The organism is Pseudomonas plecoglossicida NBRC 103162 = DSM 15088 (assembly GCF_000730665.1).
In the GTDB taxonomy this organism is placed as follows: Bacteria; Pseudomonadota; Gammaproteobacteria; order Pseudomonadales; family Pseudomonadaceae; genus Aquipseudomonas; species Aquipseudomonas plecoglossicida.
In genome coordinates this window covers 1-56,542 of the sequence record NZ_BBIV01000030.1, presented here as the reverse complement: position 1 = coordinate 56,542, position 56,542 = coordinate 1, and the positions used below count along the sequence as shown (strand labels likewise).

General features: G+C 61.8%; 55 protein-coding genes and 1 other RNA gene (1 of these 56 cut by a window edge). 28 read left to right on the top strand and 28 right to left on the bottom strand.

Features of this window, described 5'->3' with window-relative positions; translation table 11 throughout:
• The 3 genes from mraZ to rsmI form a co-directional block, all read right to left on the bottom strand.
• Window positions 1-312: the 5' portion of a division/cell wall cluster transcriptional repressor MraZ gene (mraZ, locus tag PPL01S_RS17175; RefSeq protein ID WP_016395508.1), read on the bottom strand. 144 nt of this gene lie to the left of the window's left edge; the window shows 312 of its 456 coding nt (coding positions 1-312); it begins with the start codon at window positions 310-312; its stop codon lies beyond the left edge, outside the window.
• Window positions 313-618: 306 nt separating this feature from the next.
• Window positions 619-992: RNase P RNA component class A (gene rnpB, locus PPL01S_RS24365), an RNA gene on the bottom strand.
• 67 nt (window positions 993-1,059) lie between these two features.
• Window positions 1,060-1,935 (bottom strand): 16S rRNA (cytidine(1402)-2'-O)-methyltransferase, encoded by an 876-nt coding sequence (rsmI, locus tag PPL01S_RS17170; RefSeq protein ID WP_028625778.1) that lies wholly within the window; start codon window positions 1,933-1,935, stop codon window positions 1,060-1,062.
• A gap of 188 nt (window positions 1,936-2,123) precedes the next feature.
• On the opposite strand from rsmI, the gene PPL01S_RS17165 reads away from it, so the two are divergent.
• The 5 genes from PPL01S_RS17165 to PPL01S_RS17145 all read left to right on the top strand — a co-directional run bounded on the left by PPL01S_RS17165 (window position 2,124) and on the right by PPL01S_RS17145 (window position 5,924).
• Window positions 2,124-3,941, top strand: a complete 1,818-nt coding sequence (locus PPL01S_RS17165) for a penicillin-binding protein activator (RefSeq protein WP_016395506.1) — start codon at window positions 2,124-2,126, stop codon at window positions 3,939-3,941.
• Window positions 3,941-4,312, top strand: a complete 372-nt coding sequence (locus PPL01S_RS17160) for a YraN family protein (RefSeq protein ID WP_016395505.1) — start codon at window positions 3,941-3,943, stop codon at window positions 4,310-4,312. The genes PPL01S_RS17165 and PPL01S_RS17160 overlap by 1 nt, the downstream gene beginning before the upstream one ends.
• Window positions 4,313-4,398: 86 nt before the next feature.
• The gene (locus PPL01S_RS17155) at window positions 4,399-4,992 is read left to right on the top strand and encodes a phosphoheptose isomerase (protein WP_012274070.1); all 594 of its coding nucleotides are present in this window, start codon (window positions 4,399-4,401) and stop codon (window positions 4,990-4,992) included.
• Window positions 4,989-5,567 carry a BON domain-containing protein gene (locus PPL01S_RS17150; RefSeq protein ID WP_016395504.1) on the top strand — a complete coding sequence of 193 codons (579 nt, stop codon included), beginning with the start codon at window positions 4,989-4,991 and terminating at the stop codon, window positions 5,565-5,567. Before PPL01S_RS17155 ends, PPL01S_RS17150 begins: the two co-directional genes overlap by 4 nt.
• Window positions 5,568-5,705: 138 nt before the next feature.
• Window positions 5,706-5,924 carry a YgdI/YgdR family lipoprotein gene (locus tag PPL01S_RS17145; protein WP_016395503.1) on the top strand — a complete coding sequence of 73 codons (219 nt, stop codon included), beginning with the start codon at window positions 5,706-5,708 and terminating at the stop codon, window positions 5,922-5,924.
• 49 nt (window positions 5,925-5,973) lie between these two features.
• On the opposite strand, the gene PPL01S_RS17140 is transcribed toward PPL01S_RS17145, so the two are convergent.
• The 7 genes from PPL01S_RS17140 to rplM all read right to left on the bottom strand — a co-directional run bounded on the left by PPL01S_RS17140 (window position 5,974) and on the right by rplM (window position 10,842).
• A complete protein-coding gene (locus PPL01S_RS17140) occupies window positions 5,974-6,405 on the bottom strand; it encodes a ClpXP protease specificity-enhancing factor (RefSeq protein WP_028625777.1) in 432 nt (143 codons plus the stop codon).
• 10 nt (window positions 6,406-6,415) lie between these two features.
• Window positions 6,416-7,039: a glutathione S-transferase N-terminal domain-containing protein gene (locus PPL01S_RS17135; protein ID WP_016395501.1), complete on the bottom strand. Its 624-nt coding sequence runs from the start codon at window positions 7,037-7,039 to the stop codon at window positions 6,416-6,418.
• 119 nt (window positions 7,040-7,158) lie between these two features.
• On the bottom strand, window positions 7,159-7,938 hold the full coding sequence (locus PPL01S_RS17130) for a cytochrome c1 (protein ID WP_016395500.1): 780 nt from the start codon (window positions 7,936-7,938) through the stop codon (window positions 7,159-7,161).
• On the bottom strand, window positions 7,938-9,149 hold the full coding sequence (locus tag PPL01S_RS17125; RefSeq protein ID WP_016395499.1) for a cytochrome b: 1,212 nt from the start codon (window positions 9,147-9,149) through the stop codon (window positions 7,938-7,940). The genes PPL01S_RS17130 and PPL01S_RS17125 overlap by 1 nt, the downstream gene beginning before the upstream one ends.
• Window positions 9,149-9,742: a ubiquinol-cytochrome c reductase iron-sulfur subunit gene (gene petA / locus PPL01S_RS17120; RefSeq protein ID WP_016395498.1), complete on the bottom strand. Its 594-nt coding sequence runs from the start codon at window positions 9,740-9,742 to the stop codon at window positions 9,149-9,151. Before petA ends, PPL01S_RS17125 begins: the two co-directional genes overlap by 1 nt.
• 264 nt (window positions 9,743-10,006) lie before the next feature.
• Window positions 10,007-10,399, bottom strand: coding sequence for a 30S ribosomal protein S9 (gene rpsI, locus PPL01S_RS17115; RefSeq protein ID WP_003260797.1), 393 nt, complete (start codon window positions 10,397-10,399; stop codon window positions 10,007-10,009).
• Between the two features lie 14 nt (window positions 10,400-10,413).
• Window positions 10,414-10,842 carry a 50S ribosomal protein L13 gene (gene rplM, locus PPL01S_RS17110; RefSeq protein WP_008097538.1) on the bottom strand — a complete coding sequence of 143 codons (429 nt, stop codon included), beginning with the start codon at window positions 10,840-10,842 and terminating at the stop codon, window positions 10,414-10,416.
• A 258-nt stretch (window positions 10,843-11,100) separates the two neighbouring features.
• Between rplM and PPL01S_RS17105 the strand changes: the two genes are divergently transcribed.
• Both PPL01S_RS17105 and PPL01S_RS17100 read left to right on the top strand, forming a co-directional pair.
• Window positions 11,101-12,141: an NADP(H)-dependent aldo-keto reductase gene (locus tag PPL01S_RS17105; protein WP_016395497.1), complete on the top strand. Its 1,041-nt coding sequence runs from the start codon at window positions 11,101-11,103 to the stop codon at window positions 12,139-12,141.
• Between the two features lie 225 nt (window positions 12,142-12,366).
• The gene (locus PPL01S_RS17100) at window positions 12,367-13,287 is read left to right on the top strand and encodes a GlxA family transcriptional regulator (protein WP_171817242.1); all 921 of its coding nucleotides are present in this window, start codon (window positions 12,367-12,369) and stop codon (window positions 13,285-13,287) included.
• Window positions 13,288-13,321: 34 nt separating this feature from the next.
• Here the strand turns inward: PPL01S_RS17100 and zapE are convergent, their stop codons facing one another.
• From zapE to PPL01S_RS17085, 3 genes are all read right to left on the bottom strand, one after another.
• The gene (zapE, locus tag PPL01S_RS17095) at window positions 13,322-14,416 is read right to left on the bottom strand and encodes a cell division protein ZapE (RefSeq protein ID WP_016395495.1); all 1,095 of its coding nucleotides are present in this window, start codon (window positions 14,414-14,416) and stop codon (window positions 13,322-13,324) included.
• Window positions 14,417-14,565: 149 nt separating this feature from the next.
• A complete protein-coding gene (locus PPL01S_RS17090) occupies window positions 14,566-15,909 on the bottom strand; it encodes a tryptophan--tRNA ligase (protein ID WP_016395494.1) in 1,344 nt (447 codons plus the stop codon).
• Between the two features lie 25 nt (window positions 15,910-15,934).
• Window positions 15,935-16,570 carry an alpha/beta hydrolase gene (locus tag PPL01S_RS17085; RefSeq protein ID WP_016395493.1) on the bottom strand — a complete coding sequence of 212 codons (636 nt, stop codon included), beginning with the start codon at window positions 16,568-16,570 and terminating at the stop codon, window positions 15,935-15,937.
• A 135-nt stretch (window positions 16,571-16,705) separates the two neighbouring features.
• Here PPL01S_RS17085 and PPL01S_RS17080 point away from each other — a divergent pair, with 135 nt between their 5' ends.
• Window positions 16,706-17,143: a Z-ring associated ZapG family protein gene (locus tag PPL01S_RS17080; RefSeq protein ID WP_016395492.1), complete on the top strand. Its 438-nt coding sequence runs from the start codon at window positions 16,706-16,708 to the stop codon at window positions 17,141-17,143.
• A 149-nt stretch (window positions 17,144-17,292) separates the two neighbouring features.
• Here PPL01S_RS17080 and PPL01S_RS17075 read toward each other — a convergent pair whose 3' ends face one another.
• Window positions 17,293-18,486 carry a methionine gamma-lyase gene (locus tag PPL01S_RS17075; RefSeq protein WP_028625776.1) on the bottom strand — a complete coding sequence of 398 codons (1,194 nt, stop codon included), beginning with the start codon at window positions 18,484-18,486 and terminating at the stop codon, window positions 17,293-17,295.
• A 127-nt stretch (window positions 18,487-18,613) separates the two neighbouring features.
• Between PPL01S_RS17075 and PPL01S_RS17070 the strand changes: the two genes are divergently transcribed.
• The 3 genes from PPL01S_RS17070 to PPL01S_RS17060 all read left to right on the top strand — a co-directional run bounded on the left by PPL01S_RS17070 (window position 18,614) and on the right by PPL01S_RS17060 (window position 20,510).
• Window positions 18,614-19,093, top strand: a complete 480-nt coding sequence (locus tag PPL01S_RS17070; protein WP_016395490.1) for an Lrp/AsnC family transcriptional regulator — start codon at window positions 18,614-18,616, stop codon at window positions 19,091-19,093.
• Between the two features lie 896 nt (window positions 19,094-19,989).
• Window positions 19,990-20,190, top strand: coding sequence for a hypothetical protein (locus PPL01S_RS17065; protein ID WP_016395488.1), 201 nt, complete (start codon window positions 19,990-19,992; stop codon window positions 20,188-20,190).
• A 140-nt stretch (window positions 20,191-20,330) separates the two neighbouring features.
• Entirely contained in the window at window positions 20,331-20,510 is a 180-nt protein-coding gene (locus tag PPL01S_RS17060) for a hypothetical protein (protein WP_028625775.1), read from the top strand.
• 138 nt (window positions 20,511-20,648) lie between these two features.
• Here the strand turns inward: PPL01S_RS17060 and cysN are convergent, their stop codons facing one another.
• The 4 genes from cysN to PPL01S_RS17040 form a co-directional block, all read right to left on the bottom strand.
• Window positions 20,649-22,550 carry a sulfate adenylyltransferase subunit CysN gene (cysN, locus tag PPL01S_RS17055; RefSeq protein ID WP_028625774.1) on the bottom strand — a complete coding sequence of 634 codons (1,902 nt, stop codon included), beginning with the start codon at window positions 22,548-22,550 and terminating at the stop codon, window positions 20,649-20,651.
• Window positions 22,551-22,603: 53 nt separating this feature from the next.
• The gene (locus PPL01S_RS17050) at window positions 22,604-22,945 is read right to left on the bottom strand and encodes a four helix bundle protein (protein ID WP_016395486.1); all 342 of its coding nucleotides are present in this window, start codon (window positions 22,943-22,945) and stop codon (window positions 22,604-22,606) included.
• Between the two features lie 103 nt (window positions 22,946-23,048).
• The gene (gene cysD / locus PPL01S_RS17045; RefSeq protein WP_003251799.1) at window positions 23,049-23,966 is read right to left on the bottom strand and encodes a sulfate adenylyltransferase subunit CysD; all 918 of its coding nucleotides are present in this window, start codon (window positions 23,964-23,966) and stop codon (window positions 23,049-23,051) included.
• A gap of 171 nt (window positions 23,967-24,137) precedes the next feature.
• Window positions 24,138-24,896, bottom strand: coding sequence for a Nif3-like dinuclear metal center hexameric protein (locus tag PPL01S_RS17040; protein WP_016395485.1), 759 nt, complete (start codon window positions 24,894-24,896; stop codon window positions 24,138-24,140).
• 157 nt (window positions 24,897-25,053) lie between these two features.
• Between PPL01S_RS17040 and algW the strand changes: the two genes are divergently transcribed.
• Window positions 25,054-26,214: a Do family serine endopeptidase AlgW gene (algW, locus tag PPL01S_RS17035; protein ID WP_016395484.1), complete on the top strand. Its 1,161-nt coding sequence runs from the start codon at window positions 25,054-25,056 to the stop codon at window positions 26,212-26,214.
• A gap of 67 nt (window positions 26,215-26,281) precedes the next feature.
• Here algW and PPL01S_RS17030 read toward each other — a convergent pair whose 3' ends face one another.
• The 4 genes from PPL01S_RS17030 to PPL01S_RS17015 form a co-directional block, all read right to left on the bottom strand.
• Window positions 26,282-27,046, bottom strand: a complete 765-nt coding sequence (locus tag PPL01S_RS17030) for an amino acid ABC transporter ATP-binding protein (protein WP_003251792.1) — start codon at window positions 27,044-27,046, stop codon at window positions 26,282-26,284.
• Between the two features lie 10 nt (window positions 27,047-27,056).
• A complete protein-coding gene (locus PPL01S_RS17025) occupies window positions 27,057-28,154 on the bottom strand; it encodes an amino acid ABC transporter permease (protein ID WP_016395483.1) in 1,098 nt (365 codons plus the stop codon).
• 10 nt (window positions 28,155-28,164) lie between these two features.
• Entirely contained in the window at window positions 28,165-29,343 is a 1,179-nt protein-coding gene (locus PPL01S_RS17020; RefSeq protein ID WP_016395482.1) for an amino acid ABC transporter permease, read from the bottom strand.
• Between the two features lie 67 nt (window positions 29,344-29,410).
• Window positions 29,411-30,439: an amino acid ABC transporter substrate-binding protein gene (locus PPL01S_RS17015; protein ID WP_028625773.1), complete on the bottom strand. Its 1,029-nt coding sequence runs from the start codon at window positions 30,437-30,439 to the stop codon at window positions 29,411-29,413.
• A 333-nt stretch (window positions 30,440-30,772) separates the two neighbouring features.
• Here PPL01S_RS17015 and PPL01S_RS17010 point away from each other — a divergent pair, with 333 nt between their 5' ends.
• Window positions 30,773-31,429 (top strand): alpha/beta hydrolase, encoded by a 657-nt coding sequence (locus PPL01S_RS17010; RefSeq protein WP_028625772.1) that lies wholly within the window; start codon window positions 30,773-30,775, stop codon window positions 31,427-31,429.
• Window positions 31,430-31,530: 101 nt separating this feature from the next.
• Complete coding sequence (rhlB, locus tag PPL01S_RS17005) at window positions 31,531-32,997, top strand: ATP-dependent RNA helicase RhlB (protein ID WP_016395479.1); 1,467 nt, start codon at window positions 31,531-31,533, stop codon at window positions 32,995-32,997.
• Between the two features lie 124 nt (window positions 32,998-33,121).
• Here the strand turns inward: rhlB and moaE are convergent, their stop codons facing one another.
• Genes moaE through moaC form a run of 3 tightly spaced genes read right to left on the bottom strand, consistent with a single transcriptional unit; the run spans window position 33,122 to window position 34,286 of the window.
• Window positions 33,122-33,568, bottom strand: coding sequence for a molybdopterin synthase catalytic subunit MoaE (gene moaE, locus PPL01S_RS17000; protein WP_016395478.1), 447 nt, complete (start codon window positions 33,566-33,568; stop codon window positions 33,122-33,124).
• Between the two features lie 2 nt (window positions 33,569-33,570).
• Entirely contained in the window at window positions 33,571-33,816 is a 246-nt protein-coding gene (locus tag PPL01S_RS16995; RefSeq protein WP_016395477.1) for a MoaD/ThiS family protein, read from the bottom strand.
• On the bottom strand, window positions 33,816-34,286 hold the full coding sequence (gene moaC / locus PPL01S_RS16990) for a cyclic pyranopterin monophosphate synthase MoaC (protein WP_016395476.1): 471 nt from the start codon (window positions 34,284-34,286) through the stop codon (window positions 33,816-33,818). The genes PPL01S_RS16995 and moaC overlap by 1 nt, the downstream gene beginning before the upstream one ends.
• Before the next feature lie 240 nt (window positions 34,287-34,526).
• Here moaC and PPL01S_RS25175 point away from each other — a divergent pair, with 240 nt between their 5' ends.
• On the top strand, window positions 34,527-35,237 hold the full coding sequence (locus tag PPL01S_RS25175; protein ID WP_156042669.1) for a hypothetical protein: 711 nt from the start codon (window positions 34,527-34,529) through the stop codon (window positions 35,235-35,237).
• Window positions 35,238-35,452: 215 nt separating this feature from the next.
• On the opposite strand, the gene PPL01S_RS16985 is transcribed toward PPL01S_RS25175, so the two are convergent.
• Window positions 35,453-36,847: a PhoH family protein gene (locus PPL01S_RS16985; protein ID WP_016395475.1), complete on the bottom strand. Its 1,395-nt coding sequence runs from the start codon at window positions 36,845-36,847 to the stop codon at window positions 35,453-35,455.
• 281 nt (window positions 36,848-37,128) lie between these two features.
• The gene (locus PPL01S_RS16980; RefSeq protein WP_016395474.1) at window positions 37,129-38,256 is read right to left on the bottom strand and encodes a polysaccharide deacetylase family protein; all 1,128 of its coding nucleotides are present in this window, start codon (window positions 38,254-38,256) and stop codon (window positions 37,129-37,131) included.
• A gap of 137 nt (window positions 38,257-38,393) precedes the next feature.
• Between PPL01S_RS16980 and yaaA the strand changes: the two genes are divergently transcribed.
• The 13 genes from yaaA (at window position 38,394) to PPL01S_RS16915 (ending at window position 56,192) form a co-directional block, all read left to right on the top strand.
• Window positions 38,394-39,173, top strand: a complete 780-nt coding sequence (gene yaaA, locus PPL01S_RS16975; protein ID WP_016395473.1) for a peroxide stress protein YaaA — start codon at window positions 38,394-38,396, stop codon at window positions 39,171-39,173.
• An 811-nt stretch (window positions 39,174-39,984) separates the two neighbouring features.
• Window positions 39,985-41,301 (top strand): nucleotide sugar dehydrogenase, encoded by a 1,317-nt coding sequence (locus tag PPL01S_RS16970; RefSeq protein WP_028625771.1) that lies wholly within the window; start codon window positions 39,985-39,987, stop codon window positions 41,299-41,301.
• 73 nt (window positions 41,302-41,374) lie between these two features.
• A complete protein-coding gene (gene alg8 / locus PPL01S_RS16965; RefSeq protein WP_033743566.1) occupies window positions 41,375-42,856 on the top strand; it encodes a mannuronan synthase in 1,482 nt (493 codons plus the stop codon).
• A gap of 37 nt (window positions 42,857-42,893) precedes the next feature.
• Complete coding sequence (locus PPL01S_RS16960) at window positions 42,894-44,060, top strand: alginate biosynthesis protein Alg44 (protein ID WP_016395470.1); 1,167 nt, start codon at window positions 42,894-42,896, stop codon at window positions 44,058-44,060.
• Between the two features lie 156 nt (window positions 44,061-44,216).
• Window positions 44,217-45,590, top strand: coding sequence for an alginate biosynthesis TPR repeat lipoprotein AlgK (gene algK / locus PPL01S_RS16955; RefSeq protein ID WP_042156306.1), 1,374 nt, complete (start codon window positions 44,217-44,219; stop codon window positions 45,588-45,590).
• Window positions 45,587-47,065: an alginate export family protein gene (locus PPL01S_RS16950; RefSeq protein WP_016395468.1), complete on the top strand. Its 1,479-nt coding sequence runs from the start codon at window positions 45,587-45,589 to the stop codon at window positions 47,063-47,065. Before algK ends, PPL01S_RS16950 begins: the two co-directional genes overlap by 4 nt.
• 19 nt (window positions 47,066-47,084) lie before the next feature.
• On the top strand, window positions 47,085-48,644 hold the full coding sequence (gene algG / locus PPL01S_RS16945) for a mannuronan 5-epimerase AlgG (RefSeq protein WP_016395467.1): 1,560 nt from the start codon (window positions 47,085-47,087) through the stop codon (window positions 48,642-48,644).
• A gap of 13 nt (window positions 48,645-48,657) precedes the next feature.
• The gene (locus tag PPL01S_RS16940; RefSeq protein ID WP_016395466.1) at window positions 48,658-50,100 is read left to right on the top strand and encodes an alginate O-acetyltransferase; all 1,443 of its coding nucleotides are present in this window, start codon (window positions 48,658-48,660) and stop codon (window positions 50,098-50,100) included.
• Between the two features lie 7 nt (window positions 50,101-50,107).
• Window positions 50,108-51,211, top strand: a complete 1,104-nt coding sequence (locus PPL01S_RS16935) for a mannuronate-specific alginate lyase (protein WP_028625768.1) — start codon at window positions 50,108-50,110, stop codon at window positions 51,209-51,211.
• Window positions 51,212-51,403: 192 nt separating this feature from the next.
• Entirely contained in the window at window positions 51,404-52,861 is a 1,458-nt protein-coding gene (locus PPL01S_RS16930; protein WP_028625767.1) for an MBOAT family O-acyltransferase, read from the top strand.
• Window positions 52,862-52,872: 11 nt separating this feature from the next.
• A complete protein-coding gene (locus PPL01S_RS16925) occupies window positions 52,873-54,030 on the top strand; it encodes an alginate O-acetyltransferase (protein WP_016395463.1) in 1,158 nt (385 codons plus the stop codon).
• A gap of 21 nt (window positions 54,031-54,051) precedes the next feature.
• A complete protein-coding gene (locus PPL01S_RS16920; RefSeq protein ID WP_016395462.1) occupies window positions 54,052-54,699 on the top strand; it encodes an alginate O-acetyltransferase AlgF in 648 nt (215 codons plus the stop codon).
• 38 nt (window positions 54,700-54,737) lie between these two features.
• Window positions 54,738-56,192 carry a mannose-1-phosphate guanylyltransferase/mannose-6-phosphate isomerase gene (locus PPL01S_RS16915; RefSeq protein WP_016395461.1) on the top strand — a complete coding sequence of 485 codons (1,455 nt, stop codon included), beginning with the start codon at window positions 54,738-54,740 and terminating at the stop codon, window positions 56,190-56,192.
• A 138-nt stretch (window positions 56,193-56,330) separates the two neighbouring features.
• Here PPL01S_RS16915 and PPL01S_RS25550 read toward each other — a convergent pair.
• A partial coding sequence (locus tag PPL01S_RS25550) for a hypothetical protein (protein ID WP_217997302.1) occupies window positions 56,331-56,542 on the bottom strand: 212 nt, incomplete at its 5' end.

Sequence of the window (56,542 nt, the reverse complement as noted above, 5' to 3'; positions counted from 1 at the left end):
CAGCTTGGCGTACTCGCGCAGACGGGGCGGCACCAGGAAACGACCACTGCCATCGAGCTCCAGGTCCACCGCATTACCGATCAGCAAACGCTGCAGGCGACGGTTTTCCTCACGCAACGACGGCAAGGCACGCAACTTGGCTTCAATCTGTTCCCACTCATCGAGGGGATAAACACACAAGCAGGGATCTACAGCGTCGATGGTCACGATCAGCTGACCATTGCAACGCGAATCAAGCTCGTCACGGTACCGGCTCGGCATGGCGAGACGGCCCTTTGCATCGAGACTGACGGCGTTGGCTCCGCGGAACACGGCTGCGATTCCCCACAATGTTAACTTTTTTGTGCCAGAAAACCCACTTCATCCCACTTTCTGCCACTTGCGCACACTATAGGAATCCGCCCGCTGCACCGTCAAGGCACGTTCATAAGGAAAAGCCTTACGGGACCGAGATTTAGCGCATTCAAGGAAGGGGGAAGGAGTATCAGAGGATGAAAAACACGTGAAAAATCAAACCACCTCAAACGAATACAGTTCGAAGTTAAAGTGATTTATTAAGAATAAGATTTTTTTGGTATTACCAAGAAGGATCTGCTACCGATTGAGCAGATGGAAAAGGTGGAGAGTCGATCTGTAAGCCGGGTTTTGTCGAGGACAGTCATTCCTCTACGACGGCCATCACTGGACGCCTCTAGCAACCTACCCGGTTCCGACGCGGGCCACGCCTGATGGAACCCTATTTGGTCTTGCTCCGAGTGGGGTTTACCTAGCCACGAACTGTTGCCAGCCGTGCGGTGCGCTCTTACCGCACCTTTTCACCCTTACCGGCACCGAAATGCTTAGGCGGTTATTTTCTGTGGCACTTTCCGTAGGCTCGCGCCTCCCAGGCGTTACCTGGCACTCTGCCCTATGGAGCCCGGACTTTCCTCCCCCTGCTGTTCTGCAACAAAAGCTGCGGAACAAAAGCAGGCAGCGACTGTCCGATCGACTCTCCGCCACCAAGGTTAACGGCAGGCGCGAACAAGAACAAGCTATAGCGCAAATTATATCAAATAGCCACTACTCGGATTTCTGTTTTTCCAGGGCCAGTTGATACAACACGTTCTTGCGCACGCCGGTGATTTCAGCCGCCAGAGCAGCTGCACGCTTGAGTGGCAACTCTGCCAGCAACAGGTCGAGCACACGCTGTGCTTCGGCGCTGACACCCTCGTCACCCTCAGGCGCACTCCAGCCGCCGACCAGCACCACACACTCGCCACGCTGCTGATTGCTGTCGCCTGCGACGAAAGCACGCAGCTCACCCAGCGGCAACCCCTTGAGGGTCTCGAAGGTCTTCGTGAGCTCACGGGCAAGCAGCGCCGGACGCTCGGGACCGAACACATGCTCCATGTCCTCGAGGCACTCGAGAATACGGTGCGGCGCCTCATAGAAGATCAGCGTGCGCGGCTCTTCCTTCACCTGCTCCAGCCGCGCACGGCGGCCAGCGGTCTTGGCAGGCAGGAAGCCCTCGAAGATGAACCGATCCGAAGGCATGCCGGCGGCGGAAAGCGCGGCGATCAGCGCGCAGGCACCTGGCACCGGCACCACCTTGACCCCGGCAGCGCGGGCCTGGCGCACCAGGTGGTAGCCCGGGTCGGAGATCAGCGGAGTGCCGGCATCGGAGACCAGAGCCACATCCTCACCCGCCAGCAACTTGCCGATGAAGCGGCCACCCTCGTCGCGCTCGTTGTGCTCGTGGCAGGCGGCCAGAGGCGTGTCGATGCCGAAATGCTGCAACAGGCGGATCGAATGCCGGGTGTCCTCGGCGGCGATCAAGGCAACATCGGCCAGCACTTTCAACGCCCTGGCGCTCATGTCGTCGAGGTTGCCGATAGGGGTAGCGACCACATACAGCGTCCCCACCGTGGATTTCGAAGCCCCTGCCACATCAGTCACTGCACTTACCTGCCTTTCGGATCAAAGGCGTCATTGTAGCCCGAGCACCGGCAACAGGGCGCAAAGAACTTCGCCGACACGCCGCGACGAGCCACCTATAGTGAAGGATCGGCATACAGCAACATCGCGTCCGAGCCAGCGCTTGGGTACAATTGCCGGCCAACTTGATCGAGTAACAGGACCTTTACATGATCGCTTGCCTGCGGCTGTTCACAGCCCTCTGCCTCGCTGCCCTGCTGGCAGCCTGCGCCAGCTCGCCCTCATCCAGCCTGGGCGAACTGCCACGCACGCCGGATGCCAGCATCGAGCAACTGCTCGAGAAAGCGGCTACCAGCAAGTCCGCGGAAGACGCCGCCCTGCTGCGCCTGAGCGCGGCCGACCTGGCCTACAAGCAGAAGGATTACCCACGCGCCGCACGCATTCTCGAGCAAGTCCCGATGGACACGCTCAAGCCCGCGCAGCAGATCTTCGCCGCCACCCTCGGCGCGGAACTCGCGATGAGCCGCAATCAACCCAAGGCCGCCCTGACCGCGCTGTCGCACCCCAGCCTGCAACACATCGCCGAGCTGCCGGAGCAACAGCAAGTGCGCACCTACAGCGTGCATGCCGCAGCGCTCGAAGCCGATGGCCAGGCCATGGCCGCCGCCCAGCAGCGTGTGCTGCTGACCCCGCTGCTCAGCGGCCAGGCCGCGAGCGCCAACAACGATGCGATCTGGGCCCTGGTCGCCTCGCTGCCCGCCGAGCAATTGCAACAGCCCACGGACAACGAAATCCTGGCCGGCTGGACCAGCCTGGCCCTGGCAGTGAAAAGTGCCGGCACCCTCGAACAGCAGCAGGCCGCCATCGACACATGGCGCAAGCAGCATCCGGAGCATCCGGCAGCCAAGCAGCTGCCGCTGGCCCTCACCAAGCTCAAGGAACTGGCCAGCCAGCCCCTGACCAAGATCGGCCTGCTGCTGCCCCAGGAAGGCCCGCTGGCCGGGGTAGCCCGCGCCTTGCGTGACGGCTTCATGGCTGCGCACTTCCAGGCCCAGCAAGCTGGCCAGCAGGCGCCTGCCGTGCAGGTCTATGACAGCTCGCGCATCGGCTCGCTCGACGACTTCTACCGTCAGGCCCAGGCCGACGGTGTGCAACTGGTGATCGGCCCGCTGGAAAAGCCACTGGTGAAGAAGCTGGCCGCCAACGCGCAACTGCCCATTACCACGCTCGCCCTGAACTATGCCGATGCCGGCCAGAAGGCCCCGCCACAGCTGTTCCAGTTTGGTCTCGCTGCCGAGGACGAAGCCCGCGAAGTGTCCCGTCGCGCCCGCGCCGACGGCATGGTCCGCGCGGTGGCACTGGTACCGAGTGGCGAATGGGGTGACCGCGTACTGGCCGCCTTCCGCCAGGACTGGGAAAGCCACGGCGGCACCATCATTGCTGCCGAGCGCATCGCCCAGCCGGTCGCCCTGGCCCAGCAGATCGCCAACCTGTTCCAGCTGCGCCAGAGCGAAGGCCGCGCACAGAGCCTGCAGAGCACCGTCGGCGGCAGCATCGCCGCACAGCCGTCGCGCCGTCAGGACATCGACTTCATCTTCCTGGCCTCGACCCCGCAGCAGGCGCAACAGATCAAGCCGACCCTGAACTTCCAGTACGCCGGCGACGTGCCGGTATACGCCACCTCGAACCTGTACAGCGCCAGCGGTGACGTGAACCAGTACAACGACATGAACGGTATCCGCTTCTGCGAAACCCCGTGGCTGCTCGACACCAGCAACAGCCTGCGCCAGCAAGTGGTCCAGCAATGGCCACAAGCCGCCGGCAGCCTGGGGCGCCTGTACGCCATGGGTGTCGACGCCTATAGCCTGGCCCCGCGCCTGGGTCAGTTGAAGGCGCTGCCGGACAACCGTGTGCAAGGCCTCTCCGGCGACCTGAGCATGAATGCCAACCAGCGCATCGAACGCCAGCTGCCATGGGCCGAATTCTCAGGCGGCCAGGTCAAGCGCCTGCCGGATACCCCACGCTGATGCCCGATGCGTCGCCGACCAGCGCCGGCCAGGCTGCCGAACAGCAAGCCCTTGATTACCTTCAGGGGCAAGGCCTGCAATTGCTGACGCGCAATTGGCGATGCAAAGGTGGCGAGCTTGATCTGGTCATGCTCGACGCCGATACAGTAGTATTCGTCGAAGTCCGCTACCGGTGGCATGCGGACTTTGGCGGCGCCCTCGGCAGTATCGACGGGCGCAAGCAGCGGCGGCTGGTGCTTGCCGCCAGCCTGTTCCTGCAGAAGGAGGCTCGCTGGGCCAATCACCCCTGCCGCTTTGATGTTGTTGCCCTGCAGGGAAGCCACCATGCAGGCCTACCGCTTCAATGGCTGAAAAACGCCTTCGAATGCTGAACCCACTCTTATTTTTTTGCTCTATGTTTCGCGGGCTGGTCCTTGTTGCGCCCAGCAAAGGCCACCGCCCCACTTAAGGTCACCAGATGGACATGCAATCCCGAATTCGCCGGCTGTTCCAGGCCAGCATCGATACCAAGCAACAGGCAATGGACATCCTGGCACCGCACATCGAGCAGGCCAGCCTGGTCATGGTCAACGCACTGCTCAACGAGGGCAAGATGCTCGCCTGCGGCAACGGCGGCTCGGCTGGCGATGCCCAGCACTTCTCGTCGGAGCTGCTCAACCGCTTCGAGCGCGAGCGCCCGAGCCTGCCGGCCATTGCCCTGACCACCGACAGCTCGACCCTGACCTCGATTGCCAACGACTACAGCTACAACGAAGTCTTTTCCAAGCAGATCCGCGCCCTGGGCCAGCCCGGCGACGTCCTGCTGGCGATTTCGACCAGCGGCAACTCGGCCAACGTGATTCAAGCGATCCAGGCGGCACATGATCGCGAAATGATTGTCGTAGCATTGACCGGACGAGACGGTGGCGGCATGGCTTCGCTGCTGCTGCCCGAGGACGTGGAGATCCGCGTTCCGTCGACGGTCACTGCGCGTATTCAGGAAGTCCACCTGCTGGCGATCCACTGCCTGTGCGATCTGATCGACAGCCAACTGTTCGGGAGTGAAGAATGATCCCCAAGCGCCTCGGCCTTATGGCCCTGACCCTGTGCCTGAGCGTCACCGGCTGCGGCTCGGTACTGACCTCGACCCGCAATTCGCCGATCGAGGATGATCGCGGCACACGCACCATCGGTAGCAAGATCGACGACTCGATGATCGAAACCAAGGCCGAGGTGAACATTGCCAAAGCCAACCCGGACCTGGACAAGAGCTCGCACATCGTCGTCAGCAGCTTCAACGGTATCGTGCTGCTTGCCGGGCAAACCCCGCGCGCCGACCTCAAGAGCCTGGCCGAGCAGACCGCCAGCCAGGTACAACGGGTCAAGAAAGTGCACAACGAGCTGCAGGTCATGCCGCCCTCCTCCATCCTGGCGCGCAACAACGACGCCTGGCTGACCACCAAGATCAAGACGCAGATGCTGACCGACAATAGCGTGCCCAGCTCGCGCATCAAGGTCATTACCGAGAACGGTATCGTCTACCTGCTCGGCCTGGTGACACAGCAGGAGGCCAACTCGGCCACTGCGGTGGTACAGAGCGTGTCTGGCGTGCAGAAGATCGTCAAGCTGTTCGAGTACATCGACTGATTGATTGCCTGTACCGGTCTCATCGCCGGCAAGCCGACTCCCACAGGGATACCGCAAGACCTGTAGGAGCCGGCTTGCCGGCGATGAGACCAGCACAAGCAATACAAAGCCTCACCCTTCAGACCCAGGAAACACCGCATGAAAAAGCTTCTGCTGCCTGCCCTGCTGATCGGCACCTTCGCCACCCTGGCCGGCTGCTCCACCCCCAGCTTGATCACCCTCAACGATGGCCGCGAGTTCCAGTCCACCGACTCGCCACGCTTTGAAAAGTCCACGGGCTTCTACGAATTCCAGCAGCTCGACGGCAAGCGCACCCGCATCAACAAGGACCAGGTTCGCACCATCAGCGACCTGTAATTGCAGGCACTGCAATGAAAAAGGCGATCCGAATGGATCGCCTTTTTTGTCACTTCACCACTTTCAGGCTTGGCCGGCCACTGGGCCGTGGCGGCTGACCACCGCCTTGCGGCGGGCCATCGTCATCCGGCTCGACACCTTCATCTTCCAGCTCGTCGTCTTCCATCACCGGAGGCTCGAGCTCGAAGACCATGCCCTGGCCGTTTTCACGGGCGTAAATCCCGAGAATGGCACCCACCGGCACGAACAAGGAATGGGACACGCCACTGAAGCGCCCCTCGAAGCTCACCGCTTCGTTGTCCATGTGCAGGTTGCGCACGGCACTGGGGGAGATGTTCAGGACGATCTGGCCGTCGCTGGCGAAGCCTTGCGGCACCTGGACAGCCGGATACTCGGCATTGACCAGCATATGAGGGGTGCAATCGTTGTCGACGATCCACTCGTACAGTGCTCGAACCAGATAGGGGCGACTGGAGTTCATCAACGGCTCCTTAAAGCTTGCGCATTTCACGTTCTACGGAGGACAGGCTCGCCTGGAAGGGCTCGCGGGCGAACTGTCGCTCCATGTAATCCAGCAGCGGCTTGGCTTGCCGCGGCAATTCGATACCCATTACCGGCAAACGCCAGAGTATGGGCAATAGACAACAATCGACCAGGCTTTGCTCCTCGCTCATGAAGCAGGCGAACTCGGCAAACAAGGGCGACACCCCTGTCAGGCTTTCGCGCAGCGCCTTGCGCGCGTCGGCACGGGCCGCTTCACTGCTGCGGGCATCGAGCAGGGTATCAGCCAGGGCGCACCAGTCGCGCTGGATGCGATGCATCAGCAAGCGGCTGTTGCCCCGCGCCACCGGGTAGACCGGCAACAGCGGCGGATGCGGGTAACGCTCCTCGAGGTATTCCATCACCACGGTCGATTCATACAAGGCCAGGTCACGATCGACCAGGGTCGGCACACTGCCGTAAGGGTTCACCTCCACCAGCTTCGGCGGAAGACGGGCGAGATCGACGTCGATGACCTGCACGCTGACGCCCTTCTCGGCGAGCACGAGACGTACTCGATGAGAATAATGATCGGCAGGGCCGGAGTAACAGGCTAACCGGTTGGTTGCGCCCATGTAGCGCCTCCTCGCAAGGGATGCTCGTGAAACTGTAAATGAAAACGCGCCCGGGGCGTCCTGGCAAAAAATTGCCAGGACGCCCCGGGCGCGTTCAACAACCAGAAACTACTGCGTGATCAATGCACGTCCTTCCAGTATTCGCGCTTGAGCAAATAGGCGAACACGAAGAAGAAAGCCAGGTACAGCAACACATACGTACCGATGCGCTGGCTTTCCAGTTTGACCGGGTTGGCCGAATAGGCCAGGAAGGTCACCAGGTTCTTGACCTTCTCGTCGAACTGCTCGGTGGTCAGGGTACCGGAATTCGGCGTGATGGTCAGCTGGTCACAGGCTTCGTGAGTCAGCGGGCTGCCCGTCAACGGGTCGAATTGCTTCTTGCCATCGACCACCGTCTGCACTTGCTTGCAGCCAATCGCCTGGTTGCCTTGCAGGCCGACCAGCACGTTGGGCATGCCAACGTTCGGGAACACCTTGTTGTTCACCCCATACGGCCTCGACTTGTCCTCGTAGAAGCTGCGCAGGTAAGTGTACAGCCAGTCGGTGCCGCGCACGCGGGCAACCAGCGTCAGGTCGGGTGGTGCGGCCCCGAACCAGGTCTTGGCATCGCTCGGCTTCATGCCGATGTTCATGTGGTCACCAATCTTGGCGCCGGTGAACACCAGCTTTTCCAGCATCAGCTCATGGGGAATGCCCAGGTCGTCGGCAACTCGCTCGTAACGCTGGAACTTGGCGCTGTGGCAGCCCATGCAATAGTTGGCGAAGGTCCGCGCGCCATCCTGCATGGCCGCCTTGTCGGTCAGGTCGATATCGACCTTGTCCAGCTCCAGGCCATGCTCGGCAGCGAAGGAAAAGGCAGGCATCACTGCCAACAAAAATACTGCGATCAACTTTTTCATCAGCCAGTCACCCTTTCCGGAACCGGTTTGGTCTTCTCGAGCCTTGTGTAGAACGGCATCAGCAGGAAGTAGGCGAAGTACAGCACCGTGCACACCTGCGACAGCAAGGTACGCCCAGGAGTCGGTGCCAAGACGCCGAGAATGCCGAGAATGACGAAGGCAATGCAGAACACCAACAGGAAGACCTTGCTGATCCAGCCCTTGTAGCGCATGGAACGTACCGGACTGCGGTCGAGCCAGGGCAGCACGAACAACACAGCAATCGCGGCCCCCATGGCAATTACCCCCATGAGCTTGTCAGGCACCGCGCGCAGAATTGCGTAGAACGGCGTGAAATACCAGACAGGGGCGATATGCTCTGGCGTCTTGAACGCGTTTGCTTGCTCGAAGTTTGGTTTTTCCAGGAAGTAGCCGCCCATTTCCGGGAAGAAGAACACTACAGCGCAGAACACGAAGAGGAACACCACCACGCCGACGATGTCTTTGACGGTGTAGTACGGGTGAAACGGAATGCCGTCGAGCGGAATACCGTTTTCGTCCTTTTTCTTCTTGATGTCCACACCATCAGGGTTGTTCGAACCCACTTCGTGCAGGGCCAGGATGTGCAGCACGACCAGACCGAGAATCACGATCGGCAGGGCCACCACATGCAGGGCGAAGAAGCGGTTCAGGGTGATACCCGAAATCAGGTAGTCACCACGGATCCACTGGGTCAGGTCGCCACCGATCACCGGGATGGCACCGAACAGCGAGATGATCACCTGGGCACCCCAGTACGACATCTGCCCCCACGGCAGCAGGTAGCCCATGAAAGCTTCGGCCATCAGTGCCAGGTAGATCAGCATGCCGAACAGCCATACCAGCTCACGGGGCTTCTGGTAGGAGCCGTAGAGCAGGCCGCGGAACATGTGCAGGTAGACCACGATGAAGAACGCCGAGGCGCCGGTGGAATGCAGGTAGCGCAGGATCCAGCCGTACTCGACGTCACGCATGATGTACTCGACCGAGGCAAAGGCCTCTTCCGCCGAGGGCGTGAAGCTCATGGTCAGCCATACGCCAGTGACGATCTGGTTGACCAGCACCAGCAGGGCCAGCGAGCCGAAGAAATACAGGAAGTTGAAGTTCTTGGGCGCGTAATACTTGCTCAGGTGGTCTTCCCACATCTTGGTGGCGGGGAAGCGAGCGTCAATCCAGTCCATGAATTTGCTCATCATGCTTTCTCCTGGTCGACGCCGATGACGACGATGTCGTCCGACTCATAAGAGTGCGGCGGCACCGGCAGGTTGAGAGGCGCCGGCTGCGACTTGTAGACACGACCAGCCAGGTCGTAGTGGGAGCCGTGGCAAGGGCAGAAATAGCCACCGACCCACTTCGGCCCGAGGTCTGCGGGCGCGACTTCCGGGCGGAAGGTCGGCGAGCAGCCCAGGTGCGTGCAGAGGCCGACGAGAATGAGTATTTCCGGCTTGATCGAGCGAACCTCGGGGTCGACATAGGTCGGCTGCACCGAACTCTTCGACTGAGGGTCGGAGAGGTCACCTTCGATCTTCTTCAGGTTGCCAAGGATCTCCTGCGTTCGCCGAACGATGAACACCGGCTGGCCACGCCATTCGGCAACCATCTGCTGCCCCGGCTCGACCTTGGCAATATTGACCTTCACCGGTGCACCGGCAGCTTTCGCCTTGGCACTGGGAAACCATGACCCCACGAACGGTACCGCAGCCCCCACTGCCCCCGCTGCCCCGACCACGGATGTCGCGGCTACGAGGAAGCGGCGCCGGCCTGCGTTGACGCCGTCATTGCTCATTCAGTCCTCTCCCATCAGCTTGCTTTGGCCTGTTGGACCAGGCCTGTACTTAGGTAATGTCTGTGGCACTAAAAATTGGCCGCCATGGTAAGAAACAAATCCACACACTGACAAGGTGATTACCCCCACCAGGGGCTGTAACCCTCGCTTTGCTTGATCTGCGTCTATGCGGCACGTCGCCACGGACATGCTGACAGGTTAGTTCAAGACATAAAAAAAGCCCGGTTCGAAAGAACCGGGCTTTTTTCGACTGCCGAAGCGGTATTAACGCTTGGAGTACTGAGGACGCTTACGCGCTTTACGCAGACCCACTTTCTTACGCTCGACTTCACGAGCGTCGCGGGTGACGTAGCCAGCACGACGCAGAGCGCCACGCAGGGTTTCGTCGTATTCCATCAGAGCGCGGGTGATACCGTGACGGATCGCACCGGCTTGACCGCTGACACCACCACCGGAAACGGTGACGTAGATGTCGAACTTCTCAACGGTCTCGGTCAGCTCCAGCGGCTGGCGAACAACCATGCGAGCGGTTTCACGACCGAAGAACACGTCCAGAGAACGGTTGTTGATGGAGATGTTACCAGTACCCGGACGCAGGAAAACGCGAGCGGTTGCGGTCTTGCGACGGCCAGTGCCGTAATTTTGAGTCGCCGACATAATGAACTATCCCGTTAGATCTTCAGTTCTTGAGGCTGCTGAGCAGTGTGTGGGTGAGCAGCACCCGCGTACACTTTCAGCTTGCGGTACATGTCGCGACCCAGCGGGTTCTTCGGCAGCATGCCTTTGACCGCGGTTTCGATAACACGCTCAGGGGCTTTGGCGATCAACTTCTCGAAGTTGATTTCCTTGATGCCGCCTGGGAAGCCGGAGTGGGAGTAGTACATCTTGTCGGAAGACTTGGCGCCAGTCACACGGATCTGCTCGGCGTTGATGACGACGATGTAGTCGCCGGTGTCAACGTGAGGGGTGTATTCTGGTTTGTGTTTGCCACGCAGACGGCTAGCGATTTCGGTAGCCAGACGACCCAGGGTCTGGCCAGCGGCGTCGACTACGAACCACTCGCGCTTTACTGTTTCCGGTTTAGCAGTAAAAGTTTTCATTCTCTAAAGCCTCAGAGGCCGCCCAGCGAAAAATAGACGGCGAATCTTACTGGATAGTGCACACCTTGCCAAGGGCAAGCGCGCAGCCGAACACAGGCGCTATTGGGGGCTCGGGTCGGGCACGCCAATGTTCGACGGGGTTCATCCTGCGTGGTGGTGCATCACTTCCTCCACACGGAGAGGGGCCGAATTATCCAGATTGCACAGAAAATTTCAACCTGCTTTTATGGGCTTCTTTGCCCAAGGAGTGCCTTCCCGATGGAATACCGCAAGCTCGGCCGTACCGACCTGGACGTCAGCACCCTGTGCCTGGGCACCATGACCTGGGGCGAGCAGAACGACCAGGCCGAGGCCTTTGCCCAGATCGCGATGGCCAAGGCCCGCGGCATCAACTTCATCGACACCGCCGAGATGTACCCGGTGCCACCCCGCCCGGAGACCTGTGCCGCCACCGAGCGCATCATCGGCAACTGGTTCCGCCAGCAGGGTGACCGCGACGACTGGGTCCTGGCCAGCAAGGTCGCCGGCCCCGGCAACGGCATCAGCCATATCCGCGACGGCCAGCTCAAGCACAACCGTGCGCACATCGTCGCCGCCCTGGACGAGAGCCTCAAGCGCCTGCACACCGACCACATCGACCTGTACCAGCTGCACTGGCCGGAGCGCAGCACCAACTTCTTCGGCAAGCTGGGCTACCAGCACCTGGCCAATGACCTGTTCACGCCGCTGGAAGAGACCCTCGAAGTGCTCGACGAACAGGTACACGCGGGCAAGATCCGCCACATCGGCCTGTCCAATGAAACGCCCTGGGGGACCATGAAGTTCCTGCAGCTGGCCCAAAGCCGTGGCTGGCCGCGGGCGGTATCGATCCAGAACCCGTACAACCTGCTCAACCGCAGCTTCGAGGTGGGCCTGGCAGAGGTGGCGATCCGCGAACAATGTGGCCTGCTGGCCTATTCGCCCCTGGCGTTCGGCATGCTGTCGGGCAAGTACGAGCACGGCGCCCGCCCGGCCAACGCGCGCCTGACCCTGTTCAGCCGCTTCGCCCGCTACTCCAACCCACAGACCGTGGCCGCGTGCAGCCGCTACGTGCAACTGGCCCGCGAGCATGGCCTGGACCCTGCGCAGATGGCCCTGGCGTTCGTCACCCGGCAGCCATTCGTGACCAGCAACATCATTGGCGCAACGAACCTGGTGCAGCTGGAGAGCAACTTGAACAGCCTGGAGCTGAACCTGAGCGATGAGCTGCTGGCGGCAATCGAGGCGATTCACCAGGAGCAGCCCAACCCGGCGCCTTGACCGCAAGCACCGCCGGCTCCCACAGGTACAGCGCGACTTTCAAGTCTCGCGAAGAAGACCGCCCAATGTTGCGGGGTAGACACAATCGCCAAAAAATAAGACGATCCAGCCGGTGATTGACCACTCTACCCTATAAGAACAATGACAATGATGTTTACCCAACCCTCGGCGTCGCTGCGGCGCGTCAGCATCCTGGCCATTGACAAGGTCTTTGCATCCACCCTGATGCAGGCCAAGGATTTCTTCCACCTCGCCAGCCTGCGCTACAGCAAACAGCTGGGCCTGGGCGTGCAGCCCATGTTCGACATCTGCCTGGTAAGCCCGGACGGCGAGCCCGTGGACAGCTTCAGCAACGTGCAACTGCCGGTCGATGGCGGTCTCGCCGATGCCGACGTGATCATCCTCCCGGCGTTCTGGGAAGACTTCGACACCCTGCTGCAGCGCTACCCCCAGGTGCTGCCATGGCTGCGCCAGCAGCATGCCCGGGGTGCGGTGCTGTGCGCCGAAGCGAGCGGTGTGTTCTGGCTGGCCGAATCAGGCTTGCTCGACGGCAAGGAGGCGACCACCTACTGGCGCTTCTTCACCAGCTTCGCCGAGCGCTTCCCGAAGATTCGCCTGAACCAGGACAAGCACCTGACCGATGCCGACAACCTGTACTGCGCGGGCGGCACCACATCGGCCTGCGACCTGTACATCTACCTGATCGAGCGCTTCTGCGGTGCCAACGTGGCCCGCGCCGTGGCCCGCGACATCCTCTACGAAGTACAGCGCAACTACACGCCAGGGCGCATGGGCTTTGGCGGCCAGAAGCTGCACCAGGACCTGATCATCCTGCAGATCCAGCATTGGCTGGAGGAGCACTTCGCTGACAAGTTCCGCTTCGAGGACGTGGCCCGCAACCACGGCATGAGCATCCGCAACTTCATGCGGCGCTTCCAGGGGGCGACTGGCGACAAGCCGTTGCACTACCTGCAGCGGTTGCGCATCGAGACGGCCAAGGGGCTGCTGTCGAGCACGCGCAAGAGCATCAAGACCATCAGCTATGAAGTCGGTTATGACGATGCCAGTTTCTTTGCGCGGTTGTTCCGCCAGCACACGGAGTTGTCGCCGAATCAGTATCGCCAGCAGTTCATGCAAGAGGCCTGAAGAGCATGGGGCTGCTTTGCAGCCCCAGCTGTAATTACGGCTTGTGCGCGCGCGCCAGGAACTCGTGCGACTGCATCTCCAGCAACCGGCTCAGGGTCCGCTGGAACTCGAAGCTCAGCCGCCCACCGGTATAAAGGTCCTTCAATTCCACCTCGGCCGAGATGATCAGCTTGACGTTGCGGTCATAGAACTCATCGACCATGTTGATGAAGCGCCGGGCGATGTCGTCGGTGGTGACGCCCATCTGCTCGACGTTGCTCAGCAGCACGGCATGGAAGATCTTACCCAGCTCGATGTAGTCGTTCTGGCTGCGCGGGCCGTCGCACAGGGCGCGGAAGTCGAACCAGGCGACGTCGTCACAGGTGCGCAGTGCACGGATCGGCCGGTTCTCGATCATCAGCTCATCGTTCTCGACGGCCTGGGTGCACTCGGGCGTCAGCGCCTTGAAGCTCGCACGCATGCTCTGGTGCGCAGCGTCGTCGAGCGGGAAGTGGAACAGTTCGGCCTGCTCCAGGTGGCGCAAGCGGTAGTCGACTCCGCTGTCGACGTTCACCACGTCGGTGAACTGCTTGATCATGGCAATCGCCGGCAGGAAGCGCGCACGCTGCAGGCCGTCCTTGTACAGGCCGTCAGGGACGATGTTGGAGGTCGCCACCAGCGAGACGCCGTTCTTGAACAGTTCTTCCATCAGGGTGCCGAGGATCATGGCATCGGTGATGTCGGAAACGAAGAACTCGTCGAAGCAGATCACCCTCGCCTCCTCGCTGAAGCGCTTGGCGATGATGGTCAGCGGGTTCTTCTCGCCCTTGAGGGTCTTCATCTCTTCGTGGACGCGCTTCATGAAGCGGTGGAAGTGCGTGCGCATCTTCTGCTTGAACGGCAGCGCCTCGAAGAAGGTGTCGACCAGGTAGGTCTTGCCGCGCCCTACCCCGCCCCAGAAGTACAGGCCCTTGACCGGCGTCTGGTCCTTCTTGCCGAACAGCTTGCCGAACATGCCCGGCTTGTTGTTCTGCGCGTGCACCAGGTCATCGTACAGGCGCTGCAGGTGACGCACCGCAGTTTCCTGCGCCGCGTCATGGAAGAAGTCGGGACGTTTCAGATCTGCTTGGTATCGTTCTAGGGGCGTCATGATTTCGTTAGCGAGGCAACAAAAAACGGGCCGTCACTGTAGCGACAGGCCCGCTTAATGGCAATGCGACTTGCGTCAATATGCCTCACTGGAGGCAGTTATCCGCTGCATGGCACCGGCTTCGCCGGCGATCGCGGGCAAGCCCGCTCCTACAGTGGCTGCAGAGCTTCACGCAGGCTTTCGATGGCGGTATCACGGGCTTCGGCGCTGTCGAACCGTGGCCCGTCGGCAACCTGCTCGCCATCGAGCCACAGGCTGAAGCCCAGACCCTCGACGCGCACATCGGCTTCACCACCTTGCTGCAGTTGCTTGCTCACGGCGCCGGCGCTCTTGCCGTCGGCGAAGCTGCGCGACAGCAGCAATTGCTCACCATCGGCGGCCAGCAGGCGGAAGCGGAAGCTGCCGTCTTCATCACGGAAGCTGACGAAGCGCGCGCTCTTGGCGGCCTTCTTCTTCACCTCGGTGCTGGCCTGCACGCTGCTGCGGAACGAACGCAGGCCGACGGCCTCGCGCAGTTGCTCGAGGAACGGGGTAGCGATCCTGCGGGCCTTGGCAGCGCCGGCCAGCAGAATGTCCTCCAGGTCCGCCGGGCGCGAGATCAACTGGTGGTAGTGCTCGCGCTTTTCCGCCAGCTGGCCGTCGAGCAACTGGAACAGGCGCTGCTTGGCCTCGCCCCAGCCCAGGCCCTGCAGCAGCTCATCACGGAACTCGGCGCACTGCGCCGGCGTCGAGAAAGCCTGGAACAGGGTGAACAGGTGTGCGTTGTCCGGATCTTTCGCTTCGCCGGGCGCACGCGAGTCGGTGACGATGCGCGAGATGGCGTCCTTCATGTCCTTGGCACTGGTGAACAGCGGGATGGTGTTGTCGTAGCTCTTGGACATCTTGCGACCGTCCAGGCCCGGCAAGGTCGCCACGCTTTCTTCGATCACCGCTTCCGGCAGGGCGAAGAAGTCCTTGCCCTGGCCGAACAGGTGGTTGAAGCGCTGGCCGATATCGCGCGCCATTTCAACGTGCTGGATCTGGTCACGACCGACCGGCACCTTGTTGGCATTGAACATCAGGATGTCGGCAGCCATCAGCACCGGGTAGCTGAACAGGCCCATGGTCACACCGGCGTCCGGGTCTTCGCCGTTCTCGACGTTCTTGTCCACCGAGGCCTTGTAGGCGTGGGCCCGGTTGAGCAGGCCCTTGGCGGCGACGCAGGTCAGCAGCCAGGTCAGCTCGGGGATCTCGGGGATGTCGGACTGGCGGTAGAAGGTCACCTTCGCCGGGTCCAGGCCACCGGCCAGCCAGGTGGCGGCGATTTCCAGGCGCGAGCGCTGGATGCGCAGCGGGTCGTCGCACTTGATCAGGGCGTGGTAGTCGGCCAGGAAGTAGAACGAGTCGACACCGGGCTGCTGGCTGGCGACGATCGCAGGGCGGATGGCGCCCGCGTAGTTGCCCAGGTGCGGGGTGCCGGTGGTGGTGATACCGGTGAGAATGCGCGTGGTCATGGGTGTTCGCTTATTCAGGCTTGGCTCAATTCGAAAGGCGCGGCAGCAGCAGATCCTTCAGATCGGTCAGCTTGCCATGGAAGAAGTGTCCGCATTCTGCCACTTTCAGCAGCTCATGGGGGCGCGACAGGGTGTCGGACCATTCGTAGACCAACTGCGGCGCCACGACTTCGTCGGCGTCAGGCTGGACCAGGGTGATCGGGCAGCGTTGCGGCAGCGGGAATTCGGCGGTCAGGCGCATGACCGCCGGGGCGATCATGAACAGATGCTGCAGGGCAGCTCCAGCACTTTCCAGGCGCCCGGCCAGGCTGGTTGCGACGAAACCACCGAACGAGAAGCCCATCAGCACCAGCGGCAACTGCGGGTGTTTCTCGCGCAACCAGGCTGCGGCAGCTTCGGCATCGGCGACTTCGCCTGCGCCCATGTCATGGTTGCCAGCGCTCTGGCCGACGCCGCGATAATTGAAACGCAAGGTCACATAGCCGGCATCTCGCGCGGTGCGCTGCAGGGTCGAGACCACCTTGTTGAGCATGGTGCCGCCCTGGACCGGGTTCGGGTGGCAGATCAGCACCGCACCACGGGCATCGGCCACATCCAGGTACAAGGCTTCAAGCTGGCCCACAGGGCCATCGATGAACAAGGGGGTTTCGCGGACAAGCAAGGCACTACTCCGTGACCTCGAAGGGGGTCGATTCGTCTAGGTGAGGAATTCTGTTCTGATTTGCGATCGCTCGCGGTATACAGCGCAGGTCTGAGCCGTTAACGTAAAGCAAAGCCGTTTATAGAGGAAGGACTCGTGGAACTCTCGCTCCTTGTTTGGTTGTTGCCAACCCTGGCCCTGGTCATTGGCGTCGCCATCGGCTTCGTCGTGGCGCGCCTGCTGCCCAATGCCGCGCCAAGCAGCACCCAGCGTCAGCTGGATGACATTCAGAAACGCTTCGACAGCTACCAGAACGAAGTGGTCACCCATTTCAACAGCACCGCCGTGCTGGTCAAGAAACTGACCCAGAGCTACCAGGATGTACAGGATCACCTGGCCGAAGGCGCCAACAGCCTGGCCCTGGACGAGGTGACCCGTCAGCGCCTGCTGGCAGCCCTGCACTCCGAAGCGGCCCAGGGCCCGCGTGACCGCCTGACGCCACCGCGCGACACCGCCGAAGTACCGCGCGACTACGCGCCGAAGACGCCAAACTCGCCAGGCATGCTGGATGAGAGCTACGGGCTCAAGCGTTGATTCGCTGAAATGAACAAGGCCTCGAAAGAGGCCTTTTTCTTGTGCGCAATTCACTGTCCTCATCGCCGGCAAGCCGGCTCCCACAGGAGGGGGAGCGGTGCTGTACACGTGGGAGCCGGCTTGCCGGCGATAGGGCCAATGCAGACAAATCAGCTACAAGCCTTCAACGCCTGCTCGACATCCGCCAATAGGTCTTCCACATCCTCCAGCCCCACCGACAACCGCACCAACCCCTCCGAAATCCCGTGCTGCGCACGCTCTTCAGGCGTATAGCTCGAATGCGTCATGCTCGCCGGATGCTGCGCCAGCGACTCGGCAGCCCCCAGGCTTACCGCCCGGGCGAACAACTGCAATGCATTCATGAAGCGCCGACCGGCCTCGATGCCGCCCTTGAGTTCAAAGGCGATCATCCCGCCCGGCAAACGCATCTGCCGTTGCGCCAACGCATACTGGCTGAACGAGGGCAAGCCAGGATAATGAATCAGCTCGACCTGCGCCTGGCGCTCCAGGTACTGCGCCACGTGCTGGGCGTTGGCACAATGCCGGTCCATACGCAGCGCCAGGGTCTTGATGCCTCTCATCACCAACGTGGCATCATGCGGCGACAGCACGGCGCCGGTCATGTCCTTGAGACCCTCCAGGCGAATCCGGTCGATCACTGCCTTGCGCCCGATCACCAGCCCCCCGGTGACGTCACCGTGGCCGCTGAGGTACTTGGTGGCCGAATGAACAACCAGGTCGGCGCCCTGCTCCAGCGGTCTTTGCAGGTAGGGCGTGCAATAGGTGTTATCCACGACGATGTGCAGTTCATGGCCACGCGCCGCCTCGGCCACGGCAGCGATATCGACCAGTTGCATGTTCGGGTTGGCCGGCGTTTCGAAGTAGATCATCCGGGTCTTGCGGGTGATCGCGGCCTTCAGCGCCTTGCTGTCGTTTAGGTCGACATGGCGGATCTTCACCCCGAATTCGCCGATGCCATGGTGCAGGAAGGCAAACGTGCAGCCGTACAGCGTGCGACCGACGATCAACTCGTCACCGGGCCTGAGCAAGGTCCACAAGGTCGTGGTGATGGCGCCCATGCCCGACGCCAGGGCCAGCCCGGCCTCGCCACCTTCCAGGGACGCCATGCGCTGCTCCAGCACGGCCAGGGTCGGGTTGGAAATACGGCTGTAGAAATGCCCGCCCTCCTCTCCGGCAAAGCACGCCGCGCCGTATTCGACAGTCGGGAAGGCATAGGTCGCGGTCTGGTAGACCGGCGGCACCAAGGCTCCGCCGTGGGAAAGGTCGTGGCCGTGGTGGATGGCGCGGGTGGAAAAACCGGTGTTGTTATGGGAGTCGCGCATGGCAACAGCCTCTGGTGGTTTGCTATAAGCTTATGCCACCGAGTCGCCTGATATTTTCCAAAATAGCCCAGTCAAACGGTCGTGTTTTGGAACAAAAACAACAAATAGCGCACCAGGAGGGCAAATCATGCCTGCCAGCCTCGACCGAACCGACCGCGCCCTGCTTGCTGCCCTGCAGGACAATGCCCGCCTCACCGTTTCCGAACTGGCCGACCAGGTTGCACTGACTACCTCGCCTTGCTGGCGACGGGTCAAGTTGCTGGAGGACAACGGCTACATCACCGGCTACCAGGCCATTCTTTCGCCCAAGTCGCTGGGCTTTGGTGTAACAGCGTTCGTCAGCATCATGATGGACTCGCATACCAAGGAAATGGCCTTGGCCTTCGAAAAAAGATTGATGGAAATTCCCGAAATTGTCGCCTGTCACAACATTTCCGGACGCTATGACTTTTTATTGGAAATTTTGGCGAGAGATCTTGAATCGTTCGGGGAGTTTACCCGTGAGGTACTGCAGCGGTTACCGGGGGTCAAGGAAATCTACTCGAGCTTTTCCTACAAGGCCGTTAAGGAAAAGCGAATAATCCCATTAGCAGAAACGCATATCTGAATGGCAAGACACCTCCTCATTTGTCACGCAGCGATCTCCAAGCTGCCACAAAGAAAGTAGCGCGCTGCTTGGAGATCGATGAACCAAAGCGTATAGCTACTCCTTACGGGAAGTCATGAGGTATTTCAATAAGAGGTTTAGGAATGGGAGGATAAACGTGCGGATATATTTTTGGCCTGCGAGGCAGCCGCCCCGGCACGTATCCTTGACGCGCCCAGCGCACCTGCCCATTTCGACCGTCAAATATTAAAATATTCCCGGTATCGCTTACTTTTAGGTAATTGTTTTTCCAATACGATCTATCCAGCGTTTCCGTACTCTGCGCGGACCATATTCGATCTCGTGAAGGGTCATATAGAAAACCCGAGTTGCTCACGACAAACTGGAGCGGCTCACGTGCTCGATTAGGGAACGTAGAGCTGTATGGCTGCTTATGATCCGCGACCCAAATCACCCTGCCACCATCCTCCAAAACCAGATTTCCATCTGGTCTTAGACGAAGCACGAACCTTCCATTATCGGACCTTATGAACTGCCCCGCCCGCATGGCATGGTTAGGAGGAAGCAACACACCTCCTGAGTCTCGAAACGGTTGGTACTGTATTCGTTGATATTTACTTTTTCCCATATTGAACGTCCTATTCAGGAAATGAGTCAGCAACCACTCGATCAGTGGCCGCACTCATCATTCACAAACGTCGCTTATCGTTGCACTCGGAAAACACTCCAAATCTAAGCGACGAAAAATCCTACAAGCAAAAGAGAACTCGCCTGCATGCAGTTAGCACAATTCTACTTGAGGGACCCGGCATAATTTAAAAGGCAAAAGAAGAACTTCGACGATAGCGATCAAATACAACCTCATAGCCCCAGCCACATTAGAAAAGGATGCATCCATGCACGAACCCTGGCAATATCTGAAACTACTATTAGCTACCATCACAATCATGCTGCCTGGATGCAGCGGCGAGATGCTGCTGCTTCCAGACAGGCAGGAAATGAAGTTCAAGTGTGACATGGACCCTTACCGACAGGGATGCGAAAGAATGATGGACTACCAAGAGCATTACCGAAGGATAAATAAACCAGCAACCTAAAGTAAAAACTTGCTTTAAAAACAGACTGAAAGCTCCTGCACTTCAGACTGCCAAGATCAAGAAGCCTTTGCCGGGTAGGTAATGACGCATATCATAACCTGGCGAAAGTCGAAGGGGCTTTAACCGTTCAAGAATGTGCGATGATAAAACTACTGGTGTTGGTACTGCTTCTATCCGGCTGCGCCGATGGCGAATTCTTCCTTTTGCCCAATCAGCAGGATCTCAAGTTCGGTTGTGACATGGACGCTTACAAGCAAGGGTGCGAACGACAAAGCGACTACGACCAGCATTTCAAATCGGTCGAGGGCAAGAAGGGTTAGCGCCTGACTCAGGTTTTGAGGTGGTACATGAACCGAGCGCGGCGCGGGCGGCGCTCGATCTCTCGGTCACAAAAAAATCGTGACGAGCACCCAACAAAAAACCCCGCCGAAGCGGGGTTTTCCATGCAGCGCTAACGCTTAGATCGCGCCACGCTGACGCAGCACATCCAGCACCTGCTTCACACCTTCCTCGACACTGATGTTCTGGGTATCGATCACCAGGTCAGCATCCAGCGGCACATCGAACGGGAAGCTCTCGCCCGGGATGTTGTCGCCACCGGCAGCGTACAGGCCCTGCGGGTCACGCTCACGGCAGGCCAGCGGGGAAGCCTGGACATAAACAGTCACCAGTCGCTCCTTGCCGATCAGCGCCTTGGCCTGCTCGCGGCCTTCGGCATCCGGGGCAACGAACGCGGCCAGGGTCAGCAGGCCGGCTTCGTTGAACTGGCGCGCCACGTGGGCGGCGCGGCGCCAGTTCTCGGTGCGGCCGGCGCGGTCCTGTGGCAGGCCCTTGTTCAGGTCGTGGCGCAGGTTCTGGCCATCGAGCACGTACACCGCACGGCCCATGTCGAACAGCTTGCGCTCCACGGCGTAGGCCAGGGTGCTCTTGCCTGCACCGGACAGGCCGCTGAACAGCACGGTGGCCGGCTGCTGGCCGAAGCGCAGGGCGCGCTCTTCGGTCGACACGTGGGCCTGCTTGCCATGCTGGCCGGTGCTGCCGTGCGGCAGTACGGGCTGGGCGATGATCATGCCGGCGCCGACGGTGCCGTTGGTCAGGCGGTCGATGACGATGAAGGCACCGGTGGTGCGGTTGCTGTCGTAACCGTCCAGGGCGATCGAGGCGTCCAGGGCGACCTTGACGCGACCGATCTCGTTCAGCTGCAACGCGCTGGCAGCGCCCTGCTCCAGGGTGTTCACATCGACCTTGTGGGTGATGCTGGCGATCGAGCCCGGCACGTAGCTGGTGGCGCGCTTGATGTCGTATTTCTTGCCCGGCAGCATCGGCTCTTCGGCCATCCACACCAGCATGGCGTCGAACTGGTCGGTCACCGGTGGGACGTTGTCGGCGTGCACCAGCAGGTCACCACGGGAGATGTCGATCTCGTCTTCCATGGTCAGGGTCACGGCCTGGCCTGGGCCGGCGCTTTCCAGTTCACCTTCGTAGGTGACGATGGACTTGACCCGGCTGCTCTTGCCCGACGGCAGCACGACAACTTCGTCACCCTTGTGCACCACGCCGCTGGCGATGGTGCCGGCGAAGCCGCGGAAGTTCAGGTTCGGACGGTTGACGTACTGCACCGGGAAGCGCAGGTCGGTGAAGTTGCGGTCGGCCGACACTTCGACGGTCTCGAGGATTTCCATCAGCGTCGGGCCGGCGTACCACGGCGAACGCTCGCTGGGGTTGACCACGTTGTCGCCCTTGAGCGCCGACATCGGCACGAAGTGCAGGCTGCTCGGGGTCAGGTTGATGGCTTCGGCGAACTTCAGGTAATCGGCCTTGATCGACTCGAAGACGCCTTCATCGAAGCCCTTGAGGTCCATCTTGTTGACCGCGACCACGATGTGCTTGATGCCCAGCAACGAGGCGATATAGCTGTGGCGACGGGTCTGGGTCTGCACGCCGTAGCGGGCATCGACCAGGATGATCGCCAGGTCGCAGGTGGACGCACCGGTCGCCATGTTGCGGGTGTACTGCTCGTGGCCCGGGGTGTCGGCAATGATGAACTTGCGCTTGGCGGTGGAGAAGTAGCGGTAGGCGACATCGATGGTGATGCCCTGCTCGCGCTCGGCCTGCAGGCCATCGACCAGCAGCGCCAGGTCGACTTCCTCGCCGGTGGTGCCGACTTTCTTCGAGTCACGGGTGATGGCCTCGAGGTGGTCCTCGTAGATCATCTTCGAATCGTGCAGCAGGCGCCCGATCAGGGTGCTCTTGCCGTCATCCACGTTGCCGCAGGTGAGGAAGCGCAGCAGTTCCTTGCGCTCGTGCTGGGCCAGGTAGGCGAGGATGTCCTCGCTGATCAGATCAGATTGATGACTCATTGCATTCAAGCTCCAAGCTGTAAGCTTCAAGCGGCAAGCTTGTCGGCGTACAACTAGTTAGAAATTTTGTTGATCAGCCCTGCAAGCATCCTGGAATGCTCACGGGTTTCAGTAATCCAGTCGTTAGCCAACTCAGCAGGCAAGTAACCTATTTCACCGGCAATGATCAGTTGCGTACGTAACTCCGCGCAGGATGCTTTCGCTACGCTGAGAAACCAGGCCTTCTCTCGCCACCCGCTACGCTCCATACCCTCAGCAATATTGGAGGGGACTGAAACCGCCGAACGAGTAATCTGAGATTTGAATCCGAAGTCTCGGCAAGCTGCAAAAGCTCGATGCATCTCAACCGCCAGATTCTTGCTTCTCTGCCAAACCAGTAACTTCTCAAAATCCACTACGAGCGCTCCTTGTGCGCCCGCGAAGCAGGCGGCAATCCGCAAATTTCAGAAGCTACGCGTTATGCTTCTGTCTTGCAGCTTGCCGCTTGTAACTTGAAGCTTAGAAATAGCCTTGGCGTTTCTTGTCTTCCATGGAACCGGCGCCATCGTGGTCGATGACACGGCCCTGGCGTTCGGACGTACGGGTCAGGAGCATTTCCTGAATGATGTCCGTCAGGGTCTCGGCTTCCGATTCGACAGCGCCCGTCAGCGGGTAGCAGCCGAGGGTACGGAAACGCACCTTCTTCTTGACGATGCGCGCCTTCTCTTCCTCGGAGAGGTGCTCGAGGATGCGCTCGTCGTCGATCATGATCAGGGTGCCGTTCTTCTCGATCACTTCACGCTCGGCGGCGAAGTACAGCGGCACGATCGGGATGCCTTCGAGGTAGATGTACTGCCAGATGTCCAGCTCGGTCCAGTTGGACAGCGGGAACACGCGGATCGACTCGCCCTTGTTGACCTTGCCGTTGTACACGTTCCACAGCTCGGGACGCTGGTTCTTCGGGTCCCAGCGGTGCTTGCTGTCACGGAACGAGTACACGCGTTCCTTGGCCCGCGACTTCTCTTCGTCGCGGCGCGCGCCACCGAAGGCGGCGTCGAAACCATGCTTGTCCAGCGCCTGCTTGAGGCCCTGGGTCTTCATGATGTCGGTGTGCTTGGAGCTGCCATGGGTGAACGGGTTGATCCCCTGCGCCACACCCTCGGGGTTGACGTGGGTGATCAGCTCCAGGCCCATTTCCTCGACCATCTTGTCGCGGAAGCTGTACATCTCCTGGAATTTCCACTGGGTGTCGACGTGCATCACCGGGAACGGCAGCTTGCCCGGGAAGAAGGCCTTGCGCGCCAGGTGCAGCATCACGGCGGAATCCTTGCCGATCGAGTACAGCATCACCGGGTTGTCGAACTCGGCGGCCACCTCGCGGATGATATGGATGCTCTCCGCCTCCAGCTGTTTCAAGTGCGTCAGTTTGTCGACCATGGCTACTCACGAAAAACGATCTTATGGACGGCCTGTGGGCCGTGTTCGAGCGAGTCACTCTATCACAGCGGATGCTTCTATTTAGGAGGCGCACTAGATCGAAAAAGTCTAACGATATGACTGGGGGTTTGGCCGAATTGGGGCCGCTTAGCGGCCCGATCGCCAGTACGGTCAGATCGGATTCGGGCAATCGATGAACAGATGCTCCAGCGCAAACCGCCGCGCCAGATAGTCCCCAAGGGCCTGCACGCCATAGCGCTCGGTGGCATGGTGCCCGGCTGCAATGAAGCTGACGCCGTTTTCGCGGGCGCTGTGATAGGTCTGCTCCGACGCCTCGCCAGTGAGATACAGGTCGACCCCGGCCGCGATCGCCGTGTCGATGTACCCCTGGCCACCCCCGGTGCACCAGCCAACCCGACGGATCACGCCATCGCCCTCGACCAGCAACGGTTCGCGCCCCATCACCTCCTGCACGCGACGGGCAAAATCACGCGCAGTCATCGGCTCGGCCAAGGATCCGACCAGCCCCACCACCTTGGGGTTTTCCGGATCCAGCGGCCCTTCGACGGTAATGTCCAGTTGCCGGGCCAGTTGCACGTTGTTGCCCACTTCGGGGTGCACATCCAGCGGCAGGTGAAACGCCAGCAGGCTGATGTCGTTGTTCAGCAGGGTCTTCAGGCGGCGCTGCCGGATCCCGGTGACACACGGGTTCTCGCCTTTCCAGAAGTAACCATGGTGCACCAGCACCAGATCGGCCTCGGCCTCCACCGCGGCATCCAGCAGCGCCTGGCTGGCAGTGACGCCGCTGACGATTCGGCTGACTTGCGGGCGGCCTTCGACCTGCAGGCCGTTGGGGCAATAATCCTGGATCTTCGCGCTGCCCAGGTAGCGCTCGGCTTCCTCGACCAGGGTGTTCAGAGCGACGGCCATGAAAATCTCCTCGAAATCTGCGCTTTTCTCGGGCACAACGCCCGTATAATGCCCGCCATTATGGGCCGTCGCCGGCATCGGGGGAACCGGTGTATGATCGCGCGCGTTCGTGCCCCATCGCGCGACCAATCGCCCCGCTCTTCTCCAGGATTCGTTCATGTTCAAGGCTTTGCGTTATTTTGGCTGGCCCCTGCTAACCGGCATTCTGATCGCCATGCTGATCATCCAGCGCTTCCCTGAATGGGTCGGCCTGCCCAGTCAGGACGTCAACCTGCAGCAGGCACCGCAGACCACGAAAATCATGCAAGGCCCGGTGTCCTATGCCGACGCCGTGACCCTGGCCGCTCCGGCGGTGGTCAACCTGTACACCACCAAGGTGGTCAACAAGAGCGCCCACCCGCTGTTCGAAGACCCGCAGTTCCGCCGTTTCTTCGGTGACAACCTGCCCAAGCAGCGGCGCTGGGAATCGAGCCTGGGCTCGGCGGTGATCATGAGCCCAGAGGGCTACCTGCTGACCAACAACCACGTCACCAGCGGCGCCGACCAGATCGTGGTGGCGCTCAAGGACGGCCGCGAGACCCTGGCCCGGGTAATCGGCAGCGACCCGGAGACCGACCTTGCGGTACTGAAGATCGACCTGAAGAACCTGCCCGCCATCACCATCGGTCGCTCCGACACCATCCACATCGGCGACGTCACCCTGGCCATCGGCAACCCCTTCGGCGTCGGCCAGACCGTGACCATGGGCATCATCAGCGCCACCGGCCGCAACCAGCTGGGCCTGAACAACTACGAAGACTTCATCCAGACCGATGCCGCGATCAACCCGGGCAACTCCGGCGGTGCGCTGGTGGATGCCAATGGCAACCTGGTGGGCATCAACACGGCGATCTTCTCCAAGTCCGGCGGCTCCCAGGGCATCGGCTTCGCCATCCCGGTCAAGCTGGCGCTGGAAGTGATGAAGTCCATCGTCGAGCACGGCCAGGTCATCCGCGGCTGGCTGGGCATCGAGGTACAGCCGCTGAGCCAGGAACTGGCCGAGTCGTTCGGCATGCAAGGGCGTCCGGGCATCGTGGTGGCGGGGATCTTCCGCGACGGGCCGGCGCAGAAGGCGGGGCTGCAGTTGGGTGACGTGATCCTGAGCATCAACGGCGAGCCCGCAGGCGACGGGCGCAAGTCGATGAACCAGGTGGCGCGGATCAAGCCCAACGAGAAGATCAACATCGAAGTGATGCGCAATGGGCAGCAGCTGAAGCTGGTTGCCGAGGTGGGGCTGCGGCCGCCGCCTGCTCCGGCTGCGACTCAGGAAGAGAAGTAAGACTGGGGCTGCTTTGCAGCCCATCGCCGGCAAGCCGGCGATGGGCCGCAAAGCGGCCCCAACAGCATCAATGCAGGATCTGGCTCAAGAACAACTTGGTCCGATCACTGCGCGGCCGGTCGAAGAAGTCATCCGGCGCCGCCTGCTCCACGATCTCCCCCTTGTCCATGAAGATCACCCGGTTCGCCACGGTGCGGGCAAAGCCCATCTCGTGGGTCACGCAGAGCATGGTCATGCCGTCCTCGGCCAGGCCGACCATGGTATCCAGCACCTCCTTGACCATTTCCGGGTCAAGCGCCGAGGTCGGCTCGTCGAACAGCATGATCTTCGGCTTCATGCACAACGCCCGGGCAATCGCCACGCGCTGCTGCTGACCACCAGACAACTGCCCCGGATACTTGTGCGCCTGCTCCGGGATGCGCACCCGCTCCAGGTAATGCATGGCGATTTCCTCGGCCTTGCGCCGCGGCATCTTGCGCACCCACATCGGCGCCAGGGTGCAGTTTTCGAGGATGCTCAGGTGCGGGAACAGGTTGAAGTGCTGGAACACCATACCCACCTCGCGGCGGATCGCCTCGATCTGCTTGAGGTCGTTGGTCAGCTCCACGCCATCGACCACGATGCGGCCCTGCTGGTGCTCTTCCAGGCGGTTGAGGCAGCGGATGGTGGTGGACTTGCCCGAACCGGACGGCCCGCACAGCACGATACGTTCGCCCTGGCGCACGTTCAGGTTGATGTCCTTGAGCACATGGAACTGACCGTACCACTTGTTCACACCCTGCATCTGGATGATGCCTTCGGGGCCGGCAGGCTGCTTGATCGCTTCACTCATTTCGAAACTCCTAACGCTTGTGGCCAGTGTCCAGCTTGCGCTCCAGATGCATGGAGTAGCGGGACATACCGAAACAGAAAATCCAGAACACCAGTGCAGCGAACACATAACCCTCGGTGGCCATGCCCAGCCAGGCCGGGTCGGCAGCGGCTTGCTTGACGCTGTTGAGCAGGTCGAACAGGCCGATGATGATCACAAGGCTTGTGTCCTTGAACAGGGCGATGAAGGTATTCACGATGCCAGGGATCACCAGCTTGAGTGCCTGCGGCAGGATCACCAGGCCCATCGAGCGCCAGTAGCCCAGGCCCATGGCCGCAGCGGCCTCGTACTGGCCCTTGGGAATGGCCTGCAGGCCGCCGCGCACCACTTCGGCGATGTACGCCGACTGGAACAGGATCACCCCGATCATCGCCCGCAGCAGCTTGTCGAAGCTCATGCCCTCGGGCAGGAACAGCGGCAGCATCACCGATGACATGAACAGCACGGTGATCAGCGGCACGCCGCGCCAGAACTCGATGAAGGTCACGCAGACGACCTTCACCGCCGGCATGCGCGAGCGCCGTCCCAGGGCCAGCAAGATCCCCAGCGGCAAGGCCCCGACGATGCCCACGGTGGCGATCACCAGGGTCAGCATCAGCCCGCCCCACTGGCTGGTAGGCACCACGGTCAGACCGAGGTAGCCCCCGTGCAGCAAGGTGTAGGCCAGGATCGGGTACAGCACCAGGAAGCCCAGGCCGTACAGGGCCTTGCGCGGGAACCGCTTGACGAACAGCGGGGCGGCACCCAGTACCGCCAGCCACACGGTCAGGTCCACGCGCCAGCGCAGCTCGGTCGGGTAATAGCCGTACATGAACTGGCCGAAGCGCTGCTGGATGAACACCCAGCAGGCACCTTCCTTGGTGCAGTCGGCACGGGTGGTGCCCACCCAGTTGGCGTCGATGAACGCCCACTGCACCAGCGGCGGCACGATCAGCCACACCAGGTACAGGGCGAACAGCGTCAGCAAGGTGTTGAGCCAGCTGGAGAACAGGTTGGCCCGCATCCAGGCGAGCACGCCGACGGTTTTCACCGGTGGCGGCATGTCAGGTTTGAAAACATGGGCATTCACGGGCGTATCCTCACCGCTCGATCAGCGCAATGCGCTTGTTGTACCAGTTCATCAGCAGCGAAATGCTGATGCTGATGGCGAGATAGACACTCATGGTGATGGCGATCACCTCGATGGCCTGGCCGGTCTGGTTGAGCACGGTACCGGCGAACAGCGAGACCATCTCCGGATAGCCGATGCCGGCGGCCAGGGATGAGTTCTTCGCCAGGTTCAGGTACTGGCTGGTCAGTGGCGGAATGATCACCCGCAGGGCCTGGGGGATGATGACCTTGCGCAGCGTCGGGCCCTCGCGCAGGCCGAGCGAGCGGGCCGCTTCGGTCTGGCCATGGCTGACCGAACGGATGCCGGAACGCACGATCTCGGCGATGAACGCCGCGGTATAGATGGTCAGCGCCAGGGTCAGTGCCAGCAACTCGGGGATCAATACCCAACCGCCGACGAAGTTGAAACCCTTCAGTTGCGGCACTTCCCAATGCACCGGACTGCCGAACAACAACACGCAGACACCCGGAATTACCAGAAGCAGCGCCAACCCCACCCAGAACTTGTGGAAGGGTTCGCCGGTTTCGTTGAAGCGTTTGTTGGCATGGCGCACCATCACCACGATGGCGGCCAGCGCCAGCACCAGCGCCACCACGAACGGCCAGAAACCCTCGGCCATGGAGGCGCCCGGCATGTTCAGGCCACGGTTGCTGATGAAGAAGGTGTCATCGATGTTGATGCTGCCCCGCGGCCCCGGAAGGGTCAGGAACACGGCGAAATACCAGAACAGGATCTGCAGCAGCGGTGGAATATTGCGGAACGTCTCCACATAGACCGTCGCCAGCCTGTTGATCATCCAGTTCGGCGACAACCGCGCCACACCGATGATGAAGCCCAGGATGGTCGCCAGGACCACGCCGATGAGCGTGACCAGCAAGGTATTGAGCAGGCCGATGACGAACACCCGCGCATAGCTGTCGGACTCCACATAAGGAATCAGATGCTGGGCAATGCCGAAGCCGGCACTGCGCTCGAGGAAGTCGAAACCGGACGTGATGCCTCGATGTTGCAGGTTGGTCTGGGTGTTGTGGAACAGGTACCAGCCCAGACCCACCACGAAGACGATCGTGAGAATCTGGAACAGCCACGCGCGCACACGTGGATCGCTCAGGGAAAGCCCCTTTTGTGCGCCGATTCGATTTTGCATGAAGTGCCCCGGACAGTAGGGATTCGAACAGCCTGCGGCGGCGGGATGCCGCCGCAGGGTGCAGCCATCAGCGCACAGGTGGCGCGTACTGGATGCCGCCGTTGTTCCACAGGGCGTTCATGCCACGGTCGATCTTCAGGTCGGTGCTCTGGCCCAGGTTCTTCTCGAACACTTCGCCATAGTTGCCGACCTGCTTGACGATCTGCACCACCCAGTCCTTGGGCAGTTTCAGGTCCTTGCCGTATTCACCGTCGGCACCGAGCAGGCGAGCGACGTCCGGGTTCTTGGTGCCCTTGGCTTCAACCTCGACGTTCTTCGAGGTGATGCCCGCCTCTTCGGCATTGAGCATGGCGAACAGGGTCCACTTGACGATGCTGAACCATTCCTCGTCGCCCTTGCGCACCACCGGGCCCAGCGGTTCCTTGGAGATGGTCTCCGGCAGCACCACATACTCGGTCGGTGCGGCCAGCTTGGAGCGCTGGGCGAACAGCTGCGACTTGTCCGAGGTCAGCACGTCGCAACGGCCCGATTCCAGCGACTTGGCGCTTTCGTCGGAGGTGTCGAAGGTGATCGGGGTGTATTTCAGGCCGTTGGCACGGAAGAAGTCGGACACGTTCAGTTCGGTGGTGGTACCGGCCTGGATGCAGATGGTCGCGCCATCGAGTTCCTTGGCGCTGGAGACGCCGAGCTTCTTGTTGACCAGGAAGCCAACGCCGTCGTAGTAGGTGACGCCGGCGAACACCAGGCCCATGCCGGCATCGCGCGAGCTGGTCCAGGTGGTGTTGCGCGACAGCACGTCGACTTCGCCGGATTGCAAGGCGGTGAAGCGCTCCTTGGCGTTGAGCTGGCTGAACTTGACCTTGCTGGCGTCGCCGAACACGGCAGCAGCCACGGCGCGGCAGACATCGGCATCGATACCGACGATCTTGCCCTGCGCATCAGGGACCGAGAAGCCTGGAAGACCGTCGCTCACGCCACACTGGACGAAGCCCTTCTTCTTTACCGCATCGAGTGTGGCGCCGGCCTGGGCAGTGCTCACGGCGCCCAGTGCGGCGGCAGCGGTCAGGACTGCCAGGGTGGTTTTCAACATCTTCATTCACAACCTCCAAATCGCTCTTGTTGTACCGAGCCGGAATTGCACCGCACCCTTTTGAGGCGTATCCGACCCGAGTTGGCTTGTTATTGGGTCAATTGGCGCAATGGGCCGTTCTATGACAGCCTTCGCTTGCAAAGGGTGTTACCGTCTGGGCTTGTCCCTTCGCATCGAAGGTTACATAGCAAAGCGCGTACCACAGTCGAAGGCTGGAGCGATTAAGCAATCGTCAAGTAGTGAAACTTGTATCGTTGCGACATTCTTTTTTCGACAATCAATTCCTGCGCCTCCTTTTTACGCACTTCATAACAAAGCACGCACACTTTCGGAGCAGTCATGACCCACCCGCTCATTCTTGAACCACAGAAAACCGCAGATGCCTGTGTGATCTGGTTGCACGGCCTGGGTGCCGACCGTTACGACTTCCTACCGGTGGCCGAATTCATGCAGGAGCGCCTGCTGAGTACCCGCTTCGTCATGCCCCAGGCACCGACGCGGCCAGTCACCATCAATGGCGGCTATGCCATGCCCAGCTGGTACGACATCAAGGCCATGACCCCGGCTCGCGCCATCGACGAAGTGCAGCTCGAAGCCTCGGCTGACCAGGTGATCGACCTGATCAAGGCGGAGCAAGCCAAGGGCATCAGTCTGTCGCGGATCTTCCTCGCGGGGTTCTCCCAGGGCGGCGCCGTGGTCCTGCACACCGCCTATATCAGGTGGCAGGAAGCGCTGGGTGGGGTGATCGCCCTGTCCACCTATGCCCCGACCTTCACCGACAGTCACCAGCTGAGCGCCTGCCAGCAGCGCACCCCCGCCCTGTGCCTGCACGGTATGCACGATTCGGTGGTGATCCCGGCCATGGGCCGGACGGCCTTCGAATACCTGAACACCTGGGGTGTCGCCGCGCGCTGGCACGAGTACCCCATGGAGCATGAAGTGGTGGTCGAGGAGTTGAGCGATATCCACGACTGGTTGAGCAAGCAGTTGCAATAAGCAAGGCTCGCCTGTAGTTGTGGGAGTATTCCGCTACGCTGCGCCCGGATCTTGCTTTACACTGCCGGGCGTACATTCCTTAACCAGTTGACGAGACGATCGTGCTCAAGGCACTCAAGAAAATATTCGCCAAGGGGGACGCCGCCCCTCAGGCCGTCGCGCCTGCTGCCGGCGTCACGCCGCCTGCGCCCGTCGAGCCACCCGCGGCCCAGCCTCAGCCACCGCGCAAGGCACCCCACACCACGGCTCGCGACCAGGACCAGGTTGAAACGCCCGCCGCCGCACCGGCTGCCGAGAAACCGGCCAAGGACAAACCGCGCCGCGAACGCAAGCCCAAGCCCCAGGCCAGCCTGTGGAAGCCGGAAGACTTCGTGGTCGAGCCGCAGGAAGGCAAGACCCGCTTCCATGACTTCAAGCTCTCCAACGAGCTGATGCATGCCATCCACGACCTCGGTTTCCCGTACTGCACGCCGATCCAGGCCCAGGTACTGGGCTACACCCTGCGTGGCCAGGACGCCATCGGCCGCGCCCAGACCGGTACCGGCAAGACCGCCGCGTTCCTCATCTCGATCATCTCCCAGTTGCAGCAGACGCCACCGCCCAAGGAGCGTTACATGGGCGAGCCGCGCGCGCTGATCATCGCCCCGACCCGCGAGCTGGTGGTGCAGATCGCCAAGGACGCTGTCGCCCTGACCAAGTACACCGGCCTGAACGTCATGAGCTTCGTCGGTGGCATGGACTTCGACAAGCAGCTCAAGGCCCTGGAGGCCCGCCATTGCGACATCCTGGTGGCCACCCCAGGCCGCCTGCTGGACTTCAACCAGCGCGGCGAAGTGCACCTGGACATGGTCGAGGTGATGGTGCTGGACGAAGCCGACCGCATGCTCGACATGGGCTTCATCCCCCAGGTACGGCAGATCATCCGCCAGACCCCGCCGAAGAGCGAACGCCAGACCCTGCTGTTCTCCGCCACCTTCACCGAAGACGTGATGAACCTGGCCAAGCAGTGGACCACCAACCCGGCGATCGTCGAGATCGAGCCGGAGAACGTCGCCAGCGAAACCGTCGAGCAGCACGTCTACGCGGTGGCCGGCAGCGACAAGTACAAGCTGCTGTACAACCTGGTGACCCAGAACCAGTGGGAACGGGTGATGGTGTTCGCCAACCGCAAGGACGAAGTGCGGCGCATCGAGGAAAAACTGGTGCGCGACGGCATCAATGCCGCGCAACTGTCGGGGGACGTGCCGCAGCACAAGCGCATCCGTACCCTGGAGAGCTTCCGTGAAGGCCGCATCACCGTGCTGGTGGCGACCGACGTGGCTGGCCGCGGGATTCACATCGACGGCATCAGCCATGTGATCAACTTCACCTTGCCGGAAGACCCGGACGACTATGTGCACCGTATCGGCCGTACCGGCCGTGCGGGCAGCAGTGGTGTGTCGATCAGCTTTGCCGGCGAGGATGATTCCTACCAGCTGCCGGCGATCGAGGAGCTGCTGGGGCGTAAGATCAAGTGTGAAATGCCGCCGGATGAGCTATTGAAGCCAGTGCCGCGTAAACATCATTGATATCGGGGCTGCTTTGCAGCCCAATCGCCGGCAAGCCGGCTCCCACACTTCGAGAACGGTGGAGGTCCTGTGGGAGCCGGCTTGCCGGCGATCCGGGGCAAAGCCCCGGCCACCCCCTTGACACCTACCAGCGCCCAGCCGCCTCCTGGTCACCCTGCTTCCCTTCCACCCACCTCGGCCCCTCCTGGGTATTTTCCTTCTTCCAGAACGGCGCCCGCGTCTTCAGGTAGTCCATGATGAAGTTGCAGGCATCGAACGCCGCCTGCCGATGGGCACTTGCCACGCCGACGAAGACGATCGGCTCACCCGGCTCCAGCGCGCCGATCCGGTGCAACACCTCGACCTTGAGCAACGGCCAGCGCTGCTCGGCCTCCACCACGATCTTGGCCAGCGCCTTCTCGGTCATGCCCGGATAGTGCTCGAGGAACATCCCGGCCACGTCGAGGCCATCGTTGAAATCACGCACATAACCCACGAAGCCGACCACAGCCCCCACGCCGACATTCGCGGCATGCATGGCATTGACTTCGAGCCCCGGGTCGAACGCCGCTTCCTGAACGCGCACGGCCATGTTCAGCCTCCGGTAACGGGCGGGAAGAACGCGACGTCGTCGCCCTCTTCCAAGGGTTCATCGAGCCTGCACAGTTCTTCGTTGCGCGCACACATCAGGTTCTGCTCGGCCAGCAACGCGTACTGCCCACCCTTGGCCAGCAACGCCTGACGCACATCGTCGAGCACCTTGAAATCGCCCTCCACCCGCTCGGCATCGACACCCAGCAGCTCGCGGTAGCGCGCGAAGTACATCACCTTGACCTTCATCACGCCTGCGCCTTGTAGTGGCCGCTCTTGCCGCCGAGCTTCTCCAGCAGGCGCACCTGCTCGATGACCATGCCCTTGTCTACGGCCTTGCACATGTCGTAGATCGACAGCGCGGCAACGCTCGCGGCAGTCAGTGCCTCCATCTCCACGCCGGTCTGCCCGGCCAGCTTGCAGCGCGCGACGATACGCACCGCATCCACGCCTTCGGCGCTCAGCTCGACCTTGACGCTGGTCAGCATCAGCGGGTGGCACAGTGGGATCAGGTCGCTGGTCTTCTTCGCCGCCTGGATGCCGGCAATGCGCGCCACGGCGAACACATCGCCCTTGGGATGCTCGCCGTCGACGATCATCTGCAAGGTCTGCGGCAACATTCGCACGCGTGCCTCGGCAATTGCCTCGCGTGCGGTAACGGCTTTTTCAGTGACGTCGACCATGTTGGCGCGCCCCTGGGAATCGAGATGGGTCAGCACTGCTCTGCTCCTGTGAAGGGAGCTCTTAGCTTAAACCTTCAGGTCAGGATTTACTTCACTGATCAACCAGTCTCTTGCATCCAAGCAAGCATCGCGCCAGCTACCCAAGACTCGAGCGCTGGCACCTTCACCCTTAAAGAGCACGAGTGAGTTGCAACAGTCTTCACCTGATATTTTTGTCAGTTATACCAATTCAATCAAAGGCGTAAATTCAAGGTTCACACGCTGAGGTATTGACAAATGGCAAGCTCGAAACCGCTTCTCTTCCACGTACAGAGGCGAGCGCTGCCTGCGCCTACTGTTCCACAAGCTCAGGCAGGTATTATCGACGCTCCGGATGTACCCGCTCGGATGGTCATACCTGCTGAGGCGGGGCTGCAACCAGGAGACAGTGTCCGCGCCGTCATGGGCCCACTGTTTAGCCAAGTGCAACAAGTCAAACCCGGCGTTCAGACAATTATCGATATCCCCCCTTCCCAGCTTTGGCAGCTGGACGGTCAAGGATCAGCCGTCTGGGCCTACGAAGTCATGGTAAACAACAACTGGCAGCGGTCCTCTCCCATCATGATTGCCGTTGTCACTAGAGCGAGGCAGGAAAACTGGGCAGGAGAAAGCCAACGCGACATTCCAGTAGGCGGTAGCACAACTTTTATCAATTCCCGGGTCACGCTGACTTTTCTCAGAACATCAGGCTACGGCATAACAATACAACCCGGTCGTTTGTTTATTGGGACACACAGCCAATCACGATATGATTTCCCGAGCAGTTTTACTACGTTTAGTGGCCACGTATCAGCCATTGACAACACAGTACCTGCAACCCACATCCTAAATTTTTACGACCAGGGAGGGGGTACATTGGCAATCTTCACCTACCTTACACAAGCAGTTCATCAATTCCCTTTACCTACTCTTCTCCAGCTCGTCAGCGAATCTGGCGAGTCGAGGTAATTGCAGGCGCTGAATCCGATCCGGGGTTCTATTTTTTCGACTTCTCTTGGAAGTAGCTCGGTTGAAAACAAAAGTCGCCATGCTCTTTCGGGCCATACCATGGGTCACCCGACGATCACACGGCTGACTTGCTGCAAAGCTTCGATAAACCCTTGTGCAACCCTGTGAAGTTGCAAGCCTGCACGTGCAGGCTTGCAACATTTTGCACCTCAGGGTTACAAATGCGACTCGGCATACTCGGCCAGCACCGAGCGCGGCACCCCTTGCAGGGTGATGTGCACGCCATGGGGGAAGTCCTTGAAGCGCTCGGTCAGGTAGGTCAGGCCCGAGCTGGTCGCGGACAGGTAAGGGGTGTCGATCTGCGCCAGGTTGCCCAGGCAGACCACCTTGGAGCCGGAGCCGGCACGGGTGATGATGGTTTTCATCTGGTGCGGGGTCAGGTTCTGGCATTCGTCGATCAGGATCAGGCTCTGCTGGAAGCTGCGACCGCGAATGTAGTTCAGTGACTTGAACTGCAGCGGCACCCTTTCGAGGATGTACTCGACGCTGCCGTGGGTGCTTTCGTCATCCATGTGCAAGGCTTCGAGGTTGTCGGTGATGGCGCCCAGCCAGGGCTCCATCTTCTCCGCCTCGGTGCCCGGCAGGAAGCCGATCTCCTGGTCCAGCCCCTGCACGCTGCGGGTGGCGATGATGCGACGGTAGCGCTTGCTGACCATGGTCTGCTCGATGGCCGCAGCCAGCGCCAGGATGGTCTTGCCGGAGCCGGCGGCGCCGGTCAGGTTGACCAGGTGGATATCCGGGTCGAGCAGCGCGAACAGCGCCAGGCTCTGGTGGATGTCCCGTGGCTTGAGGCCCCAGGCCTCCTGGTGCAACAGCGGTTCCTGGTGCAGGTCGAGCAACAGCAGTTCGTCGTTGCGGATGCCCTTGACCCAGCCGACGAAACCCTGTTCATCGATGATGAACTCGTTGATGTGCACGGCAGGCAGGTTGTCGATCATCTGCACCCGATGCCAGGTGCGGCCGCGCTCCTGGCGGGTATCGACCTTGCTGACCCGATCCCAGAACGAGCCGGTGACCGAGTGGTAGCCCTTGGACAGCAACGACACGTCGTCGACCAGCTGGTCGGTGCTGTAGTCCTCGGCCGCTATCCCGCAGGCACGCGCCTTCAGGCGCATGTTGATGTCTTTGGTGACCAGCACCACGTCCAGGTCGGCGCGCCGGCTGCGTACTTCGAACAGGGTGTTGATGATGATGTTGTCGTTGAGGTTTTCCGGCAGCAGCTTGCTGGGTTCGTTGCGCGGCGACATCAGGATCGACAGGTAACCCTTGGGCCCGCTCTTGCCACGCTGGATCGGCACGCCCTGCTCGACATCGCTGGGTGTGGCGTCACCGAGGGTCTGGTCGATCAGGCGAATGGCCTGGCGACATTCTGCGGCGATGGTCTGTTTGCCGGTCTTGAGCTTGTCGAGTTCCTCCAGCACCGTCATCGGAATGGCGACGTGGTGCTCCTCGAAGTTGAGCAAAGCGTTGGGATCGTGAATCAGGACGTTGGTATCGAGTACATAGAGGATTGGCTTGCTGGAGGAAGGGTTGCGTCCTTGGTCATCCATTCTCGGTCACCTTATGTCGAAGCCACACGGCGCGTTCTGTTGCGCCGCAGAGTGACTGCCGGTCTTCCCGTATCCGCGTTGCTACGGGCGGGAAGCGAACCTGGCAAGGTGGGCCTGGATGACGCCACCTGTGCTGCAGGAATCGGCTGTCTGGTTTCTTCATACCGCAAAAGCCATGACTGAAAAAAGCTTTTTTACGTGCCGATGAAGTTTATTTTTCCGAATGACGAACAGGACTTGGCGGCCAACCCAGACGGGACTACAGTCAAAAGTCACACCCTCTATTCGCGATGAGCGTAATCGCGGCAGTCTTCCCAGCCGATCCCGCTTTGCACCGTGTTGTGCAGCAACCAGTCCACCGCAGGCTGTGCCTTGGGCAGGCTGTCATGCAACTGGATCACCCCCTTGCGCCAGAGCAGCATCAAGGTCACTACCCGTTGCGCAGAAGCCTCGGCGCTGAGCGCGCTATCGTCCTGGGCATCGATGTCCCACAGTGAAACCCGCAACTGCTGGCTGGCCATGAATGCCTCGCCATCGGCACGGCGCTGGCCGTAGGGCGGGCGGAACAGCGGCACATACTGCTGCGCAAGGTCGGCCTGGACGCGGGCCTGGGCGCGCCTGATCGAGTCTTGCCAACCGTTCCACTGCGCGTGGGAGCGATACTCCCAGCCCTGGATCCCTACGCATTGCCCTCGGTAGAGCTGGCCAAGAGCGCCGGCCGCACCGCCATCACGACGCTGCTGCAGGCGATTGCCCAATATAAAGAAGGTGCCCTGGATTTTCTGTCTGCGCAGGTAGTCTGCCAACAGGTCGGTGCTCCCCCCTTCAGGGCCTGGCCCGCCGACGAACGTCAGCAGGAACATGCGGTCGTTGAGTTCATCGCCGTTGCGCTCCCGGCTGGACAGACGCTCCACCTCACTGCTGGTCTGCGGCAACAAGGCTGCCTTGCGCAGCTGTTCATCCAGGTAGCGCACATGAAACTGGTGGCTGGGCTCGATCCATCCGGTATAGAAAGTGCCGACATCTGCAGCGAAAGTCGCTGCTTGCAAGCGCAAATCCGCCATTGACCCAACGGGGTAGCAGAACGAGGCATCTTCCGTGCAACTGCGCTGGGCTTGCTGGTACGACAGCCACAAACGCTGCCACATGTGCGCACGCAGCGCCCGGATCTTCTGCAGGTTGATCTGTCGCAAGCCCAAACGTGCGGCCAGTGCAGCATCGTCGAGCAGTTCGCTTTCGTGGAGCACCTGGGCGAATGACAAGATCTCGGCACGCGAGGCAACATCGAACAGCGCCGGGCTGTCCAGTTGCTCGGGCCACAGGCTGCGGTCCAGGCTGGCCGGGGGGATGGGGGCGGCCTGGGCGGCCAGGCTCAACAGCGAGGCCAGCAAGGCACCGGCAATGCGCACGATGAAGGGTCTCCGTGACAGCGAAACGCGCACTATAGCGCCTGCTCGAACAATGGTCTGTGACTATCGTCGCCATAGTTTGGCGCAACCCACCGCAGTCCGTAGAATCCCCGGCAACGATTCCAGGAGCCGACCCGATGCTGACGGTGATTTCCCCCGCCAAGACCCTCGACTACGACACCAAGCCGGTCACCGACCGCTTCACCCTGCCGCAATACCTGGACGACTCCCAGGTGCTGATCCAGCAACTGCGCGAGCTGTCGCCAGCGCAGATCAGCGAGCTGATGCATCTGTCCGACAAGCTCGCCGGGCTGAACGCTGCACGCTTCGGCAGCTGGACGCCAGACTTCACTCCCGCCAATGCCAAGCAGGCGCTGCTGGCCTTCAAGGGCGACGTGTACACGGGGCTGGACGCCGAAACCCTCGGCGAAGACGATTTCACCTATGCCCAGGCGCACCTGCGCATGCTTTCCGGCCTGTACGGCCTGCTCCGCCCGCTCGACCTGATGCAACCCTATCGCCTGGAAATGGGCACCAAGCTGGCCAACGCCCGCGGCAAGGACCTGTACGCCTTCTGGGGCACGCGCATCAGCGAATGGTTGAACCAGGCCCTGGACGACCAGGGCGATGACCTGTTGCTGAACCTGGCCAGCAACGAGTACTTCAGCGCGGTCAAACGCAGCGCCCTCAAGGGGCGGGTGATCAACGTCGACTTCAAGGACCTGAAGAACGGCCAGTACAAGATCATCAGCTTCTACGCCAAGAAGGCCCGCGGCATGATGAGCCGATTCGTCATCCAGGAGCGCATCAGCAACCCGGAGCACCTCAAGCAGTTCGATGTGCAGGGTTACTTCTTCAGTGCCGAGCAGTCGAAGCCTGATCACCTGGTGTTCCTGAGGGATCATCCGGCCGATTGATCCTCGCTTCGATGCAACTCCTTCACCGGCCCACCCACTGATCGCCGCCCGCGACCCCCTCGCGGGCGGCGCTTTATTTCATGTCAGTAATAAACCTGCCTGATTAGCCAAAAATCCGACGCCATAATATTGGCAGCGCTATCGTTATCGCCAAACGCCATAAGACCGTTCGTAGTTTTTTGACGAATTTTGAAAATATTTTTTCCATGCTGGCATAAGAACATCCCCCGTCAGTTTCGCCCTTCATATACAGGGGTGCCTCCCGCCTGTGCCATCAAAGTGAAAGTATCAGTCGCTGAAAAAATATTTAGAAATCTTTCATGCAGGCACTTTGCCCGCCGGAACTTCTCCTGCGAGCAATCGCTCATAGTGCCGTAACGAATTTCATGCGCCCCAGTGTGAGATATGACTTACAGATGACAACCGGCAGTAATCCACTGCCCGCCCTGAGCTCGTCGAGAGGCGCAACGGATTACCTGAGAGCCCCTGTCCATGGAGGATAGACGCGCCCCTTTACAAATCGTCCTAGTGGTTGATTTCAAAGGATTTATCCACTTGAAAGAACAAGCACAGCAACGCGCCAAGTAGCGCATTGTAATAAAGACGCTGCATTAAAGGGCACGCCTTTTAATTACTGGTCATTGACTGCCAACTTTGAGTGCACAACTTTTTGCGCTCCGGAATTATTCATGCCTGCGCTCGGCGAAGTGTGCATTCGCCATGGATCCGTGCGCCTTGGAAATTGTTGTTAATCAACCCAGCTCGGCTCTTTCCGAAGGAGCCGGCGTGATAAACACATGAGGTGATAGCGATGCGTATCAGCATCTTTGGTTTGGGTTATGTGGGTGCGGTCTGTGCAGGCTGCCTGACGGCGCGAGGCCATGACGTGATTGGTGTGGACGTGTCCAAAACCAAGATCGACCTGATCAATCAGGGCAAGTCGCCCATCGTCGAACCTGGCCTGGAAGCACTGCTGCAACAAGGCATCGCCAACGGCCGCCTGCGTGGCACCACCGACTTCGCCGAGGCCATTCGCGCCAGCGATGTGTCGATGATCTGCGTGGGTACCCCGAGCAAGAAGAACGGCGACCTGGGCTTGGAGTACATCGAGTCGGTGTGCCGCGAGATCGGCTACGTGCTGCGTGACACCACCCGCCGCCACACCATCGTGGTGCGCAGCACCGTGCTGCCTGGCACCGTGAAGAACGTGGTCATCCCGATCCTCGAAGACTGCTCGGGCAAGAAAGCCGGCGTCGACTTCGGCGTCGCGGTCAACCCTGAGTTCCTGCGTGAAAGCACCGCGATCAAGGACTACGACCACCCGCCGATGACCGTCATCGGCGAACTGGACAGCGCCAGCGGCGACGTGCTGCAGAGCCTGTACGAAGAACTCGACGCACCGGTCATCCGCAAGCCGATCGAAGTGGCCGAGATGATCAAGTACACCTGCAACGTGTGGCACGCCACCAAGGTCACCTTCGCCAACGAAATCGGCAACATCGCCAAGGCGGTGGGCGTCGATGGCCGCGACGTGATGGATGTGGTCTGCCAGGACAAGGTGCTGAACCTGTCGCAGTACTACATGCGCCCAGGCTTTGCCTTCGGTGGCTCGTGCCTGCCGAAAGACGTGCGTGCCCTCACCTACCGCGCTGCCAGCCTCGATGTGCGAGCCCCGCTGCTCGACTCGCTGATGCGCAGCAACGAATCACAGGTACAGAACGCCTTCGAGCTGATCGAAGCCCACGACAAGCGCAAGGTCGCCCTGCTGGGCCTGAGCTTCAAGGCCGGTACCGACGACCTGCGCGAAAGCCCACTGGTGGAACTGGCCGAACGCCTGATCGGCAAGGGCTACCAGCTGGACATCTACGACGAGAACGTCGAGTACGCCCGTGTCCACGGCGCGAACAAGGACTACATCGAGTCGAAGATTCCCCACGTGTCCTCGCTGCTCAACGCCGACTTCCAGAAGGTCATCGACAACGCCGACATCATCGTCCTGGGCAACCGTGACGAGCAGTTCCGCGCCCTTGCCCAGCAAGCGCCGGCAGGCAAGCAGGTGATCGACCTGGTCGGCTTCATGAGCAAACCGACCTGCACCACCAGCCGTACCGAAGGCATTTGCTGGTAAGCCCTCGGCCGGGCGACGCAGCCTCCCCACTGCGTCGCCCTCCTTCCCCAAGATTTCTCGACGGATGCTGAACATGCAAAGGCTCCAGACAGTGCTGTTGCAGTGCGCCGGTTGGCTGCTCTACATGAGCCTGCTCATGTTGATCGCCCTGGCCCTGCCAGCCGATATCTTCGACTCGCAGTCGAAGCACTTCATCTTCCTGGTCGGCGCAGTCGGCATCTGGCGCTATTCCATGGGCGCCACCCATTTCATTCGCGGGATGATCTTCCTCTACGGCGTCTACCCCTACCTGCGCCGCAAGGTGCGCAAGATGGGCGATGCCGCGGCACCGTCGCATGTCTACCTGATGGTCACCAGCTTCCGTATCGAAGCCCTGACCACCGCCCAGGTGTACAGCTCGGTGATCCGCGAGGCGATCGACTGCGGCTACCCCACCACCGTGGTCTGCTCGCTGGTGGAGATGTCCGATGAACTGCTGGTGAAGAGCCTGTGGGCCAAGTACAACCCGCCCGCCCACGTCAAGCTGGATATCGTGCGCATTGCCGGTACCGGCAAGCGCGACGGCCTGGCCTATGGCTTCCGCGCCATCTCGCGGATGCTCCCGGACGAGAACGCCGTGGTGGCGGTGATCGACGGTGACACCGTGCTCGGTGAGGGCGTGGTCCGCAAGACCGTACCGTGGTTCAAGCTGTTCCCCAACGTCGGTGGCCTGACCACCAACGAATTCTGCGAAGTGCGCGGCGGCTACATCATGAGCGAGTGGCACAAGCTGCGCTTCGCCCAGCGCCACATCAACATGTGCTCGATGGCCCTGAGCAAGCGCGTGCTGACCATGACCGGTCGCATGTCGATGTTCCGCGCAAGCGTGGTGACCAACCCCGAGTTCATCGCCGACGTCGAAAGCGACTCGCTGATGCACTGGCGCCTGGGCCGCTTCAAGTTTCTTACCGGCGACGACAAGTCGAGCTGGTTCAGCCTGATGCGCCTGGGCTACGACACCTTCTACGTGCCGGACGCCGCCATCAACACGGTCGAGCACCCGCCGGAAAAAAGCTTCCTCAAGGCCAGTCGCAAGCTGATGTACCGCTGGTACGGCAACAACCTGCGGCAAAACTCCCGCGCCCTGGGTCTGGGTGTAGGCCGCCTGGGCCTGTTCACCAGCATCGTGCTGTTCGACCAGCGCGTGTCGATGTGGACCAGCCTGCTGGGCCTGACCGTGGCGGTGATCGCCAGCCTCAAGTTCGGCATGGCCTTCCTGCTGGTGTACCTGCTGTGGATCGGCATCACCCGCCTGATCCTCACCATCATGCTGCTGTGCTCGGGCCACAACGTAGGCCCGGCCTACCCGCTGATTCTCTATTACAACCAGATCGTCGGCGCGCTGATGAAGATCTACGTGTTCTTCCGTCTCGACAAGCAGTCCTGGACCCGCCAACCGACTGCCCTCAAGCGTGACCTCGCCAGCTTTCAACAATGGTTCAACACCTGGTCCTCGCGGACCATGACCTTCTCGGCTGCCAGCATCTTCGTCGCTGTGCTGTTCATGGTCGTGTGAGCCCAACCCGGATCGGATCTAACAGGAACAAACCACCATGAATACCGCCGTGAACGTCAATGTCGTGCATGAGTCCGAAGCCCAGCGCCAACACGCCCGGGTACGCATCCCGGCCAAGCTGCGCTTTTTGGACAATGAACGCCAAGCCCACGATGTGAAGGTCGACGACCTGTCCGCCGGTGGCCTGAGCTTCCACACCAAGAAGGTGCTGTCGGTAGGCGACGTACTGCGCGGGCGCCTGCAGTTCGTGGTCGACAACCTCGGGCTGTCGATGGATATCGAGTTCCAGGTGCGCTCCTACATCAGCGACAGCGGGCGTACCGGTGCGCAGTTCCAGAACCTCGAACCGCGCGACATCGCCACCCTGCGCCATATCATCACCAGCCACCTGTCGGGCGAGCTGATCAGTATCGGCGACGTGCTCAGCACCCTGCAGCGCGACAACTTCACCAAGGCGCGCAAGCAGAAGGACGGCGGCTCCGGGCTGTCCGCCTTCGGCCGGCTCAAGGCCGTGACCGTCACCCTCGGCGTGTTTGTGGTGGGTGTCGCCGCCTTCGGTTTCGTCGCCAAGTCGTTGTATGGCATGTACTTCGTCAGCCACGCCGAAGCCGGTGTGGTCGCCGTGCCGACCACTACCGTCACCATGCCCCGCGACGGCACCGTGAGCAGCCTGGTCGAGAGCGGTGGCCAAGTGGTCAAGGGCGCGCCGCTGGCGAGCTTCAGCACCAGCATGCTGGACATGCTCAAAGGCCATCTGGACGACTCGCAGCTGGAGCCGGCCAAGGTCGAGGAACTGTTCGGCAAGCAGCTGTCCGGCACCCTCACCAGCCCCTGCGACTGTGTGGTCTCCCGCCAGCTGGTGGACGACGGCCAGTACGCCGCCAAGGGCCAGCCTATCTTCCAGCTGGTACCACGCACCACCACGCCGATGATCGAGGCGCGCTTCAGCTACCGCCAGTTCGACGAGGTCAAGCCGGGTACCCAGGTCAACTTCCAGATCGCCGGTGAAGACGAAGTGCGCACCGGCCAGATCGTCGGCAGCACCAGCCTCAACAGCGAAGACCTGGCATCCGACATTCGCGTGCAGATCAAGCCGGACAGCAGCCTGCCCGCAGAGCTTGCCGGGCGCCCGGCGTCGGTCAACAGCGACCGCGGCCCTTCGCTCAACTGGCTGATCGACAAAGCCGTGGCCCGTGGTCTTTAAGAGGACAAGCCGATGACCAGCAGACAACTCGATACCTGTAGGAGCTGGCTTGCCAGCGATCGAGTGCGCAGCGCTCGCCCGGCAGATGCTTCACCTGCACTGGCCAATCGCCGGCAAGCCGGCTCCCACAAGGTCCTGTGTGCCTTGACTGCGGCAATGGTTCTCGCCGGCTGTGCCGGCCTGCCCGACCAGCGCCTGGCCAACGAAGCCCTCAAGCGCGGCGATACCGCGCTGGCCGAGCGCAACTACAAGGCCCTGGCCGATCTTGGCTACAGCGAAGCGCAAGTGGGCCTGGCCGACATCAAGGTGGCCACCCGCGACCCGTCGCAGCTCAAGGAGGCCGAAGCCACCTACCGCGCCGCTGCGGCCACTTCGCCGCGGGCCCAGGCGCGCCTCGGCCGCCTGCTGGTGGCCAAGCCCGACAGCACCCAGGCCGAACGTGAAGAAGCCCAAGGCCTGCTCAAGTCCGCCGCAAGCCAAGGCGAAGGCAACAGCCTGATCCCGCTGGCGATGCTCTACCTGACCTATCCACAGAGCTTCCCCAACATCAACGCCCAGCAGCAGATCGACCAGTGGCGCGCCGCCGGCAACCCGGAAGCGGGCCTGGCCCAGGTGCTGCTGTACCGCACCCAGGGCACCTACGACCAGCACCTGGGTGAAGTCGAGCAGATCTGCAAGGCCGCGCTGGCCACCACCGACATCTGCTACGTCGAGCTGGCCACCGTCTACCAGAAACGCGCGCAGGCCGACCAGCAAGCCGCCCTGCTCGGCCAGCTCAAGGCCGCCTATGCCCGTGGCGCGGTGCCGGCCACCCGGGTCGACAGCGTCGCCCGCGTACTGGCTGACCGCAGTCTCGGCCAGACCGACGAGAAAACCGCCAAGGACCTGCTCGAGCAGGTCGCCCCGGCCAACCCGGCGTCCTGGGTCAGCCTGGCGCAGCTGGTCTACGACTTCCCCGAGCTGGGCGACACCGACCAGCTGATGGCCTACATCGACAAGGGCCGTGAAGCCGAACAGCCGCGTGCCGAGTTACTGCTGGGCCGCCTGTACTACGAAGGCAAGACGCTGCCGGCCGATGCCGAAAAAGCCCAGCAGCACCTGCAGGCCGCCGCCGATGCCGGCGAAGTCAGCGCCCACTATTACCTCGGCCAGCTGTACCGCCGTGGCTACCTGGGCGACGTCGAGCCGCAGAAGGCCGTCGACCACCTGCTCAGCGCCGCCCGCGGCGGCCAGAACAGCGCCGACTACGCCCTCGCCCAGCTGTTCAGCGAAGGCCATGGCATCCGCCCGCAACCGGGCAATGCCTGGGTATTCGCCCAGCTGTCCCAGGTCAACCCGACGCCGCAATCCAGCGAATTGCTGCAGCAACTCGACCAGCAGCTCACGCCTGACCAGCGCAGCCAGGCCCAACGCCTGCTGGAGCAAGAGAAGCAGGCACGCGGCAGCATGGTGCAGGGTGGCAACAGCACCCTCGCCCTGGAAGCCCTGCAAGACGATGAAAACGAAGTAGACGGTGAGGACTCGCTATGACGCTCAACCCCTTCGTGAAAGCCGGCATCGGCCTGAGCTTCGCCCTGCTGTGGTCCTGCCCGACCCTGGCTGACATGACGGCGCAGAAGAACTTCGGCCTGGATGTGAAGATCACCGGCCAGTCGGAAGACGACCGCGACCTGGGCACCCGCTCCGGCGGCGACGTCAACGGCCTGGGCCTCGACGTGCGCCCGTGGGTGTATGGCGAACGCGGCAACTGGAGCGCCTACGCCATGGGCCAGGCCGTCGCGGCCACCGACACCATCGAAACCGACACCCTGCGCCAGAACGACGACGGCAGCACCACCGACACCGGCGACGACAGCCGCAAGCCGGACAAGAACTACCTGGCCATGCGCGAATTCTGGGTCGGCTACAGCGGCCTCACCGCCTACCCCGGCGAGCAGCTGCGCCTGGGTCGCCAGCGCCTGCGCAGCGACGACGGCATGTGGCGCGACACCAACATCGAAGCGCTGAACTGGACCTTCGACACCACCCTGCTCAAGGCCGACCTGGGCGTCGCCCAGCGCTTCAGCGAGTACCGCACCGACCTGACCGAGCTGGCCCCGGAAGACAAGGACCGCACCCATGTGTACGGCAACGTCGCCACGCAGTGGACACCCGGCCACTGGGTAGGCGTGCGTGCCCACCACACCCATGACAGCGGCAGCCTGAAGAACCCTGGCGAGACCGTCGACGCGCTGGACAAGACCCGCACCGGCGACCTCACCTGGCTGGGCCTGGAAGCCAACAGCGACGCCTACAACTGGCGCAACGAGCACACCGTCAACTACTGGGGCAGCGTCACCTGGCTGACCGGCGATCGCGACACCCTCAGCAGCCAGCAAGTGGGCGATGAGCAAGTGGCCACCGGCAAGCAGAGCGGCGACGTCAACGCCTGGGCCACCGACCTCGGCATCCGCCTGCGCCTGGACCCGCAATGGCAGGTCGGCGCGGCCTATGCCCGCGGCAGCGGCGGCGGTGGCGACGACGGTTCGAACAACTTCGAGCAGACCGGCCTTGAGAGCAACCGCTCCAACTTCACCGGTACCCGCTCGCGCGTGCACCGCTTCGGCGAAGCCTTCCGGGGCGAGCTGGGCAACCTGCAGGCGGCCACCCTGTTCGCCTCCTGGCAGCTGCGCGACGACTACGACGCCAGCCTGATCTACCACAAGTTCTGGCGTGTCGACGGCAACCAGAACATCGGCTCCAGCGGCATCAACGCCGCGGTCGACGACAACGGCGTCAACCGTCAGCTGGTCGATGGCGAGAAAGACCTGGGCCAGGAAATGGATGTGGTCGTGACCAAGTACTTCAAGCAAGGCCTGCTGCCGGCCTCGATGAGCCAGGCGATCGACGAGCCGTCCGCGCTGGTGCGCCTGCGCGCCGGTGTGTTCAAGCCGGGCGATGCCTATGGCAAGGAAACCGACTCGTACATGCACCGCGCCTTCGTCGACGTGATCTGGCGCTTCTGAGGCCGGGAGAGGACCTGCAATGAACCTTCACCCACACTTACGTCACAGCCTCCTGGCCAGCGCCCTGCTGCTGGCAAGCGGCCTGGCCGTCGCCGCAGAACCTGCGGTGATCGCCAAGGAGCTGCAGCAGGCCAAGACCTACACCGTGTCCAGCGCGCCGGCCGAAGCTCTGCACATGGACCCGCCGAAGCTGCCCGACCTGAGCGGCTACACCTATGAGGCCGTGCAGAAGAAGATCGACCGCCGCCACAAGGGCAAGGTCAGCGTACGCCGCATGCTGCAGGAAGAGTCGCTCAAGGAGTTCATCGGCGGTAACAACAAGGCTGCCGAGTGGGTGCAGCGCCAGCACGGCATTCCCCAGGCGATCTTCGTCGATGACGGCCATGTCGACCTGGTGCAACTGAGCAAGCAGGTACCCAAGCAGTACCTCAGCGAAGTCGAGCCAGGTGTGTACCTGGCACGCCTGCCGATCGTGGTCGGGCAGAAGGGCATCCTGGAGATCGACGGCAAGGTCAAGCAGCTGCGCCTGTCCCAGGAAGGCGGCGCGTTCCTGGTCAACGACGGCAAGCTGTTCGTCAGCGACACCCAGGTGACCGGCTGGCGCGAGAAGGACAACGGCCCCGCCACCTTCCGCTCGCCCAAGGAATTCCGCCCGTTCCTGCTGTCGTGGGGCGGCACCGAGACTTACATCGTCAATACCAAGATGGCTAGCTTCGGCTACGCCAAGTCCAAGTCGTATGGCGTGAGCATCTCGCAGTACACGCCGAACATGGCCAAGCGCATGGGTCGCCCGGAACCCACCGGCTGGATCATCGGCTCGGAATTCAGCGACATGTGGTACGGCTTCTACTGCTACGAGACCCAGGACTTCGTGGTCAAGGACAACACCTACCGCGACAACATCGTCTACGGCATCGACCCGCACGACCGTTCGCATCGCCTGATCATCGCCGGCAACACCGTGTACGGCACCAAGAAGAAGCACGGGATCATCGTCTCGCGTGAGGTCAACGACAGCTGGATCATCAACAACAAGAGCTATGACAACAAGCTCTCGGGCGTGGTGATCGACCGTAACAGCGTCAACAACCTGATCGCCTACAACGAGATCTACCGCAACCACACCGACGGCATCACCTTGTACGAAAGCGGCGACAACCTGATCTGGGGCAACAAGCTGATCAACAACCGCCGCCACGGCATCCGTGTGCGCAACAGCGTGAACATCCGCCTGTACGAGAACGTCGCCATGGCCAACGGCCTGGTCGGTGTCTACGGGCACATCAAGGATTTGTCCGACACCGACCGCGACATCGCCCTCGACCCGTTCGACACCAAAGTGTCGCTGATCGTGGTTGGCGGTGAACTGGCGGCCAACGGTTCCGGCCCCTTGTCGATCGACTCGCCGCTGTCGGTCGAGTTGTACAAGGTCTCCATGCTCGCCCCGCGCAAGGCCAACGGCATCAGCCTCAACGGCATCCTCGGCGAGCGCCAGGACGAAATCCTCGACCTGCTGGTGCGCCAGCAGAAGGCCGTGCTGATCGACCCGGTCGAACGCCAGACCGAAATGATCGATTAAGGAAGCCCAGACCATGACTCCACACCTGATGAAACTGCTGGGCCTGTCCGCCGCCCTCCTGGCCATCAGCCAGGGCGTGCGCGCCGATGAGGTGAAGGCCCCGACCTTCACCGCCGAGCCTTGCTGCCAGCTCTGCCCCGAGGCGCATGATGCCAGCCGCTACACCACCCGCTACCAGCAGAACTTCACCACGCTGGTGCAGGCCAAGGGCGACTGGCTGTTCCGTACCCGCGAAGACCTGCGCACCGAGTTCAATACCACCCCGGCCGGCTACAAGCGCCTGCAGCAGGTGCATGACGCGTTCAAGAAGCGCGGCGTGGAGCTGGTCGTGGTCTACCAGCCGACCCGTGGCCTGGTGAACCGCAACATGCTCAATCCGGCCGAGAAAGCCGCCTTCGACTACCAGAAGGCCCTGGGCAACTACCAGGCCATGCTCAAGCGCTTCGCCAGCATGGGCTACAACGTGCCCGACCTGTCGCCGCTGACCAACGAGCAACTGGCCGCTGCCGACCAGGGCAAGGACTTCTACTTCCGCGGCGACCAGCACTGGACGCCGTACGGCGCCGAGCGCGCGGCGAAGATCGTGGCCGACACCGTGCACAAGATGCCGGCCTTCGAAGGCATCCCGCGCAAGGAGTTCGAAACCCGCAAGTCCGGGCGCATGGGCAAGACCGGCACCCTGCACAACGTTGCCGGACAGCTCTGCGGAACCAGCTACGCGGTGCAGTACATGGACCAGTTCGCCACCGAACCGAAAGGTTCGAGCGGCGGCGGCGACGACCTGTTCGGTGACAGCGGCAACGCGCAGATCACCCTGGTCGGCACCAGCCACAGCGGCAAGAACTACAACTTCTCCGGCTTCCTCGAGCAGTACATCGGCGCCGACGTGCTCAACGTCGCCTTCCCCGGCGGTGGCCTGGAAGGCTCGATGATCCAGTACCTGGGAAGCGAGGAATTCCAGAACAACCCACCGAAGATCCTCGTCTGGGAATTCTCCCCGCTGTACCGCCTGGACCAGGAAACCATCTGGCGGCAGATCCTCGGCCTGCTCGACGACGGCTGCGATGCACGCCCGGCGCTGATGAGCGCCAGCACCACGCTCAAGCCTGGCAAGAACGAGCTGATGGTCAACGGCAAGGGCGGCGTGATCAAGGACCTGGTCAACCGCAACCTGCAGATGGACGTCAAGTTCGAAGACCCTTCGGTGAAGGTGCTGCAAGCGACCCTCTGGTACCTCAACGGCCGCCACGAGGACATCAAGCTGGAGAAACCTGAGACCTCCGACACTGACGGTCGCTTCGTCTTCCAGATGCGCGAGGACGAAGACTGGGCCAGCCAGAACCTGCTGGCCTTCGAGATCCAGGGGCCGGAAAAAGGCACCCAGAAGGTCGAGGCCAAGCTCTGCAAACGCAACAACTTCGCCGTGCCCGCGCAGACCGCGCAGGCCGGCCAGTGAGGCGACCATGACTGAATTCAAGCGAATCGCCAGCCCCGCCCTGCTCGCCCTCGCCCTGTTCGGCGGTGCGGCGCAGGCCGCGCTGATGCCCCCGCAGGGTTACTACGAGGGCATCGAGAAGCTCAAGACCAGCGACGGCAACTTCCGCTGCGAGCCGGCGCCCAAGCCCTACACCGGTGCCCTGCAGTTTCGCAGCAAGTACGAAGGCTCGGACAAGGCCCGGGCGACGCTCAACGCCAGCTCGGAGAAGGCCTTTCGCAAGTCCACCGAAGACATCACCACACTCGAGAAGGGCGTGAGCAAGATGGTCGGCCAGTACATGCGTGACGGCCGCCCGGCGCAGCTCGACTGCACCCTGACCTGGCTGGGCACCTGGGCGCGCGCCGATGCGCTGATGTCCGGCGACTACAACCACACCGGCAAGTCCATGCGCAAATGGGCGCTGGGCAGCATGAGCGGCTCGTGGTTGCGCCTGAAGTTCTCCAACTCGCAGCCGCTGGCCGCACACCAGGCCGAGGCCGAGCTGATCGAGAAGTGGTTCGCCCGCCTCGCCGAACAGACCGTGCGCGACTGGAGCGACCTGCCGCTGGAGAAGATCAACAACCACAGCTACTGGGCGGCCTGGTCGGTGATGGCCACCGCCGTGGCCACTGACCGGCGCGACCTGTTCGACTGGGCGGTGAAGGAATACAAGGTCGGCGCCAGCCAGGTCGACGCGCAGGGCTTCCTGCCCAACGAACTCAAGCGCAAGCAGCGCGCACTGGCCTACCACAACTATGCCCTGCCGCCGCTGACGATGATCGCCAGCTTCGCCAAGGTCAATGGCGTGGACCTGCGCGGCGAGAACGACAACGCCTTGCAGCGCCTGGCCCAGCGCGTGCTGAACGGGGCGAAGGACCCGAGCGCGTTCAAGACCCGCAATGGCGAGAAGCAGGACATGAAGGACCTGAAGATCGACAGCAAGTACGCCTGGATGGAGCCGTACTGCACGCTCTACCCATGCAATGCCTACACCCTGCAGCGCAAGCGCGGCATGCAGCCGTTCGACAGCTTCAGGCTCGGTGGCAACCTCACTCGGGTCTACGACCCGAGCGCGGATACCAAGAAGTAACGCAAGACCCCCTGTAGGAGCGGGCTTGCCTGCGATGCAAGGCGAAGCCTTGCCCTGCCATGGTCGGGGGCCGCTTCGCGGCCCATCGCAGGCAAGCCAGCTCCTACAGGGATCTAGGTAGCCCGCCACATTAGCGTGGGGGGTTTGGGGGGCGCTTTGCCCCGGATGCTGTGAACAATAAGGAGAACCGGGATGGTCTTCTCGTCCAACGTGTTCCTGTTCCTGTTCTTGCCGATCTTCCTCGGCTTGTACTACTTGAGCGGGCAACGCTATCGCAACCTGCTGCTGCTGGTCGCCAGCTACATCTTCTACGCCTGGTGGCGGGTGGACTTCCTCGCCCTGTTCGCCGGCGTGACCCTGTGGAACTACTGGATCGGCCTGAAAGTCGGCGCCGCCGGCGTGCGCACCAAGCCCGCCCAGCGCTGGCTGCTGCTGGGCGTGGGTGTAGACCTGACGATCCTCGGCTACTTCAAGTACGCCAACTTCGGCGTCGACAGCCTCAACGCGATCATCAGCTCGTTCGGCCTGGAACCGTTCATCCTCACCCACGTGCTGCTGCCGATCGGTATCTCGTTCTACATCTTCGAGTCGATCAGCTACATCATTGACGTGTACCGCGGCGACACCCCGGCCACCCGCAACCTGATCGACTTCGCCGCGTTCGTGGCGATCTTCCCGCACCTGATCGCCGGCCCCGTGCTGCGCTTCAAGGACCTGGTCGACCAGTTCAACAACCGCACCCACACCCTGGACAAGTTCTCCGAAGGCTGCACCCGCTTCATGCAGGGCTTCATCAAGAAAGTGTTCATCGCCGACACCCTGGCCGTGGTCGCCGACCACTGCTTCGCCCTGCAGAACCCGACCACCGGGGACGCCTGGCTCGGCGCGCTGGCCTACACCGCACAGCTGTACTTCGACTTCTCCGGCTACAGCGACATGGCCATCGGCCTGGGCCTGATGATGGGCTTCCGCTTCATGGAGAACTTCAAGCAGCCTTACATCAGCCAGTCGATCACCGAGTTCTGGCGCCGCTGGCACATCAGCCTGTCGACCTGGCTGCGCGACTACCTGTACATCACCCTGGGCGGCAACCGCAAAGGCACCTTCAACACCTACCGCAACCTGTTCCTGACCATGCTGCTGGGCGGCCTGTGGCACGGTGCCAACTTCACCTACATCATCTGGGGCGCCTGGCACGGCATGTGGCTGGCCATCGAGCGTGCGCTGGGCATCGACACCAACCCGCAGCGCTTCAACCCGGTCAAGTGGGCGTTCACCTTCCTGCTGGTGGTGGTCGGCTGGGTGATCTTCCGCGCCGAGAACCTGCACGTGGCCGGTCGCATGTACGGCGCCATGTTCAGCTTCGGCGAGTGGCAGCTGTCCGAGCTCAACCGCGCCCAACTCACCGGGCTGCAGGTGGCCACCCTGGTGATCGCCTACCTCACCCTGGCGTTCTTCGGCCTGCGCGACTTCTACCGCAACGCCAAGCCAACGGCCAAGGCGACCCTGGTGCAGGTCAACGCTGACGGCTCGATCGTCCTGGACTGGACCCGGGTCGTCTCCCGCGCCCTGATCCTGACGCTGTTCGTGGCCTCGATCCTCAAGCTTTCGGCGCAGAGCTACTCGCCGTTCCTCTACTTCCAGTTCTGAGGTTGATGACCATGACCCGGACATTACGCATCACTTATTCCCTGTCGTTCCTCGGCCTGCTGGTGGGCATGGGCGCCTGGTCCACCGGTGGCCTGCAAAGCTTCCAGCGCACCGAGCAGATGACCGTGCTCAACGGCAAGCTGGCCAAGGCGGCCGAGACCCACTACGACGACGCGTTCCCGATCAAGCGCCTGGGCACCAACCTCTGGGCCGCGCTGGACTTCAAGCTGTTCAACGAAGGCCGCCCCGGCGTGGTGCTGGGCCGCGACCAGTGGCTGTTCAGCGACGAGGAGTTCAAACCCACCGCCGGTGCCGACCAGCTGATGCAGGAAAACCTGGCGCTGATCCGTGGCGTGCGCGACACCCTGCAACAGCACGGCAGCCAGCTGGTGCTGGCGATCGTGCCGGCCAAGGCGCGGGTCTACTCGGAGTACGTCGGCAAGGAGCTGCCCGCCAGCCTGCATGACGACCTGTACAACCAGTTCCACGCCCAGGCCCGTCAGGCCAACGTGTTCGCCCCGGACCTGATGGCCCCCATGGAGCAGGCCAAGGCCCGTGGCCAGGTGTTCCTGCGCACCGATACCCACTGGACGCCAATGGGCGCCGAGGTTGCCGCGCAAGCGCTGGCCGAGGCCGTCAGCCGCCAAAGCCTGCTCAATGGCGACCCGCAGACCTTCATCACCGAGGCTGGCAGCACCGCCCCGTACAAGGGTGACCTGACCAACTTCCTGCCGCTCGACCCGCTGTTCAGCAACCTGTTGCCGAGCCCGGACAACCTGCAGCAGCGCAGCACGCGTCCGGTCGAGGCCGAAGGTGATGCCGGCGACGCACTGTTCGCCGACAGCCAGATCCCGGTCGCCCTGGTGGGCACCAGCTACAGCGCCAACCCGCACTGGAACTTCCTCGGCGCGCTGCAGCAGGCCCTGCACAGCGACGTCGCCAACTACGCCGAAGACGGCCACGGGCCGCTGCTGCCGATGCTCAAGTACCTGCAAAGCGATGCCTTCAAGAACGCCGCGCCACAAGTGGTGGTGTGGGAATTCCCCGAACGTTATCTGCCAATGAAGAACGACCTCAGCAGCTTCGATCCGCAGTGGATCGCACAGCTGAAAAACACCCGTAAATCCGAAGAAAACCTGGCCTTGTCGTCCACCCGGACGGACCACTGATAGATAGAGAGGAACACGCACATGACTACCAAGACTTCCATTGCCAAAGCCCTCACCCTCGCGGCCGGCCTGTCTCTCGCCTCCATGCAGGCCTTCGCCGGCGCCGACGCTGCGCTGTATGGCCCGAGCGCGCCCAAGGGCTCGACCTTCGTGCGCCTGTACAACGCGGCCAGTGCGCCGGCCGCCGCCAGCGTCGGCAACACCCAGATCAAGCAGGTCGGCGCCCAGGCCAGCAGCGACTTCAGCTTCCTGCCAGGCGGTGACTACAACGCCCAGGTCGGCGGCAAGAGCGTCCCGGTCAAGCTGGCCGCGGACAAGTACTACACCCTGGTAAACAACAACGGCGGCAATCCGCAACTGATCGAAGAGCCTCCGTTCAAGAACAAGCAGAAAGCCCTGGTACGCGTGCAGAACCTGACCGACCAGGCCCTGACCCTGAAAACCGCCGACGGCAAGACCGAGGTGGTCCAGTCGGTGGCTGCCAACGGCCGTGGCGAGCGTGAAATCAACCCGGTCAAGGTCAACCTGGCCCTGTTCGAAGGCAACAAGAAAGTCAGCGACCTGAAACCCGTCGCCCTGGAGCGTGGTGAAGCGGCCGTGCTGTATGTAACCGGTTCCGGCAACAACGTGTCGCCGGTGTGGGTAACTCGCCCCGTGGCTAGCAACTGATCCCTCTGCCTCTTTAACGACCTTATTGGAGAAACATGATGATCCCGGTAATTCTTTCTGGTGGTAGCGGTTCCCGTCTGTGGCCTCTGTCGCGCAAGCAGTTCCCCAAGCAGTTCCTGGCCCTGACCGGTGAGCACACCCTGTTCCAGCAGACCATCGAACGCCTGGTGTTCGACGGCATGGACGCGCCCATCGTGGTGTGCAACAAGGACCACAAGTTCATCGTCCAGGAGCAGCTGGCCAGCCTGAAGCTGGAGACCCAGGCCATCCTGATGGAACCGTTCGGCCGCAACACAGCGCCGGCCGTGGCGATGACCGCCATGAAGCTGGTCAACGAAGGCCGTGACGAGCTGATGCTGGTGCTGCCAGCCGACCACGTGATCGACGACCAGAAGGCCCTGCAACGTGCCCTGGCCCTGGCCACCGTGGCTGCCGAGCGTGGCGAGATGGTGCTGTTCGGCGTGCCGGCCACCAAGCCGGAAACCGGCTACGGCTACATCCGTTCCAGCCAGGACGCGCTGCTGCCCGAAGGCGTGGCGCGGGTCGCCCAGTTCGTCGAGAAGCCCGACGAAAAGCGCGCCGCCGAGTTCGTCTCCGCCGGTGGCTACTTCTGGAACAGCGGCATGTTCCTGTTCCGCGCCAGCCGCTTCCTCGAAGAGCTGAAAAAGCACGATGCCGACATCTACGACACCTGCGTGCTGGCCCTTGAGCGCAGCAAGGAAGACCAGGACGTACTGAGCATCGACGAAGCCACCTTCGCCTGCTGCCCGGACAACTCCATCGACTACGCGGTGATGGAAAAGACCCAGCGCGCCTGCGTGGTGCCGATGTCGGCCGGCTGGAGCGACGTCGGCTGCTGGTCGTCGCTGTGGGAAGTGCACGACAAGGACGCCGATGGCAACGTCACCAAGGGCGATGTGGTGGTGCAGGACAGCCGCAACTGCATGATCCATGGCAACGGCAAGCTGGTGTCGGTGATTGGCCTGGAGAACATCGTCGTGGTCGAGACCAAGGATGCGATGATGATTGCCCACAAGGACAAGGTCCAGGGCGTCAAGCAGATGGTCAAGACGCTCGACGAGCAGGGCCGCAGCGAGACCCAGAACCACCTGGAAGTGTACCGCCCATGGGGCTCGTACGATTCGGTGGACATGGGCGGCCGCTTCCAGGTCAAGCACATCACCGTCAAGCCCGGCGCCAGCCTGTCGCTGCAGATGCACCACCACCGTGCCGAGCACTGGATCGTGGTGTCCGGCACCGCCGAGGTGACCTGTGACGAGAACGTGTTCCTGCTCACCGAGAACCAGTCGACCTACATCCCGATCGCCTCGATCCACCGCCTGCGCAACCCGGGCAAGATCCCGCTGGAGATCATCGAAGTGCAGTCCGGGAGCTACCTGGGCGAGGATGACATCGAACGCTTCGAGGATGTCTACGGGCGTACTTCGACGCCGGTCGAGCGCGGGATTTCGGTGAAGACCATCGCGCAGTGAGTTGAACCCGAGGGCCGCTTTGCGGCCCCATCGCCGGCAAGCCGGCTCCCACAGGGTATCTGCACACACAGTACCTGTGGGAGATCACCCAGCCCTTTCGGGCTGCGCTGTCGCGCAGCAAACATGAGGCGCATGGCTTCAGATCTGCAGCGGCGCTGACATTTTGAAAAAGAAAAGGCGGCTGGCCCGATAGGGCCAGCCGCCTTTTGCTTTGTTAGGGTTCGAGCGCGCGGGACAGAGATCGTAGCCAGCACTGGTGTGTGTCCCCACACCCGCGTGGGAGAGTGATCCGCACGGTATCGGCGTGAAGTCCCTGTAGGCATCAGCTGAAACAGCTGTGACCACGTATG

Coding starts and splice junctions, on each gene's coding strand:
- PPL01S_RS17165 (WP_016395506.1), top strand. CDS start 2,124: ATGATCGCTTGCCTGCGGCTGTTCACAGCCCTCTGCCTCGCTGCCCTG.
- PPL01S_RS17160 (WP_016395505.1), top strand. CDS start 3,941: ATGCCCGATGCGTCGCCGACCAGCGCCGGCCAGGCTGCCGAACAGCAA.
- PPL01S_RS17155 (WP_012274070.1), top strand. CDS start 4,399: ATGGACATGCAATCCCGAATTCGCCGGCTGTTCCAGGCCAGCATCGAT.
- PPL01S_RS17150 (WP_016395504.1), top strand. CDS start 4,989: ATGATCCCCAAGCGCCTCGGCCTTATGGCCCTGACCCTGTGCCTGAGC.
- PPL01S_RS17145 (WP_016395503.1), top strand. CDS start 5,706: ATGAAAAAGCTTCTGCTGCCTGCCCTGCTGATCGGCACCTTCGCCACC.
- PPL01S_RS17140 (WP_028625777.1), bottom strand. CDS start 6,405: ATGAACTCCAGTCGCCCCTATCTGGTTCGAGCACTGTACGAGTGGATC.
- PPL01S_RS17135 (WP_016395501.1), bottom strand. CDS start 7,039: ATGGGCGCAACCAACCGGTTAGCCTGTTACTCCGGCCCTGCCGATCAT.
- PPL01S_RS17130 (WP_016395500.1), bottom strand. CDS start 7,938: ATGAAAAAGTTGATCGCAGTATTTTTGTTGGCAGTGATGCCTGCCTTT.
- PPL01S_RS17125 (WP_016395499.1), bottom strand. CDS start 9,149: ATGAGCAAATTCATGGACTGGATTGACGCTCGCTTCCCCGCCACCAAG.
- petA (WP_016395498.1), bottom strand. CDS start 9,742: ATGAGCAATGACGGCGTCAACGCAGGCCGGCGCCGCTTCCTCGTAGCC.
- rpsI (WP_003260797.1), bottom strand. CDS start 10,399: ATGTCGGCGACTCAAAATTACGGCACTGGCCGTCGCAAGACCGCAACC.
- rplM (WP_008097538.1), bottom strand. CDS start 10,842: ATGAAAACTTTTACTGCTAAACCGGAAACAGTAAAGCGCGAGTGGTTC.
- PPL01S_RS17105 (WP_016395497.1), top strand. CDS start 11,101: ATGGAATACCGCAAGCTCGGCCGTACCGACCTGGACGTCAGCACCCTG.
- PPL01S_RS17100 (WP_171817242.1), top strand. CDS start 12,367: ATGCAGGCCAAGGATTTCTTCCACCTCGCCAGCCTGCGCTACAGCAAA.
- zapE (WP_016395495.1), bottom strand. CDS start 14,416: ATGACGCCCCTAGAACGATACCAAGCAGATCTGAAACGTCCCGACTTC.
- PPL01S_RS17090 (WP_016395494.1), bottom strand. CDS start 15,909: ATGACCACGCGCATTCTCACCGGTATCACCACCACCGGCACCCCGCAC.
- PPL01S_RS17075 (WP_028625776.1), bottom strand. CDS start 18,486: ATGCGCGACTCCCATAACAACACCGGTTTTTCCACCCGCGCCATCCAC.
- PPL01S_RS17070 (WP_016395490.1), top strand. CDS start 18,614: ATGCCTGCCAGCCTCGACCGAACCGACCGCGCCCTGCTTGCTGCCCTG.
- PPL01S_RS17065 (WP_016395488.1), top strand. CDS start 19,990: ATGCACGAACCCTGGCAATATCTGAAACTACTATTAGCTACCATCACA.
- PPL01S_RS17060 (WP_028625775.1), top strand. CDS start 20,331: ATGATAAAACTACTGGTGTTGGTACTGCTTCTATCCGGCTGCGCCGAT.
- cysN (WP_028625774.1), bottom strand. CDS start 22,550: ATGAGTCATCAATCTGATCTGATCAGCGAGGACATCCTCGCCTACCTG.
- cysD (WP_003251799.1), bottom strand. CDS start 23,966: ATGGTCGACAAACTGACGCACTTGAAACAGCTGGAGGCGGAGAGCATC.
- PPL01S_RS17040 (WP_016395485.1), bottom strand. CDS start 24,896: ATGGCCGTCGCTCTGAACACCCTGGTCGAGGAAGCCGAGCGCTACCTG.
- algW (WP_016395484.1), top strand. CDS start 25,054: ATGTTCAAGGCTTTGCGTTATTTTGGCTGGCCCCTGCTAACCGGCATT.
- PPL01S_RS17030 (WP_003251792.1), bottom strand. CDS start 27,046: ATGAGTGAAGCGATCAAGCAGCCTGCCGGCCCCGAAGGCATCATCCAG.
- PPL01S_RS17020 (WP_016395482.1), bottom strand. CDS start 29,343: ATGCAAAATCGAATCGGCGCACAAAAGGGGCTTTCCCTGAGCGATCCA.
- PPL01S_RS17015 (WP_028625773.1), bottom strand. CDS start 30,439: ATGAAGATGTTGAAAACCACCCTGGCAGTCCTGACCGCTGCCGCCGCA.
- PPL01S_RS17010 (WP_028625772.1), top strand. CDS start 30,773: ATGACCCACCCGCTCATTCTTGAACCACAGAAAACCGCAGATGCCTGT.
- moaE (WP_016395478.1), bottom strand. CDS start 33,568: ATGGCCGTGCGCGTTCAGGAAGCGGCGTTCGACCCGGGGCTCGAAGTC.
- PPL01S_RS16995 (WP_016395477.1), bottom strand. CDS start 33,816: ATGAAGGTCAAGGTGATGTACTTCGCGCGCTACCGCGAGCTGCTGGGT.
- PPL01S_RS25175 (WP_156042669.1), top strand. CDS start 34,527: ATGGCAAGCTCGAAACCGCTTCTCTTCCACGTACAGAGGCGAGCGCTG.
- PPL01S_RS16985 (WP_016395475.1), bottom strand. CDS start 36,847: ATGGATGACCAAGGACGCAACCCTTCCTCCAGCAAGCCAATCCTCTAT.
- yaaA (WP_016395473.1), top strand. CDS start 38,394: ATGCTGACGGTGATTTCCCCCGCCAAGACCCTCGACTACGACACCAAG.
- PPL01S_RS16970 (WP_028625771.1), top strand. CDS start 39,985: ATGCGTATCAGCATCTTTGGTTTGGGTTATGTGGGTGCGGTCTGTGCA.
- alg8 (WP_033743566.1), top strand. CDS start 41,375: ATGCAAAGGCTCCAGACAGTGCTGTTGCAGTGCGCCGGTTGGCTGCTC.
- PPL01S_RS16960 (WP_016395470.1), top strand. CDS start 42,894: ATGAATACCGCCGTGAACGTCAATGTCGTGCATGAGTCCGAAGCCCAG.
- algK (WP_042156306.1), top strand. CDS start 44,217: ATGGTTCTCGCCGGCTGTGCCGGCCTGCCCGACCAGCGCCTGGCCAAC.
- PPL01S_RS16950 (WP_016395468.1), top strand. CDS start 45,587: ATGACGCTCAACCCCTTCGTGAAAGCCGGCATCGGCCTGAGCTTCGCC.
- algG (WP_016395467.1), top strand. CDS start 47,085: ATGAACCTTCACCCACACTTACGTCACAGCCTCCTGGCCAGCGCCCTG.
- PPL01S_RS16940 (WP_016395466.1), top strand. CDS start 48,658: ATGACTCCACACCTGATGAAACTGCTGGGCCTGTCCGCCGCCCTCCTG.
- PPL01S_RS16935 (WP_028625768.1), top strand. CDS start 50,108: ATGACTGAATTCAAGCGAATCGCCAGCCCCGCCCTGCTCGCCCTCGCC.
- PPL01S_RS16930 (WP_028625767.1), top strand. CDS start 51,404: ATGGTCTTCTCGTCCAACGTGTTCCTGTTCCTGTTCTTGCCGATCTTC.
- PPL01S_RS16925 (WP_016395463.1), top strand. CDS start 52,873: ATGACCCGGACATTACGCATCACTTATTCCCTGTCGTTCCTCGGCCTG.
- PPL01S_RS16920 (WP_016395462.1), top strand. CDS start 54,052: ATGACTACCAAGACTTCCATTGCCAAAGCCCTCACCCTCGCGGCCGGC.
- PPL01S_RS16915 (WP_016395461.1), top strand. CDS start 54,738: ATGATCCCGGTAATTCTTTCTGGTGGTAGCGGTTCCCGTCTGTGGCCT.